Annotated in this window: 57 protein-coding genes (2 of these 57 only partly in view); 34 read left to right on the forward strand and 23 right to left on the reverse strand. The window is 63.0% G+C overall.

All coding sequences use genetic code 11. From position 1 onward, the window contains the following. From ppsA to JNO50_RS04075, 4 genes are all read left to right on the forward strand, one after another. Positions 1-255 carry the end of a phosphoenolpyruvate synthase gene (gene ppsA / locus JNO50_RS04060; protein ID WP_189536455.1) on the forward strand. 2,133 nt of this gene lie to the left of the window's left edge, so only the last 255 of its 2,388 coding nucleotides appear in the window; its start codon lies beyond the left edge, outside the window; it ends in the stop codon at positions 253-255. Between the two features lie 150 nt (positions 256-405). After that, on the forward strand, positions 406-1,317 hold the full coding sequence (locus tag JNO50_RS04065; RefSeq protein ID WP_189536453.1) for a DMT family transporter: 912 nt from the start codon (positions 406-408) through the stop codon (positions 1,315-1,317). Positions 1,318-1,362: 45 nt separating this feature from the next. Further along, positions 1,363-3,228: a DUF3857 domain-containing protein gene (locus tag JNO50_RS04070; RefSeq protein ID WP_189536451.1), complete on the forward strand. Its 1,866-nt coding sequence runs from the start codon at positions 1,363-1,365 to the stop codon at positions 3,226-3,228. A gap of 125 nt (positions 3,229-3,353) precedes the next feature. Beyond that, complete coding sequence (locus tag JNO50_RS04075; protein ID WP_189536448.1) at positions 3,354-4,235, forward strand: carbonic anhydrase; 882 nt, start codon at positions 3,354-3,356, stop codon at positions 4,233-4,235. 6 nt (positions 4,236-4,241) lie between these two features. Here the strand turns inward: JNO50_RS04075 and mfd are convergent, their stop codons facing one another. Further along, positions 4,242-7,634 carry a transcription-repair coupling factor gene (gene mfd, locus JNO50_RS04080; RefSeq protein WP_189536446.1) on the reverse strand — a complete coding sequence of 1,131 codons (3,393 nt, stop codon included), beginning with the start codon at positions 7,632-7,634 and terminating at the stop codon, positions 4,242-4,244. A gap of 186 nt (positions 7,635-7,820) precedes the next feature. Here mfd and JNO50_RS04085 point away from each other — a divergent pair, with 186 nt between their 5' ends. From JNO50_RS04085 to rplI, 8 genes are all read left to right on the forward strand, one after another. Further along, positions 7,821-11,096, forward strand: a complete 3,276-nt coding sequence (locus tag JNO50_RS04085) for a bifunctional diguanylate cyclase/phosphodiesterase (protein ID WP_229804909.1) — start codon at positions 7,821-7,823, stop codon at positions 11,094-11,096. 56 nt (positions 11,097-11,152) lie between these two features. Next, positions 11,153-11,896, forward strand: coding sequence for a 23S rRNA (guanosine(2251)-2'-O)-methyltransferase RlmB (gene rlmB / locus JNO50_RS04090; protein ID WP_189536445.1), 744 nt, complete (start codon positions 11,153-11,155; stop codon positions 11,894-11,896). Positions 11,897-11,907: 11 nt separating this feature from the next. Then, positions 11,908-12,207 carry a metal-sensitive transcriptional regulator gene (locus tag JNO50_RS04095; protein ID WP_280530242.1) on the forward strand — a complete coding sequence of 100 codons (300 nt, stop codon included), beginning with the start codon at positions 11,908-11,910 and terminating at the stop codon, positions 12,205-12,207. Beyond that, positions 12,204-12,416: a heavy-metal-associated domain-containing protein gene (locus JNO50_RS04100; RefSeq protein ID WP_215796487.1), complete on the forward strand. Its 213-nt coding sequence runs from the start codon at positions 12,204-12,206 to the stop codon at positions 12,414-12,416. Before JNO50_RS04095 ends, JNO50_RS04100 begins: the two co-directional genes overlap by 4 nt. 138 nt (positions 12,417-12,554) lie before the next feature. Next, the gene (gene rpsF, locus JNO50_RS04105; protein WP_189536440.1) at positions 12,555-12,935 is read left to right on the forward strand and encodes a 30S ribosomal protein S6; all 381 of its coding nucleotides are present in this window, start codon (positions 12,555-12,557) and stop codon (positions 12,933-12,935) included. A 16-nt stretch (positions 12,936-12,951) separates the two neighbouring features. After that, the gene (gene priB, locus JNO50_RS04110) at positions 12,952-13,251 is read left to right on the forward strand and encodes a primosomal replication protein N (RefSeq protein WP_189536438.1); all 300 of its coding nucleotides are present in this window, start codon (positions 12,952-12,954) and stop codon (positions 13,249-13,251) included. 4 nt (positions 13,252-13,255) lie between these two features. Further along, entirely contained in the window at positions 13,256-13,483 is a 228-nt protein-coding gene (gene rpsR, locus JNO50_RS04115; RefSeq protein WP_028535202.1) for a 30S ribosomal protein S18, read from the forward strand. A 21-nt stretch (positions 13,484-13,504) separates the two neighbouring features. Next, on the forward strand, positions 13,505-13,957 hold the full coding sequence (rplI, locus tag JNO50_RS04120; protein ID WP_189536437.1) for a 50S ribosomal protein L9: 453 nt from the start codon (positions 13,505-13,507) through the stop codon (positions 13,955-13,957). A 66-nt stretch (positions 13,958-14,023) separates the two neighbouring features. On the opposite strand, the gene JNO50_RS04125 is transcribed toward rplI, so the two are convergent. Continuing rightward, positions 14,024-14,353, reverse strand: a complete 330-nt coding sequence (locus JNO50_RS04125) for a DUF2322 family protein (RefSeq protein ID WP_189536436.1) — start codon at positions 14,351-14,353, stop codon at positions 14,024-14,026. Between the two features lie 57 nt (positions 14,354-14,410). Further along, a complete protein-coding gene (locus JNO50_RS04130) occupies positions 14,411-14,965 on the reverse strand; it encodes a hydrolase (protein WP_189536435.1) in 555 nt (184 codons plus the stop codon). A gap of 220 nt (positions 14,966-15,185) precedes the next feature. Between JNO50_RS04130 and JNO50_RS04135 the strand changes: the two genes are divergently transcribed. Beyond that, positions 15,186-16,163, forward strand: coding sequence for an FUSC family protein (locus tag JNO50_RS04135; protein WP_189536434.1), 978 nt, complete (start codon positions 15,186-15,188; stop codon positions 16,161-16,163). Positions 16,164-16,392: 229 nt separating this feature from the next. Here the strand turns inward: JNO50_RS04135 and JNO50_RS04140 are convergent, their stop codons facing one another. The 9 genes from JNO50_RS04140 to purM all read right to left on the reverse strand — a co-directional run bounded on the left by JNO50_RS04140 (position 16,393) and on the right by purM (position 25,352). Beyond that, complete coding sequence (locus JNO50_RS04140) at positions 16,393-17,637, reverse strand: uracil-xanthine permease family protein (RefSeq protein ID WP_189536433.1); 1,245 nt, start codon at positions 17,635-17,637, stop codon at positions 16,393-16,395. A gap of 68 nt (positions 17,638-17,705) precedes the next feature. Beyond that, entirely contained in the window at positions 17,706-18,338 is a 633-nt protein-coding gene (gene upp, locus JNO50_RS04145; RefSeq protein ID WP_189536432.1) for a uracil phosphoribosyltransferase, read from the reverse strand. A gap of 114 nt (positions 18,339-18,452) precedes the next feature. Continuing rightward, positions 18,453-19,259, reverse strand: coding sequence for an EAL domain-containing protein (locus JNO50_RS04150; protein WP_189536431.1), 807 nt, complete (start codon positions 19,257-19,259; stop codon positions 18,453-18,455). Between the two features lie 177 nt (positions 19,260-19,436). Further along, a complete protein-coding gene (grxD, locus tag JNO50_RS04155) occupies positions 19,437-19,757 on the reverse strand; it encodes a Grx4 family monothiol glutaredoxin (RefSeq protein ID WP_189536430.1) in 321 nt (106 codons plus the stop codon). A gap of 71 nt (positions 19,758-19,828) precedes the next feature. Beyond that, the gene (locus tag JNO50_RS04160; RefSeq protein WP_189536429.1) at positions 19,829-21,178 is read right to left on the reverse strand and encodes a chloride channel protein; all 1,350 of its coding nucleotides are present in this window, start codon (positions 21,176-21,178) and stop codon (positions 19,829-19,831) included. Between the two features lie 77 nt (positions 21,179-21,255). After that, on the reverse strand, positions 21,256-22,506 hold the full coding sequence (locus JNO50_RS04165) for an RsmB/NOP family class I SAM-dependent RNA methyltransferase (RefSeq protein WP_189536510.1): 1,251 nt from the start codon (positions 22,504-22,506) through the stop codon (positions 21,256-21,258). Continuing rightward, positions 22,506-23,594, reverse strand: a complete 1,089-nt coding sequence (locus JNO50_RS04170) for a DUF3108 domain-containing protein (protein WP_189536428.1) — start codon at positions 23,592-23,594, stop codon at positions 22,506-22,508. The genes JNO50_RS04165 and JNO50_RS04170 overlap by 1 nt, the downstream gene beginning before the upstream one ends. 9 nt (positions 23,595-23,603) lie before the next feature. Continuing rightward, entirely contained in the window at positions 23,604-24,239 is a 636-nt protein-coding gene (gene purN, locus JNO50_RS04175) for a phosphoribosylglycinamide formyltransferase (RefSeq protein ID WP_189536427.1), read from the reverse strand. A gap of 75 nt (positions 24,240-24,314) precedes the next feature. Next, positions 24,315-25,352: a phosphoribosylformylglycinamidine cyclo-ligase gene (gene purM, locus JNO50_RS04180; protein WP_189536426.1), complete on the reverse strand. Its 1,038-nt coding sequence runs from the start codon at positions 25,350-25,352 to the stop codon at positions 24,315-24,317. Between the two features lie 198 nt (positions 25,353-25,550). Between purM and hda the strand changes: the two genes are divergently transcribed. From hda to JNO50_RS04205, 5 genes are read left to right on the forward strand one after another with little or no spacing between them, the layout of a single operon-like run. Then, a complete protein-coding gene (hda, locus tag JNO50_RS04185; protein WP_189536425.1) occupies positions 25,551-26,225 on the forward strand; it encodes a DnaA regulatory inactivator Hda in 675 nt (224 codons plus the stop codon). Continuing rightward, positions 26,222-26,890 (forward strand): histidinol-phosphatase, encoded by a 669-nt coding sequence (locus tag JNO50_RS04190; RefSeq protein WP_189536424.1) that lies wholly within the window; start codon positions 26,222-26,224, stop codon positions 26,888-26,890. Before hda ends, JNO50_RS04190 begins: the two co-directional genes overlap by 4 nt. Positions 26,891-26,894: 4 nt before the next feature. Beyond that, the gene (locus tag JNO50_RS04195; protein WP_189536423.1) at positions 26,895-27,767 is read left to right on the forward strand and encodes an ATP-binding protein; all 873 of its coding nucleotides are present in this window, start codon (positions 26,895-26,897) and stop codon (positions 27,765-27,767) included. After that, the gene (locus JNO50_RS04200) at positions 27,760-28,701 is read left to right on the forward strand and encodes a Nudix family hydrolase (protein WP_189536422.1); all 942 of its coding nucleotides are present in this window, start codon (positions 27,760-27,762) and stop codon (positions 28,699-28,701) included. The genes JNO50_RS04195 and JNO50_RS04200 overlap by 8 nt, the downstream gene beginning before the upstream one ends. Next, a complete protein-coding gene (locus tag JNO50_RS04205) occupies positions 28,698-29,138 on the forward strand; it encodes a hypothetical protein (RefSeq protein ID WP_189536421.1) in 441 nt (146 codons plus the stop codon). The genes JNO50_RS04200 and JNO50_RS04205 overlap by 4 nt, the downstream gene beginning before the upstream one ends. A 12-nt stretch (positions 29,139-29,150) precedes the next feature. Here the strand turns inward: JNO50_RS04205 and ubiA are convergent, their stop codons facing one another. Together ubiA and JNO50_RS04215 are read right to left on the reverse strand one after the other, a co-directional pair. Further along, positions 29,151-30,023: a 4-hydroxybenzoate octaprenyltransferase gene (gene ubiA / locus JNO50_RS04210; protein ID WP_189536420.1), complete on the reverse strand. Its 873-nt coding sequence runs from the start codon at positions 30,021-30,023 to the stop codon at positions 29,151-29,153. Continuing rightward, the gene (locus JNO50_RS04215; protein WP_229804907.1) at positions 30,020-30,553 is read right to left on the reverse strand and encodes a chorismate--pyruvate lyase family protein; all 534 of its coding nucleotides are present in this window, start codon (positions 30,551-30,553) and stop codon (positions 30,020-30,022) included. The genes ubiA and JNO50_RS04215 overlap by 4 nt, the downstream gene beginning before the upstream one ends. Positions 30,554-30,619: 66 nt before the next feature. On the opposite strand from JNO50_RS04215, the gene JNO50_RS04220 reads away from it, so the two are divergent. From JNO50_RS04220 to JNO50_RS04230, 3 genes are read left to right on the forward strand one after another with little or no spacing between them, the layout of a single operon-like run. Next, positions 30,620-30,985, forward strand: a complete 366-nt coding sequence (locus JNO50_RS04220) for a CidA/LrgA family protein (RefSeq protein WP_229804906.1) — start codon at positions 30,620-30,622, stop codon at positions 30,983-30,985. Further along, positions 30,975-31,694: an LrgB family protein gene (locus JNO50_RS04225; protein ID WP_189536416.1), complete on the forward strand. Its 720-nt coding sequence runs from the start codon at positions 30,975-30,977 to the stop codon at positions 31,692-31,694. The genes JNO50_RS04220 and JNO50_RS04225 overlap by 11 nt, the downstream gene beginning before the upstream one ends. Before the next feature lie 47 nt (positions 31,695-31,741). Next, positions 31,742-32,197 carry a SixA phosphatase family protein gene (locus JNO50_RS04230; RefSeq protein WP_189536414.1) on the forward strand — a complete coding sequence of 152 codons (456 nt, stop codon included), beginning with the start codon at positions 31,742-31,744 and terminating at the stop codon, positions 32,195-32,197. Positions 32,198-32,265: 68 nt separating this feature from the next. Here the strand turns inward: JNO50_RS04230 and ntrC are convergent, their stop codons facing one another. From ntrC to glnA, 4 genes are all read right to left on the reverse strand, one after another. Then, positions 32,266-33,681, reverse strand: coding sequence for a nitrogen regulation protein NR(I) (gene ntrC, locus JNO50_RS04235; RefSeq protein ID WP_189536412.1), 1,416 nt, complete (start codon positions 33,679-33,681; stop codon positions 32,266-32,268). Beyond that, the gene (gene glnL, locus JNO50_RS04240; protein ID WP_189536410.1) at positions 33,678-34,763 is read right to left on the reverse strand and encodes a nitrogen regulation protein NR(II); all 1,086 of its coding nucleotides are present in this window, start codon (positions 34,761-34,763) and stop codon (positions 33,678-33,680) included. The genes ntrC and glnL overlap by 4 nt, the downstream gene beginning before the upstream one ends. A 98-nt stretch (positions 34,764-34,861) precedes the next feature. Next, positions 34,862-35,353, reverse strand: a complete 492-nt coding sequence (locus JNO50_RS04245) for a DUF4124 domain-containing protein (RefSeq protein WP_229804904.1) — start codon at positions 35,351-35,353, stop codon at positions 34,862-34,864. Positions 35,354-35,514: 161 nt separating this feature from the next. Then, positions 35,515-36,933, reverse strand: a complete 1,419-nt coding sequence (gene glnA / locus JNO50_RS04250) for a type I glutamate--ammonia ligase (RefSeq protein WP_189536408.1) — start codon at positions 36,931-36,933, stop codon at positions 35,515-35,517. Positions 36,934-37,236: 303 nt separating this feature from the next. Between glnA and JNO50_RS04255 the strand changes: the two genes are divergently transcribed. From JNO50_RS04255 to prmC, 4 genes are all read left to right on the forward strand, one after another. Continuing rightward, positions 37,237-37,689, forward strand: coding sequence for a rhodanese-like domain-containing protein (locus tag JNO50_RS04255; RefSeq protein ID WP_189536406.1), 453 nt, complete (start codon positions 37,237-37,239; stop codon positions 37,687-37,689). 111 nt (positions 37,690-37,800) lie between these two features. After that, complete coding sequence (gene aroE / locus JNO50_RS04260; protein WP_189536404.1) at positions 37,801-38,622, forward strand: shikimate dehydrogenase; 822 nt, start codon at positions 37,801-37,803, stop codon at positions 38,620-38,622. Next, positions 38,623-39,309: a monofunctional biosynthetic peptidoglycan transglycosylase gene (gene mtgA, locus JNO50_RS04265; protein WP_189536402.1), complete on the forward strand. Its 687-nt coding sequence runs from the start codon at positions 38,623-38,625 to the stop codon at positions 39,307-39,309. A 19-nt stretch (positions 39,310-39,328) separates the two neighbouring features. Next, positions 39,329-40,138 (forward strand): peptide chain release factor N(5)-glutamine methyltransferase, encoded by an 810-nt coding sequence (prmC, locus tag JNO50_RS04270; RefSeq protein ID WP_373298404.1) that lies wholly within the window; start codon positions 39,329-39,331, stop codon positions 40,136-40,138. A gap of 9 nt (positions 40,139-40,147) precedes the next feature. Here the strand turns inward: prmC and JNO50_RS04275 are convergent, their stop codons facing one another. Beyond that, positions 40,148-40,627 carry an FKBP-type peptidyl-prolyl cis-trans isomerase gene (locus tag JNO50_RS04275; RefSeq protein WP_189536399.1) on the reverse strand — a complete coding sequence of 160 codons (480 nt, stop codon included), beginning with the start codon at positions 40,625-40,627 and terminating at the stop codon, positions 40,148-40,150. Between the two features lie 145 nt (positions 40,628-40,772). On the opposite strand from JNO50_RS04275, the gene JNO50_RS04280 reads away from it, so the two are divergent. Then, positions 40,773-41,906: a ribosomal protein uL16 3-hydroxylase gene (locus tag JNO50_RS04280; RefSeq protein WP_189536396.1), complete on the forward strand. Its 1,134-nt coding sequence runs from the start codon at positions 40,773-40,775 to the stop codon at positions 41,904-41,906. A gap of 600 nt (positions 41,907-42,506) precedes the next feature. Here JNO50_RS04280 and bamC read toward each other — a convergent pair. Then, positions 42,507-43,622 carry an outer membrane protein assembly factor BamC gene (gene bamC, locus JNO50_RS04285; protein ID WP_215796488.1) on the reverse strand — a complete coding sequence of 372 codons (1,116 nt, stop codon included), beginning with the start codon at positions 43,620-43,622 and terminating at the stop codon, positions 42,507-42,509. A gap of 21 nt (positions 43,623-43,643) precedes the next feature. After that, positions 43,644-44,519 (reverse strand): 4-hydroxy-tetrahydrodipicolinate synthase, encoded by an 876-nt coding sequence (gene dapA / locus JNO50_RS04290; RefSeq protein ID WP_189535037.1) that lies wholly within the window; start codon positions 44,517-44,519, stop codon positions 43,644-43,646. 170 nt (positions 44,520-44,689) lie between these two features. On the opposite strand from dapA, the gene JNO50_RS04295 reads away from it, so the two are divergent. After that, positions 44,690-46,318 (forward strand): ABC-F family ATPase, encoded by a 1,629-nt coding sequence (locus JNO50_RS04295; RefSeq protein WP_189535039.1) that lies wholly within the window; start codon positions 44,690-44,692, stop codon positions 46,316-46,318. A gap of 132 nt (positions 46,319-46,450) precedes the next feature. Further along, positions 46,451-46,996 (forward strand): cytochrome b, encoded by a 546-nt coding sequence (locus JNO50_RS04300; RefSeq protein WP_189535041.1) that lies wholly within the window; start codon positions 46,451-46,453, stop codon positions 46,994-46,996. A gap of 2 nt (positions 46,997-46,998) precedes the next feature. Here the strand turns inward: JNO50_RS04300 and JNO50_RS04305 are convergent, their stop codons facing one another. Then, the gene (locus JNO50_RS04305) at positions 46,999-48,522 is read right to left on the reverse strand and encodes an MFS transporter (RefSeq protein ID WP_189535043.1); all 1,524 of its coding nucleotides are present in this window, start codon (positions 48,520-48,522) and stop codon (positions 46,999-47,001) included. A gap of 84 nt (positions 48,523-48,606) precedes the next feature. Here JNO50_RS04305 and JNO50_RS04310 point away from each other — a divergent pair, with 84 nt between their 5' ends. Together JNO50_RS04310 and fabG are read left to right on the forward strand one after the other, a co-directional pair. Continuing rightward, on the forward strand, positions 48,607-49,539 hold the full coding sequence (locus tag JNO50_RS04310) for a LysR family transcriptional regulator (protein WP_189535045.1): 933 nt from the start codon (positions 48,607-48,609) through the stop codon (positions 49,537-49,539). 225 nt (positions 49,540-49,764) lie between these two features. Then, positions 49,765-50,505, forward strand: coding sequence for a 3-oxoacyl-ACP reductase FabG (gene fabG, locus JNO50_RS04315; protein WP_189535047.1), 741 nt, complete (start codon positions 49,765-49,767; stop codon positions 50,503-50,505). Between the two features lie 72 nt (positions 50,506-50,577). Here fabG and cysB read toward each other — a convergent pair whose 3' ends face one another. Continuing rightward, positions 50,578-51,516, reverse strand: a complete 939-nt coding sequence (gene cysB, locus JNO50_RS04320) for an HTH-type transcriptional regulator CysB (protein WP_189535049.1) — start codon at positions 51,514-51,516, stop codon at positions 50,578-50,580. 121 nt (positions 51,517-51,637) lie between these two features. On the opposite strand from cysB, the gene JNO50_RS04325 reads away from it, so the two are divergent. From JNO50_RS04325 to JNO50_RS04340, 4 genes are all read left to right on the forward strand, one after another. Then, on the forward strand, positions 51,638-52,342 hold the full coding sequence (locus JNO50_RS04325) for a phosphoadenylyl-sulfate reductase (RefSeq protein ID WP_189535051.1): 705 nt from the start codon (positions 51,638-51,640) through the stop codon (positions 52,340-52,342). 2 nt (positions 52,343-52,344) lie between these two features. Further along, complete coding sequence (locus JNO50_RS04330; protein WP_189535053.1) at positions 52,345-54,003, forward strand: nitrite/sulfite reductase; 1,659 nt, start codon at positions 52,345-52,347, stop codon at positions 54,001-54,003. After that, a complete protein-coding gene (locus JNO50_RS04335; RefSeq protein ID WP_189535055.1) occupies positions 53,987-54,469 on the forward strand; it encodes a DUF934 domain-containing protein in 483 nt (160 codons plus the stop codon). The genes JNO50_RS04330 and JNO50_RS04335 overlap by 17 nt, the downstream gene beginning before the upstream one ends. A gap of 242 nt (positions 54,470-54,711) precedes the next feature. Then, a protein-coding gene (locus tag JNO50_RS04340) for an OmpA family protein (RefSeq protein ID WP_189535057.1) crosses the window boundary here: on the forward strand, positions 54,712-55,228 show its 5' portion. Its footprint extends 158 nt past the window's final position; 517 of the gene's 675 nt are visible here — the first part of the coding sequence; its start codon is at positions 54,712-54,714; its stop codon lies off the right edge, out of view.

The following is a 55,228-nucleotide window of genomic DNA, read 5'->3' on the forward strand; positions in this document are numbered from 1 at the left end:
GGGGTGGACCGTGATTCGGGCGGCCCGATCGCGCCGACCTTCGACGAGCGCAACGAAGCGGTGAAGGTCATGCTGCACATGGCGATCCAGGCTTGCCGCAAGCTCGACAAGTACATCGGCATTTGCGGGCAGGGTCCGTCCGACCATCCGGACTTCGCCAAGTGGCTGGTCGAAGAAGGGATCGAAACCATCTCCCTGAACCCGGACACCGTGGTGGAAACCTGGTTGTACCTCGCCAAGGAACTGAACGCCTGAGTAGTGGCCGGCCCGCCGGCCCTGGCTGACCCCGCCGCCCCGCCGCCACCGCGCCGGGGCGGTTTTGTTGTTGCGCGTTGCCGCGCGCCCGGTGCGGCAGCCCGTGTCGTGTTACGCTGAGGTTGCCTGCCGCGCCTTCGGAGAGTTGCCATGCCGTACCTTGCCCTGACCCTGGCGATGTTGTTGTGGTCCAGTTCCTTTATCGCGTTGAAGTACGTTTTTGTTTACTTCGATCCTTTGCAGGTGTTGCTTGCCCGCATGCTGATCGCCACGGCGGGCATTGTCGTGATTTTGCTCTGGCGACGCGAGACGCGATGGCATTACCGGAAAGGCGACTGGAAGTGGATGCTCGCGATGGCGCTGGCCGAACCGTGCCTGTACTTCCTGTGCGAGGCGCGGGCACTGACCCTGACCAGCGCCTCGCAGGCGGCCATCATCACCGCGACATTGCCGCTGCTGGCCGCGCTGGGCGCCAGGATGTTTCTTGGCGAGCGCATCGGCGCCAAGGGAGCGTGCGGTATCCTCGTGTCGTTTCTCGGGGTCGCGGCGTTGACCCTTGGCGGACAGGCCGAAGCGGGCGCGCCGGATCCGGCGCTGGGCAATGCGCTGGAATTCCTTGCCATGATCTGCGCGACGGGCTACGTCCTGATCGCCAAGCGCCTGACCTCGCGCTATTCCACCCTGGCCGTCACCGCGATGCAGACCGTCACGGGCGGCGTGTGGTTCGGCGCATGGGTCCTCTTGTCTCCCGCGCCGCTGCCGGTCTCCTTGCCATTGCTGCCAAGCCTGGTCGTCCTCTATCTGGGCCTGTTCATCACTCTTGGCGCGTACGGGCTTTACACCTGGTCGGTGAGCCGGGTTCCGGTGGCGATGGCCGCGGCATTCATCAATCTCATCCCGGTGTTTACCGTTGGCATGGCCTGGCTCGCGCTGGACGAACGGCTCTCGGGGTGGCAGGCTGCGGCCTGTCTTCTGGTATTCGCCGGCGTGGCGATCAGCCAGAAAAAAACGTCCGGCGCGGCTAAGCCCGATGCCGGCAGGGGGTTGGTTAATGACATTTGAATTTCAAAAAGATAAGATGGTTTTTTTTGCAATAGAGGGCGGCCGATGAAAACCCTGCCAAGCCCATTGAGCCGTCTGTTGCTGCCCGCCATCCTTCTGGCGGGCGTGGCGGATGCCTCGCCCTGGGTCCCCGAGTCGGAGGCGCTCGCCGATGTCTCCGAACAGCGCGAATGCACGCTGGACACCGCGCTGGTGCTGCGCTGCAAGGGCGTGCGACGCACTGTGCTGCTGAAGGACGAAGCGAAACAGGATGCCGGCAATGTCATCCTGCGATCCGACTCGCGCTTGACGCAAACCCTGAAAAAAGCCTGGGTCGAAACACCGGGCGGCGAGACCATTCCCGTGCCCGAGTCGCAAATCGCGCAGCCGGGCAAGGCTTCCTTCGAAGGCAAGCGGCGGCTTTCACTGGCTTTTCCGTCGCTGGAAACAGGCAGCCGGACCGTACTGGAAACGGAAACCGTGCTTGTTCCCGCGCCGCATGTCGCGCAATTTCATTACACGCTTCATTACCCGGCGACGATGAACCGCATCCGCTCGTCGGTATTCCACCTGCGTTCGGCCGTCCCCGTCATGGTGAAAAGCCGCGACGCGGACGGGATTGTGGATATCGAGCGTTCGGCCGATGGCAGGGAGCTGACGATCCGTCTGCGCCAGCCGTATTTCCGTTACCCCGCCCTGATGGAGGCCGCCACGCCATGGCGAGCGACGCCGCGAATCGAGATCGCCACGGAGGACGACCCCGCGCGTACCTTCGCGGCGCTGGCATCGATCTGGCAGGAACGCATCGACGCCGGACTGCCCGCCAGGGCTCGCGCCGAGGCGGAACGTCTGGCGGCGCTTCCGGCGGGCGAACGCCTGGCGGGCGCCTTGCGGTATCTGCGCAACAACTACCGCTATCTGGGCGACTGGCGTCTTGCCGAGCACGGTTACGCCCCCGAACCCCTCGCGCAAATCGAAGGGCAGGGGTATGGGGATTGCAAGGATCTGTCCGCCATGTTGACCGGCATTTTGCGCCGGGCCGGCCTGAACGCCGATCCGGTTCTTGTGCAGATGGGATCGGACAACCGTCCATCCCTGTTCATCGGCGCGGGGAGCTTCAATCATGCCATCGTGCGTGTGGAAGAGCCGGGGGGCGTGCGCTGGGTGGATGCCACTTCGCGGCGCTTCTCCCCTGACGTGCCTCATTGGGGTATCCAGAACCGCTTCGCGCTGGCGCTGACCGCCGATGGCGCCCGCCCGGCGACCATCCCGATGGTGAAACCGGAGCAGGCTCATTCCCGGGCCGTGTACGATTTTTATCCGGAAGGACGGTTGTGGCGCGTATCCGCGCAACTGTGGATGGCGGCGCCGCAAGTCGAGCAGCTGGGCGAGCTTGAAGAAAAGATGGGGCGGCTGCAGGCGGACAAGCAACTGGTCGATACCCAGTTCGTCGATCTGGATGTGGTGTCGTTCGTGGTCAAGCGCGACAAAGTGCCGGTCGTCAATCGTGGCGCCTATCCGGTTTCCTTTACCGGCACGCTGGATCCGCAAGCGGGTTTTGTCGGCAATGACCGGTACTTCAATGCCTCGATGCAAAGCGCGCTGGTGCGCGGCCTGAAGCGTGTGCGCAGACAGGGCCCCGCCGGCGACGGTTACCTTGGCGTGCCGGCAACCCAGACTTCCGTGCTGCGCTGGCACGGGCTGCGTCCGCGCCAGCCCTTGCTCCGTTGCTCGGCCGACAGTCCCTGGCTGTCTTTTCAGGCGAGTCCGCTTGAGCTGGCCGGCGGTTCGGCGCTGAAGATCATTGTGACGCGCAAGACAGACTGGGTGCCGGCATCCGGCTATCAGTCAGCGCAGATGGGCCGGTGGCTCGACCAGGTGGATCGCTGCATGGACGGATTGCGGGTACTGTTCGGACGCGCCCCCTCATAGGGTGGACCGGGACGTTCGGGTATCTTGCTGTCCGCCGAAAAGACAGGTGCGAAGCAAAAGTAGTTGACATATGAATGAGAGAGGCGCTGGTATAGCGCTATTTACCCCGAGAGAGGAGATCTGCCATGTCGCCATCCCGTTCGCTACCCGCCATCGTGGCGATTGCCTGTTTCGCGGCCCCGTCGGTCGTTCCCGCCCAGGAGACGCCCCAGGCGCTCGAGCCATCGGTCAAGCAGTCGCCGGCCCCGGTGTCCGCGCCGGCGGCGCATGCCGCCGCTCCCTCCCGCAAGCCCGCCGTCAAGCACGGCCGCGTTTCCCGGCTCCGCTCGGCCTCTGACAGCCATGACGCCGCCGGTCATGGCGAGCCGCACGGCAACGAAGTGGCTCAGGTCCGGGGTGTCGTTTCAACCATCCTCGCCGCCAATCAGGCTTACATGAAGGGGCACGGCGCCGCCTATTTCAATGCCTTCGCCGACAAGCAGACGCCCCGCGCCACGGTGCTGACGTGCGCCGATTCGCGTGTTCAGGCCAATGTGATGCATGCCGATCCGGTCAACGATCTGTTTCTGGTGAGGGATATCGGCAATCAGATCGCGACGGTGGAAGGGTCGATCGAATACGGCGTGCGGCATTTGCACACTCCCCTGCTGCTCATCGTCGGCCATGCGGCCTGCGGGGCGATCAAGGCGGCGTCGTCCGATTACAGCGGCCTGGAGCCGTCGATCCGCAAAGAGCTGGACACCATCAATATTCCCAAGGGCGGCGACCCGACCAACGGGGCGCTGCTCAATGTGAACAATCAGGTCGAGTCCGCCATCCTGAAGTTTTCCGGGGAGGTGGAAAGCGGGCACCTGGCCGTGATCGGAGCGTTTTACGATTTTCGCAACGATCTGAAGCAGGGCCTGGGCAAGCTTGTCATCACCAATATCAACGGTGAAACCGATCCCGAAATCCTGCGAACCTGGACGCGCCAGGGGCAGTTTTTCAAGACCGGTTTCGCCAAGTGACCGCCATCAGCCCAGTTCCTTGAGCAATTCCCTCACCCTGACCACCCTGAGGGCCACGTCGTCGATCTCGACCTCGACCCTCAGCTTGTCCTGACCCGCCAGCTTGTAATTGCGCTTGCTCTGGATCAGCCCGATGATCTTCATCGGGTCGATCGGCGGATTCTTCACGAAAATAAGCTGAATGGCCGCTTCGCTGGCATCCAGTTTCTGGATGCCCAGCTGGCGTGCCGACAGGCGCAGGCGATGACTGTCGATCAGGGTCTTGACCGTTTGCGGTGGCAGACCGAAGCGGTCGACCAGTTCTTCCTGGATCGCATCGATCTCGCCGTCGTTCTCGGCGGTGGCAAGGCGCTTGTAGAGGACCAGCCGCTCGTGCACGTCGGGACAATAGGCGTCGGGCAGCAGGGCGGGACTGTGCAGATTGATTTCGGTGGTCACGCCAAGCGGAGCGTCCAGATCCGGCTCCCGGCCTTTCTTGAGGTCCCTGACCGCCTGTTTGAGCATTTCGGTGAACAGCGAGAAGCCCACCTCCTGCATTTCGCCTGACTGCCCCTCGCCAAGAACTTCCCCCGCGCCGCGGATTTCCAGGTCGTGCATCGCCAGGAAGAACCCCGAGCCGAGCTCTTCGGACATCTGGATCGCTTCAAGACGTTTGACGGCGTCCTTGGTCATGCCCTCGGGCGTCAGCAGGTAGGCGTAAGCCTGGTGGTGGGACCGCCCTACACGGCCCCGCAGCTGGTGCAGCTGGGCAAGACCGAACTTGTCGGCGCGGTTGATCAGGATGGTGTTGGCATTGGGGATGTCGATACCCGTTTCGATGATGGTCGAGCACAGTAAAACGTTGAAGCGCTGCTGCAGGAAATCCCGCATCACCTGTTCGAGTTCGCGTTCGCGCAATTGTCCGTGCGCCACGCCGATGCGTGCCTCCGGCAAGAGCTCGGCGAGTTTTTCCCGCATGTTCTCGATGGTGTCCACCTCGTTGTGCAGGAAGAACACCTGGCCACCGCGTTTCAATTCGCGCAGCATCGCCTCGCGGATGACCCCGCTCGAGAACGGGGACACGAAGGTCTTCACCGCCAGGCGCCGCGACGGCGCGGTGGTGATCGCGGAAAAGTCGCGCAACCCTTCCAGCGCCATCGACAGGGTGCGCGGAATCGGCGTCGCGGTGAGCGTGAGCACGTCGACATTGGCGCGCAGTCGCTTGAGCTGCTCTTTCTGGCGCACGCCGAATCGATGCTCCTCGTCGATGATCACCAGTCCCAGATTCTTGAAGCGGATATCGGGCTGCACCAGCTTGTGCGTGCCGATGACGATATCCACGCTGCCGTCGGCGAGTCCGTCAAGCGCCGCGCGGGACTCCTTGGCGGAACGGAAACGCGACAATTCGGCGATGCGCACCGGCCAGTCGGCGAACCGGTCGCTGAAGTTCTGGAAGTGCTGTTCCGCCAGCAGGGTCGTCGGCACCAGCACGGCGACCTGTTTGCCACCCATCACCGCGACAAAAGCCGCGCGCAGCGCCACTTCTGTCTTGCCGAAGCCGACGTCGCCGCACACCAGGCGATCCATCGGCTTTCCGCTGGTCATGTCGCCGATGACCGCCTCGATGGCGCCGGCCTGGTCGGGGGTTTCCTCGAAGCCGAATCCCTCGGCGAAGGCTTCGTAGTCCTGATGCGTGTAGGTGAAGGCGTGGCCTTCGCGAGCGGCGCGCTGCGCGTAAAGATTGAGCAATTCGGCCGCGGTGTCGCGTGCCTTTTCGGCGGCGCGTTTCTTGGCTTTTTCCCATTGCGGGGCGCCCAGCCGGTGCAGCGGGGCCTGCTCGGGATTACCGCCCGCATAGCGGGAGATCAATTGCAATTGCGCCACGGGCACATAGAGCTTGGCCGAGTCCGCGTACTCCAGCTGCATCAATTCGGTTTCGCCTTCGCCCAGATCCATCGAAACCAGTCCCATGTAGCGGCCGATGCCGTGCTGTTCATGCACGACCGGGTCGCCGACCTTGATCTCGGCAAGATCCCGCAGCATGGAGTCCGGCGCCATGCGATGCGTTTTGCGACGGGAATGGCTGCGGGCCACATGCTGGTACAACTCGGCTTCCGTGATGACGGCGAGGCCTTCTTCGCTATCGAGAAAACCGCTGTAAAGCGGGGCCACGGTAATGGAGAAGCGGTCATCGCCGGTAGCGAACGCCCCCCAGGAGTCGACGCAATGCGGGCGCAGTCCGTGTTCTTTCAGGAACTGCAGCATGGTTTCCCGGCGGCCGAGGCTTTCGGCTGTCAGCAGCACGCGTCCGGCAAAACCCGCGACGAAGGCCGACAGGCGATCCAGCGGCGCGTCGGCGCGGCGCTGTACCGCGAGCGCCGGCAGCGAGGCGGCGCTGCCATCAGGCGGCGGCATGTCGGTACGCCCGTAATGTTTGATGGCCAGCATCAGCTCGTCCGGGCGCAGGTACAGGTCGCGCGGCGCGAGCACCGGCCGCTCGGTATCGCCGCGCGCCATGTCGTGGCGGGAGCCGACGTCTTTCCAGAACGCTTCCGCCGCGGCGAGCACATCGTGGTGCGTCACGATGCCTCCCGTGTCTCCGAGGTAGTCGAAGACCGTTGCCGATTCGTCGAAGAAGAGCGGCAGGTAGTATTCGATCCCGGCCGGGAACAGGCCGCCCGAAACGTCGCGGTAGATGCGGCTGCGCGACGGATCTCCTTCGAGTTTTTCCCGGTAATTTTGCCGGAAGGTGGTAATTCCCGCCTCGTCGGTAGGATACTCCCGGGCGGGCAGCATGCGGATTTCCGGTACCGGGTAGAGGGTGCGTTGCGAATCGGGATCGAATGTTCTGAGCGATTCGATTTCATCGTCGAACAGATCGATCCGGTAAGGCAGCGGCGCCCCCATGGGAAACAGGTCGACAAGACCGCCGCGCAAGGAGAATTCGCCGGGGACCATGACCTGGGTGACGTGCTGATAGCCGGCCGTCACCATGTCCGCGCGAAGGCGCTCAACATCCAGCCTCTGGCCTTTCTTGAGGAAGAAGGTCCGGCCAAGGAGGAAAGAGACCGGCGCGAGGCGGGTCATCGCCGTGGTGACCGGGGCGATGATCAGGTCGCATTCGCCGCGGTGGATTTGCCACAGCGTGGCCAGCCGCTCGCTGGTCAGGTCGCAATGCGGGGAAAAATGGTCGTAGGGCAGCGTCTCCCAGTCCGGCAGCAGGGCGACCGCGAGCTCCGGGTCGAAAAACGGAATTTCCGCTCTGAGTCGATGCGCCGCCTGGGCGTCTGCTGTCAGTACCAGCAATGGCCGATGCCGTCGGGCAAGGGCGGCCAGCCGTCGGGCGTCGAGTCCGGATGGCAGGGGGGGCAGGCTGTGTTTCTGCCCGGCGGAGGGAAAGCGCGATGGGGTATCCAACATAATGCTTCACAATCATAGGACTGACGGTATTATACCAGTTGACTGGCGCCAGTACGCCTGCGGATGCGGCTTCCTGTCGCTGTATCCCTCGCTGCGACAACTCGAACATGAACAAGGCCTGCCAGGCTTGGGGAGACACTGTCCGCCGCGCAACGCGCCGGGCGGACGGCGGAAGGTTGAGGGAACGTGAAAATCACACATAATGCGGGTGCCGCGGGCGCACTGGCCTGCTTTCTTGTATCGCTGCTCTTGTGGCCGGGGTTGCCACCTGGCGATCTCTCGTTTTCTTCCTTCCTGCCCCACGGCATCTATGCGTTCTGGTTGATCCGCGGGGGAGGCCGCAAAACGGCGATCGGCTGGCCGGCCGCCGCCGCGCTGGTGGCGGGTGGGGTGCATGGCGCCATGTGGGGTGGCATGCTCGCGGTGTCGCTGTTGTCGCTGTGGCTCGGCATCGCCCTGATCGGGCTTCGCGGACGCGGCGACTGGCTGGCGTCGCCGCGCTCTCTCGTGCGCCTGATCGCGCTATTGATCATCTATCCGGCGCCCCTGGTGGCGCTGTCGGCCGGCCTTCTGGCCTGGCCGCTGGCCAATGGCGATGTGCCGCTTAGCTGGCCGTTCAAGGTATGGGCCAGCGCGAGTCTTGCACTCACCGCGCTGGTGCCGCTCGCATTCAGTCAGCGCGCGTGGGCTTCGGGCATGCGTCTGGAGTTGGCGGGCATTGCCCTGGCGGGGCTGCTGGCATGGGCCGGCCTTGACCGGGGGCTTTACGTGCTGCCGGTTTCTCTGCCGCCGCAATTGCTGTTTTTCCCGCTGATGCTGTGGGCGGCTTTCCGCCTGACCGTGCGCGGGGCGGCCTTGATCGGCGCGGAAACGATTCTCTTGCTGGGGCATCTTGAGAGCGGCGCCTGGAAGGCGCACGGCGCGGGCGATCCGTTCGGTTACGGCATCATGCTGGCCGAAGCCTTTGTCGCCGCCAGCCTGATGGTGGCGGTGATGGTCGAGAATTACCGCAAGCGCGAGCACGTGCTCTCCGAGTTCCAGGCCCGTGTCGAGGCCCTGGTCAACAACAGTCCGAACATGATGTCCCTCAAGGGCATGGATGGCCGTTTCCTGCTGGTGAACCGCTCTTACGCCGCCTTGCTCGGCAAAACGTCGCAAGAGCTGATCGGCCGGCGCGCTTCGGATTTCTTTTTGCCGGACGACGCGGCGATGATCCGCGGCCAGGATGAAATGGTGCTGCGTTGCCTGGAGCCGCGCCAGTTCGAGGAAACCTTCGAAAGTGGCGGGCGCGAAGTGCATCTTCTGGTGACCAAGTTCCCGCTCTTCGACATCCAGGGCCTGCCGGCCGGAGTGGGGAGCGTCGACACCGATATCACCGCCCAGCGCGCCGAGCAGAAGGCGAGGATGGAGACGGAAGAGAAATACCGGGCGCTGGTCGAGCAGTCGCTGGTCGGGATTTTCATCATGCAGGACGAACATCTGGTCTACCTCAATCCAAAACTGGCCGCCATTCTCGGCGACGACACCGAAGCCCTGAAAAATGTCAATATCGCCGACATCCTCGAGCCGGGCGAGGCCCAGCGCATTCGTGAACAGGTCAGCCGCCGCTACCGGGAAAACATCGCGGTGATGAATTACCAGACCCGCGTGGTGGCGCGTGACGGCATGCTGGTGGACGTCGAGATCCACAGCCGGCTTTTCGAGTACCGGGGCCGTCCCGCGATCATCGGCGTGGTCGAGGATATCTCGCACCGGCTGGCCGCGGATGCCAACCAGAAGCTGGCGGCCAAAGTATTCGACACCTCGGCCGAAGGCATCCTGATCACCGATGCCGATACCCGCATCATCGCCGTGAACGAAGCCTTCACGCGCATTACCGGCTATACCGAAACCGAAACCGTGGGGCGCCTGTCGCGGATTTTCCGGGAAGGCGGCGCGCGGCAGGGCATGCATGAGGCCTTGCGCGAGCATGGCTATTGGCAGGGGCAGTTGCAGGACCGGCGCAAGAGCGGCGACTGGTATCCGGCCGAGCTGTCGGTCTCCTGCGTGCGCGACCCCGAAGGCGGCATCACCAATTACGTGGGCGTATTTTCCGATATCACCGTGCGCAAGCAGGCGGAGGAACGCCTGCATTTCCTCGCCAATCACGATCCGCTCACCCGCCTGCCCAACCGCACCAACCTGATCGCCCAGCTCGAGGAAAACCTGCTTGCCCGGGTCGAGGGCGGCAAGCTGGCGGTCATCTTCATCGATCTTGACCGCTTCAAGTTGATCAACGATTCCTTCGGTCACCAGACCGGCGACGAATTGCTGCGGGTCATCTCGGTGCGTCTTGGCGACGCGGTGGGATCGCGCGGCATGCTGGCGCGCCTGGGGGGCGACGAATTCACGTTGCTGGTCACCGAGTTCGACAGCCATGAGGATCTGTCGCGCATCGCCGAGGATATCCTGGCGATCCTGACGCGGCCGCTGCGCCTGGAGGAGCACGAAGTGTTCGTGACCGGCAGCATCGGCATCAGCCTGTTCCCGAACGATGGCACCGATGCGCGCACGCTGCTGAAGAACGCCGATGTGGCGATGTACCGTGCCAAGGAAGCGGGCAAGAACACCTTCCAGTTCTTCGATGCGGAAATGAATGCCCAGACCTTCGAGCGTCTGCTCCTGGAAAACGGGCTGCGCCAGGCGCTGGAGCGCAAGGAGCTGGTGCTGCATTATCAGCCCCAGGTCGATGCCGCGACGCGCAATGTGGTCGCCATCGAAGTGCTGATCCGCTGGCAGCATCCGGAACTCGGTCTGATTCCTCCGGCGCGCTTCATCCCGCTGGCGGAAGAAACGGGGCTGATCAAACCGATCGGCGACTGGGTGCTGGCCGAAGCGTGCCGGCAACTGACCGAATGGGACGCCGAGGGGCTGGGGGTGCCGCGCGTGGCGGTCAATCTGTCAGCCAGGCAGTTCGAGCACCAGATGCTCACCTGCAAGGTTTCCGAAGCGCTGGCGCGCGCGGCCCTGTTGCCGGACCGGCTGGAGCTCGAAATCACCGAGAGCATGATCATGCAGAACCCCGGCGAGGCGATCCGCATTCTCAACGAACTGAAAGCGCTGGGCGTGAAGCTGTCCATCGACGATTTCGGCACCGGCTATTCGTCCCTGTCCATCCTCAAGCGTTTCCCGCTGGATACGCTGAAGATCGACCGTTCCTTTGTCGATGGCCTGCCCGAGGACGGCGACAGCGCCGCGATCACCGAAGCGATTCTGGCGATGGCCCACAAGCTGGGGTTTTCCGTGGTCGCAGAAGGCGTGGAAAAAGAGACGCAGGCCACGTTCCTGCGCTTCAAGGGGTGTGAAATCCTGCAGGGCTACCAGTTCAGCCGGCCGCTGCCTGCCGCCGAATTCGCCGACTGGTTCCGGGAGTGGAGCCATTGCCCGGCGCGGGAAGGACGAGTCCAAACCCAGGATGCCTGAGCCGCGCGCCGTGCTTTCCGGTACAATCGGCACATTTGCGCGGACGGATCCCGATTATGAGCAACAAGCGTCTGATTCATGGCTTTCACGCCCTCAATGCCCGCCTGTGGCAGAACCCCAGGAGCCTGATCGAGATTTACCTGGCCGGGGGGCGTCATGACGCGCGGGCCAAGGCGCTCATGGAAAAGGCCGGCGAGGAGGGGATCCGCCTGCATGTCGTGGACAAGGCGCGTCTGGACAGCCTGACCGGCAATGCGCGCCATCAGGGTGTCGCGGCCTGGATCGACGCGAGTTTCACCTTCGTCGATCTGGACGACGTGCTGGACAATCTGACCGAGCCGCCCTTGCTGCTCATCCTCGACGGCGTGACCGATCCGCACAATCTGGGCGCCTGCCTGCGCGTGGCCGACGCGATGGGCGCGCACGCCGTGATCGCGCCGAAAGACCGGTCCGCCAGCCTCAACGCCACGGTGTCCAAGGTCGCGTGCGGAGCGGCCGAGGTGGTGCCGTACCTCACCGTGACCAATCTTGCCCGCACCTTGCGCGATCTGAAGGATCGCGGCATCTGGATCGCCGGAACGACGATGGAGGCGGACACGGATCTGTTCCATTTCGAGCAGACCGGCCCGCTGGCGTGGGTGATGGGCGCCGAAGGCGAAGGCATGCGCCGCCTGACACGCGAGCATTGCGACGTGCTGGTGTCGATCCCGATGTTCGGCTCGGTGGAAAGCCTGAATGTCTCGGTGTCGAGTGGTATCGTGCTGGCGGAAAGCCGCCGCCAGCGGGTGTTGAAAGGATAAGGGGGAGCCGCATGGCCGCGTGTCACGAGGAGCCGAAAGGCAAGATGGTGCTGCAGCCGGACAAGGCTGCCCTGCTCAAACGCCTGGCGCGCATCGAGGGGCAGGTGAGGGGAATTGGCGGCATGGTCGAATCCGACCGTTACTGTGTCGACATCCTCACCCAGGTCGCCGCCGTGAAGTCGGCCCTCGACGCCGTGGCGATGCAGCTTCTGGAAAACCATATGAAAGGTTGCGTGGCGCGCTCCCTGGCATCGGGCGATGCCGCGGAGATGGTCTCCGAATTGATCGATGTCGTGAAAAAGGTGAGATGATGGATACCCTGATCGTGAAAGTGGTCGGCATGACCTGCGGCGGATGCGCCGCCAGTGTGGAGAAGGCGCTGGGCAAGGTGCCGGGCGTCATGGCCGTGAAGGCATCCCATGCCGACGCGCAAGCGACCGTCAGCGGGGAGGCGCTCGAGTCGCGCCTGCCCGAATTGCGCGCGGCGGTGGAGAATGCCGGCTTCGACTGGTTTGATTAAGCCGCGCGAATGCCGTGCTTCGCGGCTATTTGCCTGTTTTATTTGCCCCTTCGCGCAAAGCTGCGTATAATATTCGCGTTTTAACCCTTGCCTTTTCGCAACGCATGGCGAAAAGGCTATAAGCCAAAAGGAGTGCACATGCGGCATTACGAAATCGTATTCATCGTTCACCCGGACCAGAGCGAACAAGTTCCGGCGATGATCGAGCGTTACAAGGGCATGGTTCTGGGCGCCGAAGGCAAGATCCACCGTCTGGAAGACTGGGGCCGCCGCCAACTGGCCTACCCGATCCAGAAGCTGCACAAGGCCCACTACGTTCTGATGAACGTCGAGTGCTCCTCCGAGACCCTCGCTGAAATCGAGCACGCCTTCAAATTCAACGACGCCGTTCTGCGCCACCTGACCATCAAGATGGCGGCTGCCGTGACCGAAGCGTCCCCGATGATGAAGGACGAGAAGGCCAAGAACCTGCTCGACCCGCAACAGCCGGCCACCGCCGAGGCTGACGTCGCTGCCTAAGGGTGGGACGGACTCCTTGCAGAACCGACTGGTACTGACCGCTACCGTAGAACGCGAAGACATCCTGAGATACACCCCCGCCGGGGTACCGGTGCTGGATATGTGGCTCAGACATCATTCCCGCCAGCAGGAAGCCGGCGTGGAAAGGGATGTGATCTGTGAGATCCAGGGCATCATGGCCGGAGACGCCTGCCGCGAATGGGCGGGCAAGCTGGCCGGACAGACGGTCCGGGTGAGCGGGTTCATCAGTCAGCGCAGCTTGCGGAATTCGCGGCTGGTACTGCACATCGAATATGTTGAATTTGTAAAAGGTTAGACAAATGGCTCGCCAACTCTTCAAGCGCAAAAAGTTCTGCCGCTTCACGGCAGAAGGTATCAAGGACATCGACTACAAATCCGTTGATCTCCTGAAAGACTTCATTGCCGAAAACGGCAAGATCATCCCGGCTCGCATCACCGGTACCAAGGCTCGCTATCAGCGCCAGCTGACGACCGCCATCAAGCGCGCTCGTTTCCTGGCCTTCCTGCCTTACACCGACCAGCACTAAACCGGGAAAGGAACAGACAAGATGCAAATCATTCTGCTCGAAAAAGTGGCCAACCTCGGCCAACTGGGTGACGTGGTCAAGGTCAAGGACGGTTACGCTCGTAACTTCCTGATCCCGCAAGGCAAGGCCAAGCGCGCCACCGAAGCCAACCTGCAGCAATTCGAAGCCCGCCGCGCCGAACTGGAAGCCAAGCAGGCCGCCGTTCTGGCCGACGCGCAGGCTCGCGCCGCCAAGCTGGTCGACGCCGTTGTCACCATCGAACAGAAGGCCGGTGTTGACGGCCGCCTGTTCGGTTCCGTGACCAACGTCGACGTGGCCGAAGCCATCACCGCTTTCGGCGTTGAAGTGAAGCGTTTCGAAGTTCGTCTGCCGAATGGCCCGCTGAAGGCTGTTGGCGAATACGAACTGGAAATCGCCCTGCACCACGACGTGGTCAGCACCGTGAAGATCGTTGTCGCCGGCCTCGCCGCCTGATCGACGCTCCAACCGGAAAACAACCCCCGGCGCCGCGAGGCCCGGGGGTTTTTTCATGGGACGCGGTTACACCGCTCGCAGCACGATGCGGGCGCGCAGGCCGGGTTCGCCCGCTTCGGCGATGGCGATCAGGCAATCGATATTGGGGTGCTTGCCGGGGTGTGCCCTGGCGTCGGCGACATGTTCGGCGTAGAGCGCGAGACCTTCTTTGGCCGCCTTGCGGTCGATATGTCCGTGGCGTTTGACGAGAGCGTGGTAGACCCGTACCGACCCCGCGGTGCCGGGCGCATTGTCAAGACGGCGCAATGGATGTCCGCCCGCATCGAGCAGGATGACCGCTTCCACGTCATCGATAGCGGGCAGGGTCTCAAGAATGTCCTTGAAGCTTTGCGTCATGGTGTCCTTCAGTGTGAATCGATCATACGGGAATAGACCCGGCCCGGGGCCGGTGGTTCATCGCGGCTGGGCGCCCTGGAGGAATCGCTTGCTGGCGGCCTTGAACGACTCGGTTCCGGCTTTTTCCAGCATTTCGAACAGCACCATCTCCCGTGTCACCGGCACGGCGCCGGCTTGCGTCATGCGCGCGATGGCCGTGTCGTGATCAAGGGCGGCGCGGCTGCCGATCGCGTCCACCACCACGAAGACCTCCTTGCCCGCGTCCAGAAGCTGCATCACGGTCTGCAGCACGCAGACGTGACTTTCCATGCCGCACACGATAACTTGCGGCCGGGCCATCAGCGAAGCCGGCAGGCAGTGTTCGGCCATGCACGAGAAATGCACCTTGTCCACGATGCCGGCTTCCGGAGCCCGCTCTTTCAGCTCGGGCACGGTGCCGCCGAGTCCCTTGGGGTATTGCTCGGAAAACACCACCGGCAATGCGGTCGCCACCGCCGCGTCGATGAGCCAGCCGACTCGTGCCAGCAGCGCTTGGGCATCGAGGATGGCCGGTAACAGCTTTTCCTGAACATCGACGACGAGCAGCGTCGCCGTTTCGCGTTTCATCATCATGACAATTACCCAGGCAAGAATGATTGCTCTAGCATAACGGCTTGCCCGCAGGGCGTGAAGAGGGGAAAAAGTCCGGATGACGAGCCTTTCCGGGCAGAGATCAAAGAGCCGTAACCCCGATCGTGGCAGAATCGGCCGACGCCGCGAGTTCCGGCGTCTAGCATCAATGGAGGAGTGGTATTTTGAACGGTTTTTCGGGAGCCTTCCGGCAATGTTCAACATGAAGCAACCCGCCTGGCGCCATCCGCGCTTCCGCTACGAACATGCAGGCATTATTCATGTGATCCGGTTGTCGGCGGCAATCCTGGTTTCCCAGATCATCGCGGCCACGCTGCACGAATCGCACGCGGTGTGGATGTCCGTGACCATCATCGTAGTGATGGGCGCCCTGCCGCACACCGGCAGCATCATCGCCAAGGCGCGCCAGCGCGCTGTCGGCACCACCATCGGGGCGCTGGCCGGTATCGGGGTGATCCTGGTCGGTCGCCATTCTCCGTGGCTTGCCGAAGCGCTCATCGTCGCGCTGACCGCACTGGCCGCCTGCAAGGCGATCGGCAAGGCGGGTTATACCGCGCTGGCCGCGGCGATCACCCTTGCCATCGTGGCCATGAGCGGTTCGCTCGAGGATGGCGCCTGGCGTTTTCTCTACGTGATTGCCGGCGTGGGGATCTCCGTGGTCTTCGCCTTGCTGATTCCGGCGCGCGCCCGCGAACACTGGTATTTTCTGTTATCGGACAATATCCGGGACATGGCCTTCCTGTTTCGTCGCGCCAACCGCGGAGAGGGGCCGGAAATGGGGATCACCGATGCGGTGATCAAGCGCATCGTGATCCAGCGGGGGCTGCTGAGCGCCGCCGCCAACGAAAGTGGCCTGGATGCGCCCAGCCTGCATGACATCATGCGGCGTCAACGCGCCATTCTCAATACGATAGAGCTGATGGCCGGGCAGGATGTGGAAGAGGGGGCGGTATCGGTGAAGGTCGCCGATGCTCGGCAGGCCGAAGCGTCGGTCGCCCTGCACTTCGCCCGCCTGGGGGCGAAGGTCGGACTGACGATCGTCGGGTTTGGCAATGAATACGGTCAGACCGATTCGCCGCAAAAGTGCTGGCTGCTGGGCTGTCTTGCCAGGCAGCTCGAAGGGCTGGATGCCGCGATGGATAGCGTGACTCCGGCTCTGGCCGGAAGGCGGGCGCGGTGACGGCCGGGGGACTTCCTAGCGGCGTTCCGCCGCGAGCCTGACCAACGAACCGGTGGCGAGGGAATAGGCGCCGGCGGCGAGGGGCAGCAGAAAGAAATAGGCCAAGGTCAGGGCGACAAGGGTTTGCATGGAAAAAATAAGAAAATGGTAATGTTCGTATTATCCATTCAAAAACAAACCCTTGTCGTTCATCTCTCCGACTATTCCGTCCGGTTTTGCGACGCGGGCGTCAGATGTCCTGGCCTTCCGGAATGCCTTCGTGCCGGCTCGCCGCGCGCGGCAGGATGAGGTTCAACACAATGGCGAGAATCGAGCACAGGCCGACCCCAGCCAGGCCGAAGGAGCCGATTTTCACTTCGAGGCCGCCGATCCCGGCGGTCAACACCACGGAAATGATCACCAGATTGCGCGGTTCCATCAGGTCGACACGGGCTTCGATGAGGGTTTTCAGGCCGATCGAGGCGATGGTGCCGAACAGCAGCACCATGATGCCCCCCATCACCGGCATCGGGATGGACTGCAGCAGGGCGTTGAATTTGCCGAAGAAAGCGAGGCCGATCGCGAACACGGCCGCCCAGGTCATGGTGACCGGATTGAAATTGCGGGTGATCATCACCGCGCCGGTGACTTCGGCGTAGGTGGTGACCGGCGGGCCGCCGATCAGTCCGGCCAGGCATACGCCAAGGCCATCGCCGAACAGCGTGCGGTGCAGGCCGGGGGACCTCGTGTAGTCGGTGCCGGTGACGCCGCCGATGGCCATGATGCCGCCCACGTGCTCGATGGCCGGAGCGATGGCCACCGGCAGCATGAACAGTGCCGCCGCCCAGTTGACTTCGGGTTGGACAAAGTGGGGAACGGCGAACCAGGGCGCGTTGGCGATCTTGGCCAGATCCACCACGCCGAGCACCACGGCCAGTGTGTATCCGGTTGTGACACCCGCGAGAATCGGCACCAGCTTGAACATGCCGCGCGCGAAAATGGCGACCACGATGGTGGTGGCCAGCGATACGCCGGCCAGCAGCATGGCGACCTGATAATCCATGACCTGTTGGCCGTTGACACGGGCCATGGCCATATTGGAGGCGGCCGTCGCCACGGACAGGCCGATGATCATGATGATCGGACCGATGACCACCGGCGGCAGCAGCCGGTTGACAAGGCCGATGCCGCGCAGCCGGATCAGCGCGGCGACGATGAAGTACATCAGGCCGGCGCAGAAAAGGCCGAACAGGGTGGACGGCATGCCCCAGGTGTGGACCGAATAGATGATCGGGCCGATGAAAGCGAAGGACGATCCCAGAAAGATCGGGACCTGGCGGCGCGTCGCCAGCTGGAACAGCAAGGTGCCAAGTCCTGCGCCCAGCAGGGCCATGGCGGGATTCAGACCTGTCAGGAGCGGGACCAGGACCAGCGCGCCGAATGCGACGAACAGGATCTGGGCGCCGGACAGGGCCACCTTCAGGTTTTGCAACATGGTGCGAGGTTCCTCATTGTGATTGTTATGTTGTAAAAACGCCGCTTGGTGAGCGGCGTCGGGCGGGATCAGAGGTGTTTGGTGCCGAAGATCTTATCTCCGGCGTCCCCGAGACCGGGGATGATGTAGCCGTTTTCGTTCAGGTGGCTGTCAAGCGACGCGGTATAGAGCTGAACGTCGGGGTGGGCGTCATTGACGGTTTTGACGCCTTCGGGGGCCGCGACCATCACAACGGCCTTGATGTGCTGGCAGCCCTTGCGCTTGAGAAGATCGATGGTGGCGACCATCGATCCGCCGGTGGCCAGCATCGGATCGATGATGATGGCGATGCGTTCGTTGAGGTTGTCGACGAACTTGTCGAAGTACGGCTCCGGCTCCAGCGTCTCTTCGTTGCGCGACAGGCCGACCACGCTGATCTTGGCGGACGGGACGAGATCCAGAACCCCGTCGAGCATGCCGATGCCGGCGCGCAGGATCGGCACGACGGTGACTTTCTTGCCCTTGATCTGCTGGATTTCGATCGGACCGCACCAGCCTTCGATGGAGATGGTTTCCAGCTCGAAGTCGCGGGTGGCCTCGTAGGCCAGGAGACGGGCCAGCTCCTGGGTGAGCTGGCGGAATTTCATGGTGCTGATGTCGCCCTCGCGAAGCAGGCCGAGCTTGTGCTGCACCAGGGGGTGATTGACGATGGTGATGTTCATGGCGGATCCCTACCTTAAGAAAAAGCTGTTTTTCGTGCGGCGACGAAAAACAGCTTCCTGTAATGCGTGTCAAAGGCGGGCGCAGAACGCCCGCCCAAGGTATGGGGCGGTATTCTAACCCGATTTCCACTCGGAAATCCATGGAATCAATCCATTTTCCGGAAGAGGGCGACTGAAAACGTAGCCCTGGATCGCGTCGCAGGGCACGGAGGCCAGCCAGTCGAGCTGTCCGCGCTCCTCGACGCCCATGGCGATGGTCATCAGACCGGCATTGGCCGCGCATGCGACAGTGCGCGCGACAGCCTGGCCGGCTTCCTCATTTTTCGCAACGAGCGCCACGGCTTTGCGCGAGAGCTTGATCGACGACAGGATGGTGTGGTCCAGTTGGCGCTCCAGCACCGAGCCTGGATAAAAGTCATCGGCCGCCACGCCGAATCCCGCGCGGCGCAGGGCCGCCAGAACCGGCCGGGCGCTGTCGAGCAGGGACTCGAGGCCGACGGTATTGAATTCGATCACCATGCTCGCGGGCGGGACGCCGGCAATCCGGGCTTTTTGCTGCATGCGCTGGGCGAGATCGGGAACGTTCAGGGCCTCGGTGGAGAGATTGACGCCGACTTTCAGATCATGCCCCGCGTCGCGCCAGTTGCTGCAGGCATACAGGGATTTTTCCAGCATCAGCTCCGTCAGCTCTTTCATCATGCCTTTTTCCGCCATGACGGGAACAAAGGCGGCGGGCGGCAGAAGACCGAGTTCCGGATGCTTCCAGCGGGCCAGGGCTTCGAAACCGAGGATACGGCGGTCGGCCGGCAGGATCAGCGGCTGGAAATAGGGGAGCAATTGATCGTTGGCGAGCGCACCGAGGATGGCTTCGGGGCTCATTGCGGTGACGGGTTTGGCTGCATCGACGGACTGTACGGTCATTCGCGGCATCCTGAATGGGAAGGAAGATTCATAGTATTTTATATATTGTCATGAATCTCGCCATACATTTGCCCATAAACCCTGTTCTGGCGCAAATGCTTCAAGTGGCGATACCGTGGTCCCGCAATGAGAAAGGCCCCTCGACGAGGGGCCTTGCCGTGGCGGAAACGCCCGCGCTCAGGCTTCGCTGTAAGGCTTGAGCAGATCCTGCAGTTCGCCGTTCTGGTACATCTCGTACATGATGTCCGAACCGCCGATGAATTCGCCGGCGACATACAGCTGGGGGATGGTCGGCCAGTTGGCGAAGTCCTTGATGCCCTGGCGGACCTCGGGGTCGGCCAGCACGTCGACGGTCATGAAGCGCTTGACGCCGCAGGCCTGGATGATCTGCACGGCGCGGCCGGAGAAACCGCATTGCGGAAACTGGGCGGAACCCTTCATGTACAGCACGACAGGGTTGTCGGTGATGGTCTTGCGGATGACTTCCTGAATGTCCATTGCGGCAAATCCTTCGATCTTGAATACTTGACTGTTTCGATAGGTTATTCTACGTGCGCCATGTTTTCCGGTCAATTTTCCCCAGCGCTTTCCCGGGCTTTTTGCTGATTGAGGTACAGGCGCGCCTGGGTTTCGTACAGGGAATGGCGGCAGACGACGCGCGAGATGCCCGCGGCGATCAGTGCCGTGACCATCAGGGGAAATATCATGCTCGAAGAATCGGTCATTTCCATGACGATCACGAAGCCTGTCAGCGGTGCGCGGGTCATGCCCGAGAAGAAGGCCACCATGCCGAGCATGATCATCGCGGTGTGCGGATAGGACGGAAACCAGGACGCGACATTCAGGCCGATGCCCGCGCCCACGGCGAGCGACGGGGAGAAGATGCCGCCCGGCGCGCCGCTCACGAAACTGATGATCACCGTGACCAGCTTGAGGATCCCGTAACTGTCCAGGCCCGCCGCGCCTTCGATGATGTCGCGCGCGCGCCAGTAGCCGGTGCCGAAGGTGATGCCGTCGCTGGCGATGCCGATCAGGGCGAGCACGATGCCGCACACGATGGCGAAGCAGACGGGACAGCGGCTGCGCCAGAGCGCGAGCGGTTCGGGCAGCTTGCGGGTGAGCGCGAGCAGGAGGCGGGCGGTCAGTGCGCCGATCAGCCCTGCCACCACGCCACAGACCGGTATGGCGAGCCAGCTTTGTCCGGGATCCAGCGTGACGAGGGCGATACCGAAATAGTTGTAATCGCCGTTGATGCTCATCGCCGTGAGACCCGCGAGAATCACCGACAGCAGGATGGTGCCGCTGGCGCGCTGATCGAACGCCCTGCCCATTTCCTCGATGGCGAAGACGATGCCGGCCAGCGGCGCGTTGAACGCCGCGGCCACGCCGGCGGCGCCGCCGGCGAGAATCAGGCTGCGTGTCACGCCTTCGCGGTAGCGCGCGGCGGAGTGACCGAGGCTGTACTTGATGGCGGCGCCGATCTGGACGATCGGTCCTTCATAACCGAAGCTCGCGCCCGACGCGATACTCAGTGTCGTCAGGATGATTTTGCCGATGGCGGCTCGGAAGCTCAGGATCCGTTCGCGCAAGGAGAGTGTGCCGGGCTCCAGCATGGCGATGGCCTGGGGGATGCCGCCACCCGCCGATCCCCCGAAAAACCGGTTCATGAGCCAGACCGATAGCCCGAGCCCCGCCGGCGTGATCAGCAAAGCCCACCAGACCGAATGACTGTAGGCCTGATAGAACAGTTCGTGGGAAATATGGCTGCCCTTGGCCAGGACGACCGCCATCAGCCCGATCAGAATGCCGCCCGACCAGATGGGTACGCGACGGCGCCAAAGGAGAATCGAGCGCTGCAAAAAGCGCAGCCGCCGCTTTACCCAGTGGCGGGGATTCTGCAGAAAGGACGTCGAAGGCATCGCAGCTCTTTATTAAAATCCTGGCGGTCGGCAAAGTGCGCGGGACGCCGGGAGGGCGCCTCGCGCATCGACGGCCGCTAACCTTGGCGGCGAGTCATGATTGCCGCGAAGAAGCCGTCGGTATTGTGTCGGTGCGGGCTCATTTCCAGGCAGTCGCCGGTATCGAGCGCGACGCGCATGTCCTCGAGCAGGCGGTTTGCCGGCGTCAATTCGAAGTCCGGATGACGCTCAAGGAACGCGGCGACGATGTCGCGGTTCTCCTGGGGCAGCAGACTGCAGGTCGCATAAACCAGCCGGCCTCCCGTCTTGACCAGGCGGCTGGCCGACTCGAGGATGGCGGCCTGTTTTTCGTTCAGTTCGGCGACGCTCTGCCCGGTTTGCCGGAATTTCAGGTCCGGATTGCGGCGCAAGGTGCCCAGTCCCGAGCAGGGCGCGTCCACGAGCACACGGTCGGCCTTGCCGGCCAGCCGCTTGACCTTGATGTCGTTTTCGTGGGCGATGAGCTGCGGATGGACATTGGACAGACCCGAACGCGCCAGTCTCGGTTTGAGATTGGCCAAGCGTTTTTCCGACACGTCGAAGGCGTACAACCTGCCGCTCGAGGCCATCTGGGCGCCAAGCAGCAGGGTTTTTCCGCCCGCACCTGCACAAAAGTCTACCACCATTTCGCCACGGCGGGCGCCGACAAGCAGTCCCAGCAACTGGCTGCCCTCGTCCTGAACCTCAAGAGCGCCGTCCTTGAACAGCGCATGGCGGTTGATCGCCGGCTTGCCTTTCAGGCGGATGCCGATGGGCGAGAAAGGAGTGGCCTCGGCGTCGATGCCGTCGGCGACGAGCCGCGCAAGGGCATCGTCGCGTTTCATTTTCAGGGTATTGACGCGCAAATCCAGAGGGGCGGGGCGCATCAGGCCCTGTCCCAGTTCGACGATTTCGTCATGGTTCAGCGCAAGGCGCTCGAGTACCCACTCGGGCAATTCCGCCTCCAGCGCCAGCGAGGCTTCGACTTCCTTACCCTTGAGCGCGGTGACCCATTCGCGTTCGTTGGCGGCGAGGGAGTCACCGAATTCCTTCAGGTTGATATGCCGGATACGGGCCAGCGTCGCCAGCGCGAGCTTGCGCGCCGTCGGTTTCTCCGGGGCGATCAGCGCCGTGGCGAAGGTATAGCGGCGCAGACAGGCGAAAGCGGTTTCCGCGATGACGTGCCGGTCCTGGGCGCCGAGTTTCGGATGTTCCCTGAAATACGCCGACAGCACGGCGTCGGCCGGTCTGTCGAAAAGCGTCATCTGGTTGATTACGGCCTCGATATGGGCCAGTTGTGCTGCATGAATCATTTACTGATTTTCCGTTGTATGGGTGGGGACTGCTTCCAGACCGTCTCGCCGTTAAGCTCGATGCGGCTGATGCGCAAGTCCAGATTCAAATTCTTGTCGACTCTTCGCACCCTGACCGGCTGATTGGCATAGTCGGGCGCCAGCCAGAACTCGGTCAGGCTGTCCGCATCCTGGGATCGGATCACGATCGCGCGGATCGGGCCATCCCGGGTTTCCAGGTCAGCCTCGCCGCTGGGGGCGACTGGCCGGTCACGGACCTTCTTGCCGGTGGTGACCTGAATCGATTGTCCGTCCGGTCCGGCGCCCTTGAGCGCCAACTGGTACATTACGCTGAACACGTCCTGTGCCCCTGGCCGCAGCGGAGCGCGCTGTGGCTCTCCTTCACCATAGGTCAATTGACCGCCGGTCCAGTCGAAATCGGCTTTTTCCTTCGGCACATCGTTGCGCCAGGCGGTGAAACTGCGCGGCTTGAGTCCCTGACGCGTGATGTCGCCTTCGGACAGGTAGCGGATCACGATGCCGACAAAGGCGATGGTGATGCGGCTCTCCAGCCGGTAATGCCGTCCCGTGCGTTGCCAGTCGACCTGGGCGACGCCCGCCATGAACGCGCCATTGTACGCATCGTAGGTCAGGCGCGCGCTATCCGGAAATCTGGCGGGCAGCGCGTCCAGTTCCACCGCCTCGGGCGCGCTGGCGTCGGAAGACGGTGCGCTGGTCTCGGCGCGGGCGATGGCGGCGGGGGCAGCGCTGTCGTGCCCGGGGGCATGAGCGGTGTTCATGGGCGCGGATGCCGGGCGTTTTTTTTCTTTCGCGCGCTGTTTTTTTTCCGGCTCGCGCGCGGTTTTGTCCTTCCCTCCGGGCGGTAAACTGGCCATGCCCGGCGCATTCGCCGTCGTGTCGCTGCGCCTGTCTGTTTCGTCAAGCGACAGGCTCGCCAGCCGCGCCGTCATGGGCCGCAGCGGCGTGTCCGGCATGGGCGCGGGAGTCAGATGGAGCCAGGCGTCGCCGATGCCAACCGCCAGATGAATGAGCAGCGACAGGAGCAGGGCGGCCGCGATACGGCGGCGCGATGACAAAAGGCGCATCCGCAACGCTCAGGGCGCCGGCACCAGCAAGGCCGCGGGGGCCGGAGCCGGGTCGGCGAGGCTTACCCGCAGGCCGTCCAGCGTCAGGCGGCCCTCGGCGAACCAACCGACGGCGGCCGGATAAAGCCGGTGTTCCACGGCGAGAACCCGGGTCGCCAGCCGGTCCGGGGTATCGCCTTCCTCGATGGGCACCACGCCCTGGCTTACGATGGGGCCATGATCGAGTTCCGCGGTGACGAAATGCACCGTGCAGCCCGCCACCTTGCATCCCGATTCGATGGCGCGTTCATGAGTGTGCAGTCCGGGAAAGGCCGGCAACAGCGACGGGTGGATGTTGAGCATCCGGCCCTCGTAGCGCGACGTGAAGCCTGGCGTGAGGATCCGCATGAAGCCGGCCAGCACCACCAGGTCGGGTGAATAGCCATCGATACAGTCCGCCAGGGCGGCGTCGAACGCTTCGCGGCTGCCATAGGCCTTGTGGTCGACGACCGCGACGGCGATGCCCCGCTCCGCCGCCCAGGCCAATCCCGCTGCATTCGGACGGTTGGCGATGACGGCGGCGATGTTCACGCCGGGCAGTTTTGCTTCGACGATGGCCTGCATGTTGGAGCCGCGGCCGGAGATCAGAATGACGACATTTTTCACGCTTTTTCCATCCTTCAAAAACGGCAACGCCGCCAGTCTTGGCCGGCGGCGTGTGGCATGGCTGTCAAGGAGAGGTCAGGCGACGCGCGTCTGGTGTTCGTTGCCTTCCCGTTCGCGGATCCGTCCGATGCGCCATGCCGTTTCGCCTTCGGCCTCCAGAAGAGCGAGAGCGGCTTGCGCATCCTCCGCGGCGACGATCACGATCATGCCGATACCGCAGTTGAACGTGCGGTACATCTCCTGCGCGTCGACATTGCCGGCGGTTCTGAGCCAGTCGAACAGCGGCGGCGTCGGCCAGGCCGAGGCGTCGATGTCGGCGGCGACCCGCTCGGGCAGCACGCGGGGGAGGTTTTCGGTGATGCCGCCGCCGGTGATGTGGGCCATACCCTTGACCGTCAGGGTTTCCATCAGTCTGAGCAGCGGTTTCACGTAAATGCGCGTAGGCGCAATGATAGCCTGACGCAGGGTCGTCGCGCCATCGAAGGGTGCGTCGAGGTCGGGTTTTTTCAGCTCGATAATGCGGCGGACCAGCGAGTAACCGTTGGAGTGCGCGCCATTGGATTTGAGGCCCAGCACGACGTCGCCGGGGGCGATATCGAGCCCGGTGATTACCCTGGACTTCTCCGCGACGCCGACCGCAAAGCCCGCGAGGTCGTATTCGCCTTCCGGGTACATGCCCGGCATTTCGGCGGTTTCGCCGCCGATCAGCGCGCAACCTGCCTGCTCGCATCCCGCGGCGATGCCGCGGATCACGTCGGTGGCCTGGGGAACGTTCAGCTTGCCGCAGGCGAAGTAGTCGAGGAAGAACAGCGGTTCGGCGCCCTGAACCAGTATGTCGTTGACGCTCATCGCCACGAGATCGATGCCCACGGTGTCGTGGCGGTTCCATTCGAAGGCGAGTTTGAGTTTCGTGCCCACGCCGTCGGTGCCGGAGACCAGAACCGGTTCGCGGTATTTTTTCGAGATCTCCACCAGTGCGCCAAATCCGCCGATGCCGCCCAGCACCTCCGGACGCATGGTCCGCTTGGCGTAAGGCTTGATGTTTTCGACGAGCGCATCGCCCGCGTCGATATCGACGCCGGCATCGCGGTAACTGAGGGACGTGCTGTTCAAGGCCAACTCGCTTTCGTTACGATAGTTTTACGTGAAGCTTTCGCGCGGGCGAAAGCGTCTGTATTTTAACAGGATTTTCCGGTTTTCGGCGCGTATGGAGACGTTCGGCCACGCTTGCGTTGCGCTGTGCTTTTACCTCGCTGCCGGTTCAGCGTAAAATCCTGTCAGAACAACCCATTCGGACCGACTTTCTCGATTTTGGACCAGCTCGTACTCGACCTTGCCCCGACGCCGTTGCCTGCGTTCGACAACTTTGTCGCCGAACGCAACCGGGAAATCATCACGGCCCTGACCCATCATACCGATGAGCGCTTCATCTATCTGTGGGGAGAGCCCGGCAGCGGCAAAACCCATTTGTTGCAGGCCTGGATCGCGCACGCCGAAACGCTGGGCCGCGCGTCCATCTATCTGGACGGCCAGTACGGCCCGCTGCCCGATTTCGCCCGCGAAGCGAGCTTTATCGCGGTGGACCATGTCGACGACCTCGCGCCGGATGATCAGATCGCCCTGTTTTCCATTTACAACTCGCTCAAGGAATCCGGCGAAGGGCGCCTTCTGATGGCCGGACGCCAGCCGCCGATGGCGCTCGCTGTGCGCGACGATTTGCGCACCCGTCTGGGATGGGGGCTGGTGTTCGAAGTGAAGGCGCTGTCCGACGACGACAAGCTCGCCGCGCTCAATGCCCACGCCGCCGAGCGGCAACTGGCGATTCCCGAGGACGTGTTCCGCTATCTGCTGACGCATTGGCGGCGGGATTTGACCAGTCTGATCGAGATGCTCGACATTCTCGACCGCTATTCGCTGGCGCTCAGGCGGCCGATCACCGTGCCGCTTGTCAAAAACGTTTTGCAAACCACCCGAGCCGACTCATGAACCTAGCCCTGTTCGATCTTGACCATACCCTGATCAACGGCGATTCCGATGTCGAGTGGACGCGTTTCATGATCTCGCGCGGCCTGCTGGACGGCGATCACCACAATCGGACGAACGACGCCTTCTACCAGGACTACCTGGACGGCACACTGGATATCCAGGCCTACCTGGCGTTCCAGGTGGCGCCGCTCGCCCGCTATGACCGCGCCACGCTCGACCGCCTGCACAGGGAGTTCATGGCCGAGCGGATTTTTCCGGTGATTCCGCGCAAGGCCCGCGAGCGTATCGCCGAGCACAAGGCCGCGGGCGACCTGCTGATGATCATCACCGCCACCAACCGATTTGTGACGGCGCCGATCGCGCGCGAGCTGGGCGTCGACAATCTGATCGCCATCGAGCTTGAAGAGGACGGCGAGGGCAAGTTCACCGGACGGCCGAGCGGGGTGCCCAGCTACCGGGAAGGCAAGGTCACGCGGCTGATGGCGTGGCTCGCCGAGCGTGGGGAGACTCTGGACTCCTACGGCAAATCGTACTTTTACAGCGATTCCCGCAACGATATTCCCCTGTTGTCGAAGGTGACCGATCCCGTCGCGGTGAATCCGGACGACACGCTGCGCGCCCATGCCCTGGCGCACGGCTGGCCGGTCATTTCCCTGAGGGACTGAAACCATGGATCCGCGTCTTCAGGCCTTTCTCGAGCGCGCCGAGTCCCTGATGGCGCGCCTGGAGGCCATGCTGCCGCCCGTTCCGGCCGCCATCGACTGGGCGGCGACGGCTTTCGTCTGGCGGCGTGGCACGCTCGAAGCGATCGATCAGCCGCATGTCGTCGATGCCGAGCGTCTGTGCGCCGTCGAGGCGCAGCGGCGCCAGCTGTTCGACAACACCCGGCAATTTCTCAAGGGAAAGCCCGCCAATCACGTACTGCTCAGCGGCGCGCGCGGCACGGGCAAGTCGTCGCTCGTCAAGTCCCTGCTGCCGGCTTTCGCGGACAAGGGGCTGCGCCTGATCGAACTGGACAAGTCGGACCTTGGGGCATTGCCGGATATTGCCGCGAGGGTGGCGGACCGTCCCGAACGCTTTATCGTGTTTTGTGACGATCTGGCCTTCGACGAGGAGGACGACGCGTTCAAGGCGCTCAAGGTGATCCTCGATGGCGGGCTGCGCCGGCGGGCCGCCAATCTTCTCGTTTGCGCGACGTCGAACCGTCGTCATCTGCTGCCCGAATACCATGCGGACAACAAAGTGCGCCTGGAGGGGGGCGAGCTGCATCCGTCCGAGGCGGTGGAAAGCAAGGTCTCGCTGTCGGACCGTTTCGGGTTGTGGCTGTCTTTCTATCCCTTTGACCAGGACGCGTATCTTGCCGCCGCCGCCAGCTGGCTCGATGCGTTCGGACTGGATTTCGACGATTCGGCGAGACGGGCCGCGCTGTTGTGGTCCCAGACTCGCGGGGGCCGCTCCGGCCGGGTCGCCTGGCAGTTCGCCTGCGACTGGGCGGGAAAAACCCCGAAGCAACGCAAGGCATCGCTTCATTTCCATGACTGAAAAAACACTGATCGACGTGGTCGCGGGCGTGCTGATCGCGCCCGACGGCCGTTTCATGCTCGCCAGCCGTCCGGAGGGAAAGCCCTGGGCGGGCTGGTGGGAGTTCCCCGGCGGCAAGGTGGAGAGCGGCGAAGCGCCGCTGGACGCGCTGGCGCGCGAACTGGACGAAGAACTCGGCATCCGGGTTCTCCAAGCCGAACCGTGGCTCACCCGCGTTCACCATTATGATCATGCGTCGGTGCGGCTGCGGTTTTTCCGGGTGCGCGCCTGGGAGGGGGAGGTTCGTGCCCGTGAAGGGCAGGGGTTCGCCTGGCAGCGCTCCGGGGAGGTTTCGGTCGAACCGGTGCTGCCGGCCAACGGTCCTTTGCTCGACGCCTTGTCGCTGCCGGAGATCTGCCGTGTGACCTGCGCCGGTACCGTCGGCGCAGGGACCGTGCTGGATGGGCTCGATCGCTTGCCGGATCCGGGGCTGGTGGTGGTGCGCGAACCAGGCATGCCCGATGCGGAGCGCGCGCAATTTGCCACTCAGGTGCTCGGGCGGGTCGCGGCCAGGGGCGGTCGGGCGGTGCTCAACGGAACCCCCGAAGAGGCCGCGCGCCTCGGCATGAGCGGCGTGCATCTGACCGCCGCCCGGCTGCTGGCGCTGGACGCCCGTCCCGATCTGCCCCTGGTGGGGGCATCGGTGCATAACCGGGCCGAACTGGACGCGGCCGCGCGCCTGGAACTCGATTACGTACTCCTGGGCCATGTGCTGCCGACCGCCAGCCACCCCGATCAGCCCCCGCTGGGGTGGGACGGGCTTGCCCGGTTGCTGGCGGAAGGCTGGCCGATGCCGGTGTTCGGGCTTGGCGGCCTGAGCGCCGACGACTTGACGGCCGCGCGCGGGTGTGGCGCGCACGGCGTCGCCCTGATGAGAAACGCCTTTACCCAATGAAAAAGCTCAACAAACGCCAATGGGCGTTCATCGGCCTGGCCCTGCTGGTTTTCGCGTCGACCAAACTGATTCTGATCAAATGGTATCTCGACCATCGTGACGAGAGCGCGTCGCCGACGGTTCCGGCGATATTGGTCTGTTCGCCGGCGAAGGCGGCTTGCGCGCTGCCGGATGGTGGCACGGTGGCCTTCGCCACCGCGCCCGCCCGCGATACGCCCTTTGTCGTGACGGTGTCGGGCACTGGCAAGGAGGCTCCCGCGGCGAGTTTCGCCATGCGCGACATGGATATGGGGTTCAACCGTTACCGCTTCGTTCGGCAAGGCGCGGACTGGAGCGCGCGCGTGACGCTGCCCGCCTGCGTTTCCGGCGGGCGCGACTGGATCATGACACTGACCATCGACGGCCGGGATGTCCAGGTCCCGCTGACCGTCCGCTGATGACGCGTGGTGTCAGGACGCGATGAGGTAGTGCAGGGCGAGTCCGGCGAACAGCGCGGCGCCGACCTGGTTGTTGTCGAGGAACACCTTGAAGCACAGCCCCCGGTCGCGGGTGCGCAGTTGCAGATACTGGCGCCCGATCAGGATGGCGCTGACGGCGATGGCCGCGTACCAGACGAGGCCAAGTCCGGCGATCCGGCCGACGACGGCCAAGAGCGCGAGGAACACGGCCTGGCAAACCATGATGCCCGCCACATCGTGATGGCCCAGCGTGACGGCCGAGGTATGGATGCCGATGCGCAGGTCATCGGGCTTGTCGGCCATGGCGTAGGCCGTGTCGTATGCGAAGATCCACGCCCAGGTGGCGAGCATCATTAGCCAGCCGACGGGCGGCACGGTATCGCGGACAGCTGCGAAAGCCATCGGGATACCGAACGAGAAGGCGATGCCGAGGTAGGCCTGAGGCAGGGGAAAGAAGCGTTTGGTGAACGGATAGCTGACCGCGAGGAAGGCCGCGCCGACGCTCAGTTCCAGCGTCAACAGATTGAGCGGCAGAATGAGCAGCAAGGAGGCGAGGCACAGCACGACCGTCAGCGTCAGCGCTTCGCGCGTGCTGACGGCCTTGCGGGCGAAGGGGCGCTGGCTGGTGCGTTCGACAAGGCCATCGAACTCGCGGTCGGCATAATCGTTGATGACGCAGCCGGCCGAACGCATCAGGAAGGTGCCGGCCACGAAGATCGCCAGAATGGACAAGGGAGGGAGTCCGTCCGCCGCGATCCACAGCGCCCACAGGGTCGGCCACAACAGCAGCAGCGTGCCGATGGGCTTGTCGATGCGCATCAGCTGGCAGTAAACGGTAAAGCGGTCCTTGATCAATGCGTTCATCGGGCAAACCTCTCCAGAGCCGGGAGAAACACTTCGCAGACGGTGAGGATTTCGCCGTCGAGCAGAAAACGGGAGCGCCGGGCCGGATAATGCCCCGCGGAGGCTTCGTCGTGGCGCCTGGCCAGTCCGAACAGCCAATGATCCTCTTCGAGGCGCCGGTAGCGCAAGGGTTCGCGCACGACGGGCATATCCCCGGAGAACAGCGTCAGCCCCAGCGAGCGGCGTCCGCGATCGAGGATCGGCGACCAGACCGGGCAGGCCGGCCGCGACAGGCTGCGCGCGACCACGACCGGAACGCCGGCGAGGGTCAGGGCCACGTGACGGACATTCAGCGCGGTGGGCGTCGACAGTCCGAACAGCTCGAGTTCATCGGGTAGCGCCAGGTCGTTTTCCCGGGGCAGCAGGTTCACGGCGAACGGTTCGCCGGTTGCCAACAGTCGGGCGGTCAGCGAGCCCGTTTCCGTGAGAAAACCGGACAGGCGGGGCGGCACGGGAAGGGGGTCCGGGCGCCACAGACTTTCAGTAACCATGGCGCGCATTATGCCAAACGCGGCGGGTGCTGTCGCCGGTCAATTTCGCGTAGGAAGGGGGAGGCTGTGAGTCTGACATTGCTGGAATCGGCCATCTGGCTGATCGGTTTTCAGCTGCTGGGCGAAGCGCTCGCGCGGTTTTTCGGGTTGCCGGTGCCCGGCGCGGTCATCGGCATGCTGTTGCTGTTCATCGTGCTGGTCGTGAAAAAAGACATCCCCGACGCGCTTCGGGAAAACGTGCCTCCCTTTCTTGCCCACATGTCCTTGCTGTTCATCCCCGCCGGCGCGGCGGTGCTGCACTGGAAAGACGATCTGGCCAGAGCGGGATGGCCTCTGCTCATAACGCTCGTGGTATCGGTCGTCGCCACCTGGCTGGTGTCCGCGCTGGTGCTCAAGGCGATGCTCGGCAAGGGAGGCGCGCATGGACAGTGACGCGGTAGTCGACGCGCTGCGGCATTCGCCGCTCCTGGGCGTGTTCCTGACCTTGCTCGCCTACCGGATCGCCATCGCGGTGAACCGGCGGTTTCATGGGCATCCCTTGAGCAATACCGTGCTGGTGGGGGCCTTGCTGGTGATCGCCGCGATGCTGGCATTCGATATCGGCTGGGAGGATTACCGGCATGGCGCGGGCATGTTGCAGATGCTGCTCGGACCGGCCACGGTCGCCCTCGCGGTTCCGTTGTACAATGCCTTCGCCAAGCTCAAGCGCGCGGCGCTGGCCCTGAGCGTGACACTGGTCGCGGGCGGCCTGACGGGAATCGTGTCCGGCGCCTTGCTGGCGCAATACTTCGGATTGCCGAAAACCCTGGTGCTCTCCCTGATGCCGCGCTCGGTCACCACGCCGATCGCCATGGGCATCGCCGAGCGGATCGGCGGCATTCCCGATTTGAGCACGGCTTTTGTCATCGTGACGGGCGTGCTCGGCGCCGTGGCGGTCAAGCCGCTGATGCGGCTTGCCGGCACGCGGGACGACCGGGTGGCGGGCTTCGCCACTGGCATCGCCGCCCACGGCATCGGAACCGCGCGCGTGGTGCTGATGTCCGAGACCGCGGGGGCGTTCGCCGGCCTCGCCATGGGATTGAACGGGCTTTTCACCGCGATCGTGATCCCGTTCCTGCTGGGCTGGATCGGGCGCGGATAGAACCGGCTACGACACTTAACATCAAATAAAACATGGGGAACAACAGAATGGATCTGATCTTGTGGCGTCATGCCGAAGCGGAGGACGGATCGGACGACATGGCCAGGGCGCTGACCCGGCGCGGCCAGCAGCAGGCCAGCAAAATGGCCTCCTGGCTGAGGGTGCGCCTGCCGCGCGATTATGTGCTGCTGGCCTCCGAGGCGAAGCGCTCCTGTCAGACCGCGGCGTTCCTCAGCAAGAGTTTTCATGTCATGCCGAGCCTGAATCCCGATGCCTCGGTCGATGAAGTGCTCAACGCCATCGAGTGGCCGGCGTCGGGCAAGACGGTGGTCGTGGTCGGCCACCAGCCATGGATCGGTTTTCTGGCATCGCGGCTGATGTCCGGACAGACCGATCTGTGGAGTGTGAAAAAGGGCGCTATTTGGTGGCTGTCCCACCGCGTGCGCCATGACATCGAACAGGTGCGCCTCAAGGCGATGCTGACCCCGTCGATGCTCGATTGACGGTTTCGCCAACGCCGTGTCGGCGGGGCGTCCGCAACCGGCGTCCCGGCCCGGCGGGCGCCGTTCCCTCAGTCTTCCTTCGCATCCGTCTCCAGCCGCAGTTCCTGGATCTTGCGCGTCAGCGTGTTGCGGCCCCAGCCGAGCAACTGCGCCGCTTCCACTTTGCGCCCACCGGTGTGCGCGAGACCCGCGCGGATGCAGGTTTCCTCGAAGCGCCGGGTCAGGTCGTCGATGATGCCGGTCTCGCCGGCCTTGAGGCGGCGCGCGACTTCGGCGGCGAGATCCTCCGTCCAGGCCGGCGGCGCATCCGGTGACAGAAGGTCGGTCTGGCCTTCCCGCACTTCCGGCGGAAGGTCGGTGAGTTCCACCGTCTGCCCCGGCGCCATCACCGTCATCCAGTGGCAGAGGTTTTCCAGTTGCCGGACGTTGCCGGGAAACGGATAGAGCGTCAGCCGCTCCATGGCCGCCTCGCTCAGCCGCTTGGGGTCGATGCCGAGGCTCGCGGCGCTTTTCGCCAGAAAATGCCGGGTCAGCAGCGGGATGTCCTCGCGCCGTTCGCGCAGCGCCGGCAGGCGCAGCCGGATCACATTCAGGCGGTGGAACAAGTCTTCTCTGAACAGCCCGTCGCGCACCCGCTCTTCCAGGTGCTGGTGCGTCGCCGCGATGACGCGCACATTGGCCCTGATCGGCGTGTGACCGCCGACCCGGTAGAAATGGCCGTCCGACAGCACGCGCAGCAGGCGGGTCTGCAGTTCGGTGGGCATGTCGCCGATTTCGTCGAGGAACAATGTGCCGCCCTCCGCCTCTTCGAAGCGGCCGCGTCGAGTCGAGAGGGCGCCGGTGAAGGCGCCTTTTTCGTGCCCGAACAGTTCGGATTCCAGCAGGTCCTTGGGGATAGCGGCGGTGTTGAGCGCGATGAACGGCCGGTTGGCCCGCACGGAGTGACGGTGCAGCGCTTCGGCCACGCGCTCCTTGCCGGTACCGGACTCTCCGGTGATGAGGACGGTCACATGCGATTGCGACAGGCGTCCGATAGCGCGGAACACGTCCTGCATGGCCGGCGCCTGCCCAAGCAGGGACGGGATCCCGGCATCGTCATCGTTCTCCGGCATGGCCGGACCGCTCTCCGCCAGCGCCCGTTCGATGAGTACGACGGCCTGATCCACGTCGAACGGTTTGGGCAGATATTCGAACGCGCCCCCCTGAAAGGCCGCGACGGCCGAATCCAGATCCGAATGCGCGGTCATGATGATGACCGGCAATTGCGGATGCTCGGCCTTGACGCGGGAGAGGAATTTCAGGCCGTCGGTGCCCGGCATGCGGATGTCGCTGATGATGACTTTCGGCACCGTATCCTGCAGCGCGTTGAGCGCGTCGTCCGCGCTGGCGAAACTGGTGTAGCCGATGCCGCTGCGCGACAGGGTTTTTTCCAGCACCCAGCGGATGGCCTTGTCGTCGTCGATGATCCATACCGGAGAAGTCATGAGCGGGTTGCCTCGTTGCGGGGTTCATTGAGTGGAGCCAGGGGAAGCATGACGGTAAAACAGGTGTAGCCGGGGCGCGACTCGAACTCGATGCTGCCGCCATGCTGGTGGACGAACGACTGGGCCAGGGTCAGGCCCAGGCCCGTCCCGTCGGCGCGTCCTGTCACCAGCGGGTGGAAAACATGATCGCGCAGTTCTTCCGGAACACCCGGTCCGTCATCGATGATTTGCAGTTTCAGCGCCAGGGGGTGGCGCCGGCGCGCCAGGGTGACCTGGCGCGCCACGCGCGTGCGCAGGATCAGCGCGCCGCGGCCTTTCATCGCCTCCACGGCATTCTTGACGATGTTGAGCACGATCTGGATCAGTTGTTCCTTGTCGGCCGTCAGCGGCGGCAGGCTGACATCGTAATCGCGTTGCACGCTCAGTCCTTCCCGATGCTCCGCCAGTACGATGCTGCGTACCCGCTCCAGCACTTCGTGGATGTTGATCTGCGTTGCGACCTGATGCCGGTGCGGGGCGAGAAGCCGGTCGACCAGCGATTGCAGGCGGATCGACTCTTCGCGGATCACGCCGGTGTATTCCTTCAGATCGGGACGGTCCGACAGTTCGTGTTCGAGCAGCTGGGCCGCGCCGCGTATGCCGCCCAGCGGATTCTTGATCTCGTGCGCGAGGTTGCGGATCAGTTCGCGATTGGCCTGTTGCTGCAGCAGCAGGCGCTCTTCGTTGGCGATGCGCAACTGCTGATCCAGCGGCCTGAGCTCGACCAGCAGCCAGTGAGCCGAGTCGTGCTCCACGGGCGTGATGGACAACGCGATGTGCAATGGCTGATCGCTGTGCTTGGGAACGAGTTCGATGTCGTGCTCAAGAAAACTCGTATTGAAGCGTTCCACGGTCAGGAAGGCTTGCGCGAGCGCCGGATGCGGCTGGAACAGATCGATGAACCGGTGGCGCAGCAGTTCGCGCTTGCCGAGCGCAAGCAGATTCTCGCTGGCGGGATTGGCAAAACACGGCGTGCCCGCGGGGTCCAGGATCAGGACCGGGGTGTCGAGCAGCTCCAGGCCTGCGAATGAAGAGGTGGTCATGCGTTGCAATAACCCGTCGTAGAGTGGCCTACATCACGTAGCAAGAAGCGGGCCAGTTTCATCGGCCGCTCAGCCCGCCACAGGGCGATCATGATGCACTATTTTGGTGCAGTCTTGTCCGCGCGGGAGATTTCGGTACGCAGGGCGGCGATATTCTTTTCCCGTTCGGTGACCGCATCGGTCAGGCGCCGCAGCTTGTCCTGGCCCGAGGGCGAACGCGCGTCGTCTCCCTTGCGCGCGGTCTCGAGCGCCCGCCGCGCTTCGTCAAGAGCGGCCTGCTCATTGGTCAGTTCTTGCGCCAGGAGCTTTTTGCGGCCCTCGTCCCGTTGCATTTGAGTGGACTTGTCGACTTCCGGGTAGGCGCCGGGCGCGGCTGAACCGGAAGAGGAGGGCGCGGCCTTGCGCGGCGAAGAAAACCCCGACAGGGGTGGCAGCTTGACGGGCTGGGCACCCCGCACTGGAATGTTGGTGTAAGTCACCGTTCCATGGATGTCGACATACTTGTAAACCGCGGCACCGGCTGGCAGCGACAGTCCAAGGCACAGCAAGGCGAGCGTAAACCGGACAGGGAGCATGATCGGGCGAAGCATCGGGTCAAGTCGTGGGACGCCCCCATCTTAGTGCAAACCGGCGCGGCTCGTCACGGCCATTGGCCGGGGGACTCGAGAAAATAAGAAAAAAGTAACGGCACCGCAAGAAAAAACCCGCAAGGCGCGGGGCCGTTGCGGGTTTAACCTGCCGTCTGAACGGATCAGAGGCTGTAGTACATCGAGAATTCGACCGGGTGGGTCGTCATGCGGGTCAGGTTCACTTCCTGCATCTTCAGTTCGATGAACGCATCGATCCACTCGTTGGTGAACACACCGCCGCGGGTCAGGAATTCGCGATCCTTGTCCAGCGCATCCAAGGCTTCGTCCAGCGAGGCGCACACGGTCGGGATCAGCTTGTCCTCTTCCGGCGGCAGGTCGTACAGATTCTTGTCGGCCGGATCGCCCGGGTGAATCTTGTTCTGGATACCGTCCAGACCGGCCATCAGCAGCGCGGCGAACGCCAGGTACGGGTTGGCCAGCGGATCCGGGAAGCGCGCTTCGATGCGGCGCGCTTTCGGGCTCGCCACGTGCGGAATGCGGATCGAGGCTGAGCGGTTCTTGGCCGAGTAGGCGAGCTTCACCGGTGCTTCGTAGTGGGGAACCAGGCGTTTGTAGGAGTTGGTGCCCGGGTTGGTGATGGCGTTGAGCGCCTTGGCATGCTTGATGATGCCGCCGATGTAGTACAGCGCGGTCTCGGACAGGCCGGCATAACCGTCGCCGGCGAACAGGTTCTGCCCGTCTTTCCAGATGGACTGGTGAACGTGCATGCCGGAACCGTTGTCGCCCACGATGGGCTTGGGCATGAAGGTCGCCGTCTTGCCATAGCTGTGGGCGACGTTGTGCACCACATACTTGAGGATCTGGGTCCAGTCGCCGCGCTGAGTCAGTGTGCTAAAACGGGTACCGATTTCGTTCTGGCCGGCGGTCGCCACTTCGTGGTGGTGCACTTCGACCGGCACGCCCAGTTCTTCGAGAAGCAGTACCATGGCCGAGCGCAGATCCTGGGAGGAGTCGACCGGGGGAACCGGGAAGTAGCCGCCCTTGACCCCCGGACGGTGGCCCATGTTGCCGCCTTCGAATTCTTCCGCGGAAGCCCAGGCCGCTTCTTCGGCCTTGATCTTCACGAAGCAGCCGGACATGTCGGCGCCCCAGGTGACCGAATCGAAAATGAAGAACTCGGGTTCCGGGCCGAAGTAGGCGGTGTCGCCGATTCCGCTGGCTTTGAGGTAGGCTTCGGCGCGCTTGGCGATGGAGCGCGGACAGCGATCGTAGCCCTTGCCGTCGGCCGGGTCGATCACGTCGCAGGTCATGAATACGGTCGGTTCATCAAAGAACGGATCGATCTTGGCGGATGCCGGATCCGGCATCAGGAGCATGTCGGACGCCTGAATGCCCTTCCAGCCCGCGATGGAGGAGCCATCGAAGGCGTGGCCGTGTTCGAACCATTCTTCGCCGTCCTCCAGGACGATGCGTGCGGGAATGGACACGTGCTGTTCCTTGCCTCGGGTATCCGTGAAGCGCAGGTCAACGAATTTTACGTCGTTGTCCTTGATCAGTTTCAGTACGTCTGCAACCGCCATAGTGTTCTCCTAAAATTTAAGGCTAAGTGCATCGATGAGGAAATGCCGTAACTTGCACTACCCCGGGCTTAAGCAGGAATCGTGCCATAATCGCGCGCTGCCTGAAGTCATTGTGTCACAAGGCGATGTGCAGCGTCACCCGTCCTCGCGTGAACCGCGTTGGTGCGAGCCAAAATGATGTGCACCATAATGGTGCTATTGTGCGGTAAGCCTGTTCCGACTGGTTCTGCATGGTATTTTTATATGTGGCATGATGTAGGTATCAAACAACAAAAGCGAATCTGCATTCGCGTGGAGCGTACCATGAGTCATGTCAACGAGATTCTCAAACGCGCCCATGAACGGGGCCTGCAGGAGGGCGTGGCCTACGCCGGTGTGCTGACCCCGCAGGAAGCCTGCTTTCTGGCCGGCCATATGGAGTCGGCCAGGATCGTGGATGTGCGCAGTGCTGCGGAATGGCAGTTTGTCGGCGTGGTGCCCGATGCGGTGCGCATCGAACTGAAAACCTGGCCCGGCATGCAGCCCAATCCCAATTTCGACGCGCAGCTCACCCATCAGGTGGACAAGGAAGCGGTTGTCATGTTCTTGTGCCGTACCGGCGGCCGTTCGGACGAGGCCGCATCCCGGGCGTCCGCGCTGGGGTTCACCGCGGCTTTCAATATTCAGGAAGGCTTTGAAGGCCGCCCTGACGGCGAACAGCACCGGGGCACGGTTGACGGCTGGAAAGCGCGCGGATTGCCGTGGGTGCAGCCTTGATGGCGGCTATTGAAGTTTCCGGCGGTTCGCGGCAAAGTGTTGCCTGACTCTAAACTCGCGGCGGGACCGGCATGAACCGGTTCTGTGCCTGCCGGAACCTGAAAGCTGAACATGACTGACCGTTACGCCGTTATCGGCAATCCCGTTGCCCATAGCCAGTCGCCGATGATCCATGCCGAATTTGCCCGCGCCGGCGGGGACGACATCCGCTACGAGAAGCTGTTTGCCGAGCTTGACCGTTTTCGCGATGTGGTCGGGGCTTTCGTCAAGACGGGGGGCTCGGGCCTGAATGTGACCCTGCCCTTCAAAAGCGAGGCGTTCCGGATGTCGGACGAACTTACCGAACGGGCGAGCGCGGCCGAGGCGGTCAACACGCTGACTTTCCGGGACGGCAAGGTATACGGCGACAATACCGACGGCATCGGTCTGGTGCGGGACATCGTCGACAATATGGACGTGTCCATCGCCGGCAAGAAAGTGTTGATCCTTGGCGCCGGTGGCGCGGTTCGCGGGGTTCTCGAGCCACTGCTCGCTGAAAAGCCCGCCGCGCTGACCATCGCCAACCGCACGCTGATCAAGGCCGAGGCGCTGGCGCATCACTTCGCGCCATGGGGCGAATGCCGAGCGGTCGGTTATGGCGAACTGGCCGGGCAAGGGTTCGACATCGTCATCAATGCCACTTCCACAAGCCTGAACAACGAGTTGCCGCCGATCCCGGAAGGGCTGTTCAATGCCCGCACGCTGGCTTACGACATGGTGTACAGCAAGGGGCTGACGCCGTTCCTGCGCCGGGCGCAGTCCGAGAACGCGGGAATGCTGGCCGATGGGTTGGGGATGCTGGTCGAGCAGGCGGCCGAATCCTACTTCATCTGGCGCGGCAAAAAGCCCGATACCCGCAAGGTGACCCACATGCTACGCGATCTGTTGTCCTGAATGATGCGTCTCATCTCCCGTTTGCTGGCGGTCCTGGTGGCCGCCTTTATGCTGTATAACCTGTGGATCTTCGCCCATGTGCTTTACTGGCGCAGCCACAACCCGTCGGCCAGCGCGTTCATGAACGAGCAATTGGCGCGTCTGCAGGAGGACGACCCCGAGGCCGAATTGCGGCAGAAGTGGGTGGCTTACGAATCCATCTCGCCGAATCTCAAGCGCGCGCTGATCGCGTCGGAGGATGCCCGTTTCGTCGACCATGTCGGCTTCGACTGGGACGGCATGGAAGCCGCCTTCGAAAAGAACCTCAAGCAGGGCAAGATCGTGGCCGGCGGCTCGACCATCAGCCAGCAGTTGGCCAAGAATCTGTTTCTGTCCAGCCGCAAGACTCCGTGGCGCAAGCTGGAAGAGGCGCTGATCACGGTCATGCTGGAAACCATGATGGAAAAGCGCCGTATCTTCGAGATTTACCTTAACGTGATCGAGTGGGGCAACGGCGTGTTCGGCGCCGAGGCCGCCGCGCGTCATTACTTCCGTACGAGCGCGGCGCGCCTGTCACCGTCGCAGGCCGCGAAACTGGCCGCCATGGTGCCCAATCCGCGTTACTACGACGAGCACCGCAATGCACCCGGGCTTGGCCGCAAGACCCGCATCATCCAGCGACGCATGCCGCTGGTGGAATTGCCCTGACCCGCAAGGAACTCCCATGCTGACCCTGGACGGCGCCCTCGGGCGCTACCCTCTGCCACGTCTCGAGGCGCGCATGCTCTTGATGCATGCCATGCCCGGCCTCACCCATGCCCATATTGTCGGCCATGGCGAGGAGGTCTTGCCGCCCGAGGCCGAAGTCCGTTTTGCCGGACTTGCCGGCCGCCGCCTGGCCGGAGAACCGATGGCCTATCTCATTGGCGTGCGGGAGTTTTTCGGGAGGGATTTCCGGGTGACGCCCGATGTCCTGATTCCGCGGCCGGATACTGAAATTCTGGTCGAGGCCGCGCTGGAGCGTGCCAAGGCTGGCGGCCGGGTGGTGGACCTGGGAACGGGCAGCGGCGCGATAGCGGTCACGCTGGCCCTGGAGGGGGACAATCTCGATGTTTGGGCGGTGGATGTCTCCGCCGCTGCTCTTAGCGTGGCGCGTGGCAATGCGGCCACGCTGGAGGCTCGTGTGCATTTTGTCGAAGGCAGCTGGTATGACGGCTTGCCGGCCGACGCATGTTTCGACATCATCGTGTCGAATCCTCCTTATATCGCACATGACGATCACCATTTGCAGGAAGGCGATGTCGCGCGGGAGCCGCGCCTCGCACTGACCGACGGCGCGGACGGACTACGCTGTCTGGCCGAGATCGCGCAAGGCGCGCGCGCGCGTCTGGCGCCGGATGGCTGGTTGCTGGTGGAACACGGCTTTGATCAGGGGGAGGGATGCCGCGCGCTGTTCGTGGCGGCGGGACTCAGGGATGTCGTCACCCTGAAGGACCTGGCCGGCCATGACAGGGTGACGCTTGGGCGCTCAGGCTAGTTGCCGCGCTCAGTGGTGATGGCCGTGGGCGCCGTGCGCATGGCCATGGCTGACTTCCTCCTGACTGGCCGCGCGAACTTCGGTCACCTTGGCGGCAAAACGCACGGCCTTGCCTGCCAGGGGATGGTTGCCGTCGACGACCACTTTATCGCCTTCGATATTCGTCACGGTGAACAGGATGATGTCGCCGGTTTCCGGGTCATCGGCTTCGAACATCATGCCGACGGCCACTTCTTCCGGGAAAATGTCCTTGGGCTCGACGCGGACCAGCTCTTCTTCGCGGTCGCCGAAGGCATCGTCCGGCTGCATCGTGACATCGATGCTGTCTCCGGCCGATTTGCCGTGCAGGGCTTCTTCGACCATCGGGAAGATCCCGTCGTAGCCACCGTGCAGGTAGCTGATCGGCTCTTCCGTTTTGTCGATGAGGTTGTTGTCGCTGTCGAACATTTCGTAATGAATGGTGACGACAGTATCTTTGACGATTTGCATGGATGTCTTCCGAAGAGGGATCAATTAACGCTTGACAGGATCGGGTCCGATGGCGACCCTTGCCGCCCGCAAGCGGGGCGCACGGTCTGTGCGCTGGATCCTATTGTAAACCATTGTCGCAATGAAAAACCGGGTACGCACCGTTATGACACCTCATCCACTGCTGGGCGGGCTGACGCCTGCCGAATTCCTGCGCGATTACTGGCAGAAAAAGCCGTTGCTCATCCGCGGCGCCATGACCGATGTCGGACCGCACATCGATCGCGACTGGCTGTTCCGTCTTGCCGGGGAGCAAGACGTCGAGTCTCGCCTGATCGAGCGGCAAGGGGAGCGCTGGAAGCTCGAACGGGGGCCGTTCCGCGCCTCGCGTTTCAAACGGCTGCCCGAAACCGACTGGACGGTGCTCGTGCAGTCGGTCAATCACCACGTGCCTCACATCGACCGCATTCTCTGGCAATTCGATTTCATCCCCTACGCGCGGCTGGACGACCTGATGATCAGTTTTGCCCCGCCCGGAGGAACGGTCGGGCCGCATTTCGATTCCTACGATGTGTTTTTGCTGCAGGTTGGCGGAAAAAAACGCTGGCAGATCTCCTCGCAGGACGATACGCGTCTGGTGGAGGGCGCGCCGCTCAGGATCCTGGAAAACTTCGATGCCGAGGAAACCTTCGATCTCGAGCACGGGGACATGCTGTACCTGCCCCCCCGCTATGCGCACTACGGCGTCGCTCAGGAGCCGGGCATGACCTATTCCATCGGCTTTCGGGCTCCCACCGCCCAGGAGCTGGCCGGCCAGTTTCTCGTGCACCTGCAAGACCGGATCGAGCTTGAGGGCATGTACGCCGATCCCGATCTGACCGTATCGCCGGAACCTGCGCGCCTGCGTGGCGACATGGTGGAGAAAGTGAGTGCGATGCTGCGCAAGATCACCTGGAACGACGACACCATTGCGGATTTTCTGGGGCATTATCTGACAGAGCCGAAGGCACACGTGTTTTACGATCCGCCGGAAGAGCCGATGGATCGTGACACTTTTGCAACGTATTGCGGGGAAAATGCTCTTGTTCTTGACCCTCGCAGCTTGATCCTCTACACCAATGACATGCTGTATTGCAATGGGGAACAACTGGAGATTGACCGCAAGGATGTTGGTCTCTGGCAACAGTTCGCCAATGCCCGCCGGCTGGTGTGTCCGGCGTTCAGCGAGGAGACGCTTGATCTGTTGTACGACGGATACGTGTCGGGTTATTGGCTTTTTGAGTCATCTGTAGCACAATAACCACAAAATCTGATCGTAACTGCGCAGGATGGTAGTTCGAAAACGCAGACACGGCATTTCGGAGCGTGAATTTCACCGATCTGCTGCTTTGCAACAGGTAAAGGCCGCTCGCGTTGCATTTTTGAGCGTTTCAACCCTATGCAGTCTTTTTTTTCGTGCTACAATTTGCGCACTGAAAGATTTTCAGCCGTTCCCATCTGTTTTAAGATGGCTGCGATTAAACTGACGTCTTGTTCAACTTATCTTCAAAGGTAAAGAAAAAATGAAACAGTCGCTCCTCGTTGCTGCCCTGCTGGCTGTAGCCCTGTCCGCTTGCGGTAAAAAAGAAGAAGCTCCGGCTGCTGACGCTTCCGCTCCGGCCGTTGAGGCTTCCGCTCCGGCTGCTGCTTCCGCTCCGGCTGCTGACGCTTCCGCTCCGGCTGCTGACGCTTCCGCTCCGGCTGCTGACGCTTCCGCTGCCAAGTAATTGGTACGAGTGGTGTGAAAAAACCGGTCCTTCGGGCCGGTTTTTTTATTGCCTGAAAACCGCCTTCGGTTCGTTTTCGGGCACAAAAAAAACCGCCAGCTTCGGGCTGGCGGTTTTGTTTTGTCTGCGACGGCTTACTGCAGTTCGGTGGCAAGACGCGACAGCGCGGTTTTGGCGAACTCGTTCGAGACGGGCTTGCCGTCCTTGTCACTGATGCGCAGGGTCGTCGTTCCGGGAGCCGTTTCCTTGACCTCGACCAGCAGATCGTTGTCCGGGAGCTTCGCGGGCGACGCATCGTCGCTCTTCCAGAAAGCGAGGCTGGACCAGAAGCCGCCGCCAGACGACGAGCTCTTGGCATCCGTTTCGCCCTTGGCGGGCTTCACGTAGTAGATGCCCTTGGAACGGTCGCGGTCATTGACCACAAGACCGACGCGATCGAGAGCCAGGCCGACACGGCGCCATGCGCGGTCGAAACCGTCGTTGATGGTCAGCACGCCATTGGCGATCGGCAGCGTGGTCGGCTCCTTGGCCGCGATGGTTTTCTTCACCGATTCGCGCGCCTGTTCTTCGGTCATGCCCAGACGCACCATGAAGCGGGACAGCAGTTCGGCTTCGAGGCCCGGGTCGACGGGGCGCGGTTGCCAGCGGGTTTCTCCCTTGGTGTCGTTGGTGTAGACCTCGATCATGCCGCGGTGAGAGAAGTAGACTTCGGAGCCCTGAGCGGTTTTTTCCAGGCGGATGCGGAACTTGTCGCGCTCGCCGGTGGAGTAGGCCGAGCCGAGGCCGACCTTCTCGAGGAAGTTGCGCAGCATGTCCTGCGGCAGCTTGGCGCGGTTTTCCGCCCAGTCGGTTTCCATCACGCCGACGTCCGGATCTTCCTTGCCGATCACGAAGCCGTTGTCCTGCCAGAAGGCCTTGAGCACCGGCCACAGTTCGGCGGGCGTCTTGCCGTCCACGACCAGCCAGCGTTCGGTGCCGGCGCGTTCCAGGCGCATCTTGTCGGTCTTGGCCGTATCCGCGGCGGCGGCGACCTGCTGGCCCGCGGCATTGGCGGCGCCGGCCGCAACGGCCGGAATGGAGTACTTGTCCTGGATTTGCGGACGCGTCAGATCGGGGGGGATCTCCAGGGACTGGGTGGTGCGGGGGGTCGTCGACTGGTAATCGATTTTCTTGTCTGCCGAGTTGGTGGTGCTGCAACCGGCGACCAGGCCGGTGGCCAGCAGAATCGCGGCTGGCGCGGTTCGTTTCATGCTTGCTCCCATCATGCGGGGTTAGATAAGTTCAGCCTGGCGCATGGCCGCTTCCAGGGGCGGCACGCTCGCGTCGGACAGGGTGGTAAGGGGTAACCGGATGCCGCCGCGGATCAGTCCCATCCGCTGAAGAACCCATTTGGCCGGTATCGGGTTGCTTTCGATGAAAAGCTCGCTGTGCAAGCCCTGCAGCGAATCGTTGATTTTCCGCGCCTCGACGGCGTCGCCGGCAAGCGCCGCGCGGCACAGGCGGCTCATCGCGCCCGGTGCCACATTGGCGGTCACGGAGATGACGCCATGTCCGCCGCACAGCATGAACGCCATGCCTGTCGCATCGTCGCCGGAGTAAAGCGCGAAGCCCGCCGGCGCGCGGCGGATCAGGTCACAGGCGCGGCCGATATTGCCGGTGGCGTCCTTCAGACCGACGACATTGGGGATGGCGGCAAGACGCAATGCCGTGTCGTTGCTCATGTCCGCCACGGTGCGGCCCGGGACATTATAAAGGATGACGGGAATGTCCACGGCTTCGGCGACGGCGCGAAAGTGCTGGTACATGCCCTCCTGGGTCGGCTTGTTGTAGTAGGGCACGACCGAGAGCACCTGGGCGACGCCAAGCCGCGCCGCCTCGCAGGTCAGTTCGATGGCTTCCACCGTCGAGTTCGCGCCGGTGCCGGCGATGACCGGAACCCGGTTCTTCGCCTGCTCGACAACGGCTCCGATGACGGCAAGGTGTTCCTCGACCGGCAAGGTGGCGGATTCGCCGGTGGTGCCGACGGCCACGAGGCCGTCCGTGCCGTTGTCGACATGAAAATCCACCAGGCGTCTGAGCGATTCATAGTCGACCTTGCCATCCTCGAACATCGGAGTGACCAGGGCGACCAGGCTACCTTTGAGCATAGTAGAGCCTATTTCGTGGGCATTTATGGATAGTGGTCGATTGTAGCGGAATTCCCCGGATAGACAAATGGGGACCAACCTTTCTTTGCAAACGTCCGGGTTGTGCCGTTGTTGTGCTAGAATTGCACGTTTTTCTGATACTTACAGCTATCGGCTGAAGGATCCCACGCGTGATTACGACTCAGAACATTACCATGCAGTTTGGCGCCAAACCTCTTTTCGAGAAGGTTTCGGTGAAATTCGGCGAGGGCAACCGTTACGGCCTGATCGGTGCCAACGGTAGCGGCAAGTCCACCTTCATGAAAATTCTCGGCGGCGACCTCGAGGCGACAGGCGGCGAAGTGGCCATCGAAAACGGCCTGCGTCTTGGCAAGCTGCGCCAGGACCAGTTCGCCTACGAAGATCAGCGCGTTCTCGACGTGGTGCTGATGGGCCATACCGAAATGTGGTCGGCGATGAGCGAGCGCGATGCCATCTACGCCAACCTCGAAGCGACCGAGGACGACTACATGCGCGCCGCCGAACTCGAGGCCAAGTTCGCCGAGTACGGCGGCTACACGGCCGAGGCCCGCGCCGGCGAGCTGCTGATGGGGGTCGGCATCGGCACCGAGCTGCACAACGGTCCGATGAGCGAAGTGGCGCCCGGCTTCAAGCTGCGCGTGCTGCTGGCCCAGGCGCTGTTCTCCGATCCGGATGTCCTGCTGCTCGACGAGCCGACCAACAACCTGGACATCAACACCATCCGCTGGCTCGAGCACGTGCTCAACGAGCGCAACTCGACGATGATCATCATCTCGCACGACCGGCACTTCCTCAACTCGGTGTGCACGCACATGGCGGACCTGGACTACAACACCATCCGCATCTACCCGGGCAACTACGACGATTACATGATCGCCTCGGCCCAGGCGCGCGAACGCCAGCTGTCGGCCAATGCCAAGGCCAAGGAACGCATTCAGGAGCTGCACGAGTTCGTGGCCCGCTTCTCGGCCAACAAGTCCAAGGCCCGCCAGGCCACCTCGCGCCTCAAGCAGGTGGACAAGCTCAAGTCCGAGATGATCGAGGTCAAGCCATCCTCGCGCCAGAACCCGTTCATCCGCTTCGAAGTGGACGACCGCATGAAGCTGCACCGTCAGGCGGTGGAGATCCAGGGGCTGGCCAAATCCTTCGACAAGGCGCTGTTCCGCGACGTCGACCTGATTCTCGAGGCCGGACAGCGCATCGCCATCATCGGACCGAACGGCGCCGGCAAATCGACGCTGGTCAAGCTGCTGGCCGGCGCGTATGACCCCGCCTACGCCGAAGGCGTAACGCCGGACGCGGGGCTGATCAAGTGGGCGGAGAAGGCCCAGGTCGGTTATTACGCTCAGGATCACGAGAAGGACTTCGATTCGGACGCGACCCTGACCGAGTGGATGCGCGAGTGGGGGCAGGAAGGCGACGACGAGCAGGTCATCCGCGGCACCCTGGGACGCCTGCTGTTCTCCGGCGACGAAGTGGGCAAGCCCGTGCGCGTGCTCTCCGGCGGCGAGAAGGGGCGCATGCTCTACGGCAAGCTCATCCTGACGCGTCCGAACGTGCTGATCATGGACGAACCGACCAACCACATGGACATGGAGTCGATCGAATCGCTGAACATGGCGCTCGAACAGTTCAAGGGCACGCTGATCTTCGTATCGCACGACCGGCAGTTCGTCAGTTCTTTGGCCACCCAGATCCTGGAACTGGACGGCAAGGGCGGCTACGAGCATTACACCGGCAACTACGAGGACTACCTGGCGAGCAAGGGGCTGGAATAAACCCCGGCGGTTGTCCGTCAGCGAAAAAAGGAGGCGTCTGCCTCCTTTTTTCATTGATGCGGGACGATTAAGATTGCCTTAAGAAACCCTGTTCATGATAAGGTCATCTTCATCCCACAACAAGGCAATACCATGCTGAAAAACTCTCAAAACAGTTACGGACGCGTGGCGCGTCTGCTGCACTGGCTTTCCGCGCTGGCGGTCATCGCCGCGCTGGTTTTCATTGAAATGAAAGACCTGTTTCCCAAGGGCACGCCGATGCGCGATTTCATGAAAGCCGGTCACTTCCAGGCCGGAGTGACGGTGCTCTTGCTCGTGTTGCCGCGTCTTGCCTGGCGCTTCGCCAATCCGCTGCCGCGCATCACTCCTGCGCCGGACAAGCGGATCGCGCTGGCCTCTCACGCCGCTCATTGGGCCTTGTACGCCCTGATGCTGGCCCTGCCGTTGCTGGGCATTATCGCCCTGCAGAATTTCGGGCGCGAGATTTCGTACTTCGGCATTACCCTGCCGACGCTCGTATCGGTCAGCGAAGACGCCGCCGGCAATCTGATGGATCTGCACGAGACGTTGGGCAACCTGATCATGTGGCTGGCCATCGCGCATGCCGTCGCCGCGTTCTGGCACCACTTCTCGGTGAAGGACGATACCCTGACGCGCTTGACCGGACCGCTGCGCTGAATTCAGGCGAATCCGCGCTGCCATGCGACGGCCAGCGTCATCGCGCCGGCCATGGCGGCCAGACCCCGCAGCGTATGGTCGCACGCGAGCAGAACCGCCTGCCGGGCGATCTCCTCCGCGATCCGGGCCAGAGCGGGCATGTCTGCGGTCAGGCCAGCCCGGGCCAGCGCCCCATCGTCCAGCCCGCGGATCAGCGCGTGCCTTGCCTGCGCTTCATAATCCTGCATCTGCAGACAGGCGAAGCCGGTGCCGACGGCGCCGGCCAGTTCCCGCAGCATGTTTTTCAACTGGTAGGCATGGGCATAGTCCGCGGCGCCGAGATCCAGATAGGTCAGCGCGCCTATCTGGAACACGGACAGCACCGGCACCAGTCCGTGCAGGAGAATGGCCGGCATCAGCGCGGCCAGATCCGCGCCCGGCATGGCCGAGCGCGCAAGCCACCAGGCCGAGGCGCTGAGCGTGAGCCATCCGGCGACCAGCAACGCCCTGCGGTTCGCGAGCCAGCGGCTGTAAGCGAGATACAGCTGCGAAGCGCCGACGGTGATCAGTCCGCCGAGCGTGAATACCATGGCGCTGGTGGCAAAATCGAACCCCAGTCCGCGCATCAATAAGGCGGCCAACACGGCCGACCAGACTCCGCTGAACAGATAGTACGCGGTATAGAGTGCCAGCCCCGTCAGATAGCGGCGGCCCGCCAGCCTGCCCAGATCCAGCCAGGGGTGGCGGTGTCCGAGCAGCCGCACTCCCGCATACGCGATCGACAGCAGTCCCGTGACGAGCCAGCCGGCCAACGCCGGTTCCGCCGCGAAGCGCAGCAGACGCACGTCCTCCAGAACATGCAGCACCATCAGTGACCCCACTCCCAGTGCCAGTACGGCCGCCCAATCGAGCGAGCCGGCTTCGAGCCGTGTCGGCGTGCCGCTGTGCCGGGGATAGACGAGGTGAACCAGCAGCATCAGGCAGGGGGCGTACGCCGCCTGGAGCAGGAAGATCGCCTGCCAGCCGACATGTTCGGCCAGCAAGGCGGAGAGCCATGGCGAGAGCGCCGACAGGGCAAAGCAGCCGCCAAGAAACCCCCTCATCAATCGCTTGCGCTCATCGGGACGCGAGACGAGCTGCAGGAGAATGCGCGATGCGGAAAACAGTCCGCCGCCTCCCAGTCCCTGCAGTCCGCGCGCCACCGAAAGCGCCGTGATGGAATCCGCCAGCGCGCATGCCAGGCTGCCCAGCATGAAGACCCGCAGCGCCCACTGGGTGTAGCGACGGTAACCGATGGCGGTGGCGATACGCCCGAGCAGGAGGTTGGCGACGATGGCGCCGCTGGCGAAGGCGCTCAGCGTCCAGAGGAATTCCTGCTGCGTCGCGCCGAGTCCGCCCTGGATGGCGCCGCCGGCGAATCCCATCATGCCGACCGCGACGAAATCCGCTCCGGTGACCAGGCCCAGGGTCAGTCCGAACAGATGCACTTGCCAGGGAGGGCATTCGGGATGGGCTCTCAATAAGACGGGGCGGGAAGGGGACGGCATGGCGAAACCCGGGAAATTGGTCAGGCGAAAACAGTAGCAGTCGCGTATTCTCGAATAAATAGCGAAAAATGAAAGCATTGTTCAATGTCGCGAACAAACGATTGGAACGATTGGTACCTTTTCTGTGTCGTGGCGCAAACCGGAGGGTTCACCCGTGCCGCCCAGCGCCTGGATTTGCCCAAGTCGTCGGTGAGCACCGCCATTTCCCGTCTTGAGACACGCCTCGGACTGCGCCTGATGGAGCGCAGCACGCGCGTCCAGCGCCTGACGGAAGCCGGGCAGCAGGTGCTGAGTGATGTGGCGCCGCTGTTCGCGCGTCTCGACGATGTGGCGGATCATCTCAAAGGGCGCATGGAGGCGCCGTTGACGGGCACCTTGCGCATCGCGTCGCCCTACGAGTTCGCGCATTTGCATGTGGGGCCCGTCGTGGTGGACGTGATGGCCGCCCATCCCGGTTTGCGTGTCGAGGTGGAGGTGATCTCCGGGCTCACCGATCCGGCGAGCGCCGGTTTTGATTTGAGTTTCGTGATGACCAGCGAACGGCTGCCCGATTCCGGGCAGATCGGCAAACGGCTCTATACGATCCCGCAGGGACTGTATGCCACGCCGGCGTTTCTGGCGGACCGGCCCGTTCCGGACTCTCCGGAGGAGCTGTCCGATTGGCCGCGTCTTGGGCATGCCGCTTCACTGCCATGGCGCTTGCGCCACGCGGATGGCCGCGAATGCGTGCTGCCGGGGCCGCTGCGACTGCAGACCGTCAATGCCAGTTTGCGGATGCGCGCAACGATGGCCGGCATCGGGGTGTGTCTGATGTCGCGCCGCTATGCGGCCGAAGCGGTGGACGCCGGCCTTTTGCGGGAGGTGTTGCCGAATTGGTCTCCCTGTCCGCTGCGAGCCTATGCCCTGATCCCCAATCGCACTTTGCTGCCGACCAAGACTCGTCTGCTGCTGGACGGGCTGGAGGAGCGTTTCGCTGGCGACGCGGGCGAGGGGCTGAGCGCCTTGTGGCCTCTCTAGAGCGGGCTGGCGGTGCGTGTCTAGAGCGATTGCTTTACCGAAGGGGATGCCTCGGGTATATTCACGGGATAAAATTATGCTGCATTGCAGCGATTGCGATGCAGCATCGATGAAAAATTCTGCTATAAAAACAAAAAACCCAATCAAAACAGGTAGTTGGTTTTGTGTCGTGGTGCTGTTCGACGACTCTGCGGGCTGCCTGCAACCTCACTGTAAGGAAGAATCATGCGCTTGAAAGGGAAAGTTTCCATTATCACGGGCGGAGCCAGCGGCATTGGCAAGGCGACGGCGGAGAAGTTCATTCGCGAAGGCGCGATCGTCGCCGTCTGCGACGTGAACATCGAGGCGGTCGGCGCGGTTGTCGAGGAGCTCAAGGGCCTGGGCGGCGAAGCGGTCGGTTACAAGGTCGATGTGACCTGCCGTGAGGAAATCGCCGCCATGGTGTCCGATCTGAAAACCCGTTTCGGACGCATCGACGTGCTGGTGAATAATGCCGGCATCGTGATGGACGCCCAGCTGATCAAAATGACCGAAGAGCAGTTCGACAAGGTGATCGATATCAATCTCAAGGGTGTCTACAACTGTGCCCGCGCGGTGGTCGACACCATGGTCGAGCAGGGGAGCGGCGTGATTCTCAACGCTTCCAGCGTTGTCGGTGTGTATGGCAATTTCGGCCAGACCAACTATGCCGCGACCAAGTTCGGCGTCATCGGCTTCGTCAAGACCTGGGCCAAGGAACTGGGCAAGAAGGGGATCCGCGCCAACGCCGTGTGCCCGGGGTTCGTCGCGACGCCGATTCTCAAGGCCATGCCGGAAAAAGTCATCCAGGCCATGGAGGAGCGCGTGCCGATGAAGCGCATGGCGCGCCCCGAAGAGATCGCCAATGTCTACGCCTTCCTCGCCTCCGACGAGGCAAGCTACATCAACGGCGCGGCCATCGAGGTGACCGGCGGCCTGACGCTCTGACGCGCGGGGCGGGAACACCGAAAAGGCGCCATGGCCCGAGGGCCGTGGCGCCTTTGTCTTTCGGTTTCCGGTTCAGTCGTCGTCCGAGCCGGCAAGCAGCGCGGATTCGACATCGCGCCGTTTCAGGTGCGGCGCGAACAGTTCGATGAAGGTGAAGGCGAAGCCGCGCAGATAGGCGTCTTTGCGAATGCCGATCTTGGTCGTGCTCGAATCGAACAGGTGGCCGGCGTCGAGCCTCGCCAGGCCGCTGTCGCGTTCGGGTTCGTACGCCATGCTGGCGATGATGCCGATGCCAAGGCCGAGTCCTACATAGGTTTTGATCACGTCGGTGTCGATCGCGGTCAGCACCACATTGGGCGTCAGCCCCGCTTCGGAGAACGCCTTGTTGATCTTGGAGCGGCCGGCGAACGCGAAATCGTAGGTGACGATCGGCCAGGCGGCGATGTCGGCAAGGGTAAGCGGGCGCTCGAGCCGGGTGAGCGGATGCTCGCGCGGCACCACCACGCTGCGGTTCCATTCGTAGCAGGGCAGCATCGCCAGTTCCTTGAAAAGGGCGATGCCTTCGGTGGCGATGGCGATGTCGGCCTCGCCACTGACCACCATTTCGCAGATCTGGGTCGGGCTGCCCTGCTTGATCGACAGTCGCACCTTCGGATAGCGGCGCACGAATTCGGTGATCGGCTGGGGCAGCGCGTAGCGCGCCTGGGTATGCGTGGTGGCGATGGTCAGCGAACCTTCTTCTTCCCGCGAGAACTCGTCGCCGACGCGCTTGAGGTTCTGCGCTTCGCGCAGGATGCGTTCGGAGATGCGCAGCACTTCCTTGCCCGGATCCGACACAGCGACCACGCGCTTGCCATTGCGGATGAACACCTGAATGCCCAGTTCATCTTCCAGGAGCCGGATCTGCTTGCTGATACCCGGCTGGGACGTGTGCAGTTTTTCAGCGGCCTCTGAGACATTGAGACCCTGCCTGGCGACTTCGACCAGGTAACGGAGTTGTTGCAGCTTCATGTTATTGGCGGCCTGAAATAATAAAACCAGAAGTAATTAAATACTAACACAATATTCTTTAGCTTTATAAAAGCCATTAGGTAGCATGATGCCTCAAGTCGATGATTTATAGGAGTGTCCGATGACACCGGAAGAACGATTTGCAGGAACCCGGGAGCGGCTCGCGTCGATCGCGGGCAGAGTGTCGCCGCTGGCGCTGGCCTGCAGTTTCGGCGCCGAGGATATGGTGTTGCTGGACATGGTGGCGGATCTTGGCTTGCCGATCGAGGTGTTCAGTCTGGATACCGGGCGCCTCCCCGCCGAAACCTACGAATTGATGCAAACGGTGCGCGAGCGGTATCCGGCCGTGACTGTGCGGTATTACTACCCGGACGCGGCCGCGTTGGGCGCCTGGGTGACCGAGCACGGTGTCAACGCGTTTTACCTCTCCATCGACCATCGCAAGTCCTGTTGCGCGATCCGCAAACTCGAACCGCTCGAACGGGCGCTCGCCGGCAAGGCCGGATGGATCACCGGTTTGCGGCGCGAGCAGTCGCCGACGCGGCAGGGCGTGCCGGAGGAAGAGACCGACGCCGGGCACGGTCTGCTCAAATTCAATCCGCTCGCCGACTGGAGCGAGGCCGAAGTGTGGACCTATGTCAAAACCCGCGACGTGCCGTTCAACGCGCTGCACGAGCGGCATTATCCGTCGATCGGCTGCGCGCCCTGTACGCGCGCGATCGCGGTGGGCGAGGATATCCGTGCCGGCCGGTGGTGGTGGGAAAACCCCGAGACCCGCGAGTGCGGGCTGCATCCCGCGCGCGCCGTGCGCAACGGAAGGAAATGAGTATGTACCGTTATAACGATATCGACCAGCGCATGGTCGACGAACGGGTCGCCCAGTTTCGCGATCAGACGGAGCGTTTTCTGGCAGGGGAGTTGAGCGACGAGGAATTCCGTCCCCTGCGGCTGATGAACGGACTGTATATTCAGCGCCACGCGCCGATGCTGCGTGTGGCCATTCCCTACGGCCATCTGCGCAGCGGACAACTGCGCGCGCTGGCCGCCGTTGCCCGGCGCTGGGATCGCGGCTACGGCCATTTCACCACGCGTCAGAACATCCAGTTCAACTGGCCCGCACTGGAAACCATCCCGGATATCCTCGCCGAACTGGCCAGGGTCGAGATGCACGCGATCCAGACATCCGGCAACTGCGTGCGCAATACCACGACCGATGCGTTCGCCGGCGTGGCGGCCGACGAACTCGCCGATCCGCGGCCCTGGTGCGAGATCATCCGCCAGTGGAGCACGCTGCATCCGGAATTCGCCTACCTGCCGCGCAAATTCAAGATCGCGGTTTCCGGCAGTCTCGAGGATCGAGCGGCCACCCGCGTGCACGATATCGGTTTGCAGATGGTGCGCGGTAACGCGGGGGAGACCGGTTTTCGGGTGCTGGTCGGCGGCGGACTCGGCCGAACCCCGGTGATCGGCGAAGTCATCCGCGAATTCTTGCCGGCGCGCCACCTGCTGACCTATCTGGATGCCGTGTTGCGTGTTTACAACCGTTACGGCCGCCGCGACAACAAGTACAAGGCGCGTATCAAGATTCTCGTCAAGGCGATGACAGTGGAAGGATTCGCCGCCAAGGTGGATGAAGAGTGGCGTCACCTGATCGACGGTCCGTCGACACTGCGCGACGAGGACATCGCCCATTTCGCGCAGTTTTTCGAGGATCCCGACTATGCCGCGCGGCCGGGGCGAACCGGCGATTTCGCGCTCCGTCTGGCCGAAGACCGGGCCTTTGCCCGCTGGGTGGAGCGCAATACCCGGGGGCACAAGGTCGCGGGCTACCGTTCGGTCGTCCTTTCCCTGAAGAGTACCGGCTCCCCTCCCGGAGACATCCGCGCCGAACAGATGGAGGCGGCCGCGGACTGGGCCGACCGGTTCGGATTCGGCGAACTGCGTGTGTCGCACGAGCAGAACCTGATTCTGCCGGATGTCCGGGAAGCCGATCTGTACGAGTTATGGCAACTGGCGCGCGAGGCGGGGGTCGCCACCCCGAACATCGGTCTGTTGACCGATATCATCTGCTGCCCGGGCGGCGATTTCTGCTCCCTGGCGAACGCCAAGTCGATCCCGGTGGCCGAAGCGATCCAGCGCGCTTTCGACGACATGGACTACCTTCACGATCTGGGCGATATCGAGCTGAACATGTCCGGCTGCATGAATGCCTGCGGTCATCACCATATCGGCAACATCGGTATCCTCGGCGTCGACAAGAATGGCGAGGAATGGTACCAGATCACGCTTGGCGGGCAGCAAGGAGAGGCGGCGCGGCTTGGCAAGGTGATCGGGCCGTCGTTCGCCCGTGCCCGCGTGCCCGAGGTGATCGGCCGGATTCTGCAGGTGTATGTCGATGCGCGCGCGCAAGGCGAGCGCTTCGTGGAAACCGTGGAGCGGGTCGGCATCGCGCCGTTCAAGGAGAGTGTTTATGGCGCGCATCATTAAGGACGGGATGCTCATCGAGGATGACTGGGTGATCGTCAGGCCGGATGAAGAGGGCGGTCTTCGCATTCCCGATCATGGCAGGGCGGTCATGCCGCTCGCCGGTCTGGAGCGCGGCGCGCGCGTGCCGGCTGTCTGGCTCTCCCCATCGGATGACCCGGCGGACTATGGCGGCGACTGGAACGCGTTCTCCCTGGTCGCCGTGGACTTTCCCGCTTTCACGGACGGTCGGGGTTACAGCGTCGGGCGTTTGTTGCGCGAGCGATACAAATATGCCGGTGAGCTAAGGGCGATCGGCGATGTCTGGAAGGACCAACTGGAATTCCTCTGGCAGGTAGGCTTTAATGCATTTGAAATCAAGCACGGCAAACCGGTCGAAGAGGCTCTCGAGGCACTGGAAAGTTTCTCCGGGCACTATCAATCGACATGGCGACAGCCCGAACCACTGTTTCGTAGAGGCATCAAGTAAGCGATGATTGTTGCTTTTATGTTACACCTTGTGACGGTAAAACGCGGATTTAATGGTTTTTCCGCCACAACTTTGCATTTTTGCCTCACCCCTGTTGTTGACAGGGGGTTGCCGCATTTCTATAGTGCCGATTAACTGCATAGACACAGCTTGAGCATACACCCTGTTGTTTGCAGTAATCTTGTTAGTGCGTCTTTGCGCCTTTACGATCGCATGGATTCGTTTTGAAAAGAGGGAATAAAATGACTAAACAGCTGAAACTGAGCGCTCTGGTAGCCGCTCTGCTGGTTTCTGCAAGCGCCTTTGCTGCAAAGCCGGGCTACGTGGCCGACCAGACCACCGACGCCGTAACCCGCAACAACTTTGGCGAATGCTGGAAATCCACCTTCTTTGACAAGGCCAAAGACGGTCTGGTTGAATGTGGCGACAAGGAAGCGGCCAAGCCGGCTCCGGTGGCCAAGGCCGAGCCGAACATGGTAACCGTCAAGGAGAAGGTTGTTCTGTCCGCCAAGGTGCTGTTCGACTTCGACAAGTCGACCCTGAGCGCCAACGCCAAGAACGAACTGGATCCGCTGGTTGAGCGCCTGAAGGGCGACAAGAACCTGAAGGCTGTTGAAGTCGACGGTTACACCGACTTCATGGGCACCGACAAGTACAACATGGCCCTGTCGCAGCGCCGTGCCGATGCCGTGAAGAACTACTTCGTGGCCGCCGGTGTCGACGCCTCCAAGCTGACCTCCGTCGGCAAGGGCAAGGCAG

Source organism: Paludibacterium paludis (genome assembly GCF_018802605.1).
GTDB lineage: Bacteria > Pseudomonadota > Gammaproteobacteria > Burkholderiales > Chromobacteriaceae > Paludibacterium > Paludibacterium paludis.

What these genes read in the sequence shown, in the direction of transcription:
- JNO50_RS04280 (WP_189536396.1), top strand. Translation starts at nt 40,773, where the DNA reads ATGACACCTCATCCACTGCTGGGCGGGCTGACGCCTGCCGAATTCCTG.
- JNO50_RS04140 (WP_189536433.1), bottom strand. Translation starts at nt 17,637, where the DNA reads ATGTTGCAAAACCTGAAGGTGGCCCTGTCCGGCGCCCAGATCCTGTTC.
- JNO50_RS04075 (WP_189536448.1), top strand. Translation starts at nt 3,354, where the DNA reads ATGTCGCCATCCCGTTCGCTACCCGCCATCGTGGCGATTGCCTGTTTC.
- JNO50_RS04135 (WP_189536434.1), top strand. Translation starts at nt 15,186, where the DNA reads ATGAAGCAACCCGCCTGGCGCCATCCGCGCTTCCGCTACGAACATGCA.
- rpsF (WP_189536440.1), top strand. Translation starts at nt 12,555, where the DNA reads ATGCGGCATTACGAAATCGTATTCATCGTTCACCCGGACCAGAGCGAA.
- glnA (WP_189536408.1), bottom strand. Translation starts at nt 36,933, where the DNA reads ATGGCGGTTGCAGACGTACTGAAACTGATCAAGGACAACGACGTAAAA.
- JNO50_RS04335 (WP_189535055.1), top strand. Translation starts at nt 53,987, where the DNA reads ATGGCGCGCATCATTAAGGACGGGATGCTCATCGAGGATGACTGGGTG.
- JNO50_RS04300 (WP_189535041.1), top strand. Translation starts at nt 46,451, where the DNA reads ATGCTGAAAAACTCTCAAAACAGTTACGGACGCGTGGCGCGTCTGCTG.
- JNO50_RS04200 (WP_189536422.1), top strand. Translation starts at nt 27,760, where the DNA reads ATGACTGAAAAAACACTGATCGACGTGGTCGCGGGCGTGCTGATCGCG.
- grxD (WP_189536430.1), bottom strand. Translation starts at nt 19,757, where the DNA reads ATGGACATTCAGGAAGTCATCCGCAAGACCATCACCGACAACCCTGTC.
- JNO50_RS04245 (WP_229804904.1), bottom strand. Translation starts at nt 35,353, where the DNA reads ATGCTTCGCCCGATCATGCTCCCTGTCCGGTTTACGCTCGCCTTGCTG.
- aroE (WP_189536404.1), top strand. Translation starts at nt 37,801, where the DNA reads ATGACTGACCGTTACGCCGTTATCGGCAATCCCGTTGCCCATAGCCAG.
- cysB (WP_189535049.1), bottom strand. Translation starts at nt 51,516, where the DNA reads ATGAAGCTGCAACAACTCCGTTACCTGGTCGAAGTCGCCAGGCAGGGT.
- JNO50_RS04070 (WP_189536451.1), top strand. Translation starts at nt 1,363, where the DNA reads ATGAAAACCCTGCCAAGCCCATTGAGCCGTCTGTTGCTGCCCGCCATC.
- dapA (WP_189535037.1), bottom strand. Translation starts at nt 44,519, where the DNA reads ATGCTCAAAGGTAGCCTGGTCGCCCTGGTCACTCCGATGTTCGAGGAT.
- glnL (WP_189536410.1), bottom strand. Translation starts at nt 34,763, where the DNA reads ATGACCACCTCTTCATTCGCAGGCCTGGAGCTGCTCGACACCCCGGTC.
- rpsR (WP_028535202.1), top strand. Translation starts at nt 13,256, where the DNA reads ATGGCTCGCCAACTCTTCAAGCGCAAAAAGTTCTGCCGCTTCACGGCA.
- JNO50_RS04170 (WP_189536428.1), bottom strand. Translation starts at nt 23,594, where the DNA reads ATGCGCCTTTTGTCATCGCGCCGCCGTATCGCGGCCGCCCTGCTCCTG.
- JNO50_RS04095 (WP_280530242.1), top strand. Translation starts at nt 11,908, where the DNA reads ATGGCCGCGTGTCACGAGGAGCCGAAAGGCAAGATGGTGCTGCAGCCG.
- JNO50_RS04130 (WP_189536435.1), bottom strand. Translation starts at nt 14,965, where the DNA reads ATGATGATGAAACGCGAAACGGCGACGCTGCTCGTCGTCGATGTTCAG.
- JNO50_RS04330 (WP_189535053.1), top strand. Translation starts at nt 52,345, where the DNA reads ATGTACCGTTATAACGATATCGACCAGCGCATGGTCGACGAACGGGTC.
- JNO50_RS04310 (WP_189535045.1), top strand. Translation starts at nt 48,607, where the DNA reads ATGTCGCGAACAAACGATTGGAACGATTGGTACCTTTTCTGTGTCGTG.
- ntrC (WP_189536412.1), bottom strand. Translation starts at nt 33,681, where the DNA reads ATGACTTCTCCGGTATGGATCATCGACGACGACAAGGCCATCCGCTGG.
- rlmB (WP_189536445.1), top strand. Translation starts at nt 11,153, where the DNA reads ATGAGCAACAAGCGTCTGATTCATGGCTTTCACGCCCTCAATGCCCGC.
- JNO50_RS04195 (WP_189536423.1), top strand. Translation starts at nt 26,895, where the DNA reads ATGGATCCGCGTCTTCAGGCCTTTCTCGAGCGCGCCGAGTCCCTGATG.
- JNO50_RS04305 (WP_189535043.1), bottom strand. Translation starts at nt 48,522, where the DNA reads ATGCCGTCCCCTTCCCGCCCCGTCTTATTGAGAGCCCATCCCGAATGC.
- JNO50_RS04100 (WP_215796487.1), top strand. Translation starts at nt 12,204, where the DNA reads ATGATGGATACCCTGATCGTGAAAGTGGTCGGCATGACCTGCGGCGGA.
- JNO50_RS04125 (WP_189536436.1), bottom strand. Translation starts at nt 14,353, where the DNA reads ATGACGCAAAGCTTCAAGGACATTCTTGAGACCCTGCCCGCTATCGAT.
- JNO50_RS04150 (WP_189536431.1), bottom strand. Translation starts at nt 19,259, where the DNA reads ATGACCGTACAGTCCGTCGATGCAGCCAAACCCGTCACCGCAATGAGC.
- JNO50_RS04275 (WP_189536399.1), bottom strand. Translation starts at nt 40,627, where the DNA reads ATGCAAATCGTCAAAGATACTGTCGTCACCATTCATTACGAAATGTTC.
- upp (WP_189536432.1), bottom strand. Translation starts at nt 18,338, where the DNA reads ATGAACATCACCATCGTCAATCACCCCCTGGTGCAGCACAAGCTCGGC.
- bamC (WP_215796488.1), bottom strand. Translation starts at nt 43,622, where the DNA reads ATGAAACGAACCGCGCCAGCCGCGATTCTGCTGGCCACCGGCCTGGTC.
- JNO50_RS04190 (WP_189536424.1), top strand. Translation starts at nt 26,222, where the DNA reads ATGAACCTAGCCCTGTTCGATCTTGACCATACCCTGATCAACGGCGAT.
- JNO50_RS04215 (WP_229804907.1), bottom strand. Translation starts at nt 30,553, where the DNA reads ATGGTTACTGAAAGTCTGTGGCGCCCGGACCCCCTTCCCGTGCCGCCC.
- ubiA (WP_189536420.1), bottom strand. Translation starts at nt 30,023, where the DNA reads ATGAACGCATTGATCAAGGACCGCTTTACCGTTTACTGCCAGCTGATG.
- JNO50_RS04255 (WP_189536406.1), top strand. Translation starts at nt 37,237, where the DNA reads ATGAGTCATGTCAACGAGATTCTCAAACGCGCCCATGAACGGGGCCTG.
- JNO50_RS04230 (WP_189536414.1), top strand. Translation starts at nt 31,742, where the DNA reads ATGGATCTGATCTTGTGGCGTCATGCCGAAGCGGAGGACGGATCGGAC.
- rplI (WP_189536437.1), top strand. Translation starts at nt 13,505, where the DNA reads ATGCAAATCATTCTGCTCGAAAAAGTGGCCAACCTCGGCCAACTGGGT.
- JNO50_RS04160 (WP_189536429.1), bottom strand. Translation starts at nt 21,178, where the DNA reads ATGCCTTCGACGTCCTTTCTGCAGAATCCCCGCCACTGGGTAAAGCGG.
- JNO50_RS04065 (WP_189536453.1), top strand. Translation starts at nt 406, where the DNA reads ATGCCGTACCTTGCCCTGACCCTGGCGATGTTGTTGTGGTCCAGTTCC.
- mtgA (WP_189536402.1), top strand. Translation starts at nt 38,623, where the DNA reads ATGATGCGTCTCATCTCCCGTTTGCTGGCGGTCCTGGTGGCCGCCTTT.
- JNO50_RS04225 (WP_189536416.1), top strand. Translation starts at nt 30,975, where the DNA reads ATGGACAGTGACGCGGTAGTCGACGCGCTGCGGCATTCGCCGCTCCTG.
- fabG (WP_189535047.1), top strand. Translation starts at nt 49,765, where the DNA reads ATGCGCTTGAAAGGGAAAGTTTCCATTATCACGGGCGGAGCCAGCGGC.
- JNO50_RS04205 (WP_189536421.1), top strand. Translation starts at nt 28,698, where the DNA reads ATGAAAAAGCTCAACAAACGCCAATGGGCGTTCATCGGCCTGGCCCTG.
- mfd (WP_189536446.1), bottom strand. Translation starts at nt 7,634, where the DNA reads ATGTTGGATACCCCATCGCGCTTTCCCTCCGCCGGGCAGAAACACAGC.
- JNO50_RS04325 (WP_189535051.1), top strand. Translation starts at nt 51,638, where the DNA reads ATGACACCGGAAGAACGATTTGCAGGAACCCGGGAGCGGCTCGCGTCG.